The organism is Sporomusa sp. GT1, assembly GCF_014634905.1.
Lineage (GTDB): Bacteria > Bacillota > Negativicutes > Sporomusales > Sporomusaceae > Sporomusa > Sporomusa sphaeroides.
In genome coordinates this window covers 1-57,671 of the sequence record NZ_BMBX01000003.1, presented here as the reverse complement: position 1 = coordinate 57,671, position 57,671 = coordinate 1, and the positions used below count along the sequence as shown (strand labels likewise).

At 44.8% G+C, this 57,671-nt stretch carries 59 protein-coding genes and 1 pseudogene (1 of these 60 running past the window's edge); 14 read left to right on the top strand and 46 right to left on the bottom strand.

Going from position 1 to position 57,671, the window contains the following annotated elements:
- The 6 genes from GT1_RS05840 to GT1_RS05815 all read right to left on the bottom strand — a co-directional run.
- On the bottom strand, positions 1-355 hold the 5' portion of the coding sequence (locus GT1_RS05840) for a hypothetical protein (protein ID WP_188397959.1). Its footprint begins 728 nt before the window's first position; only the first 355 of its 1,083 coding nucleotides appear in the window; its start codon is at positions 353-355; the stop codon falls past the left edge of the window.
- 168 nt (positions 356-523) lie between these two features.
- Positions 524-3,109, bottom strand: a complete 2,586-nt coding sequence (locus GT1_RS05835; RefSeq protein WP_188397958.1) for an autotransporter domain-containing protein — start codon at positions 3,107-3,109, stop codon at positions 524-526.
- 217 nt (positions 3,110-3,326) lie between these two features.
- Positions 3,327-3,947: a response regulator gene (locus tag GT1_RS05830; RefSeq protein ID WP_188397957.1), complete on the bottom strand. Its 621-nt coding sequence runs from the start codon at positions 3,945-3,947 to the stop codon at positions 3,327-3,329.
- 36 nt (positions 3,948-3,983) lie between these two features.
- Positions 3,984-4,613 carry a sigma-70 family RNA polymerase sigma factor gene (locus GT1_RS05825; protein ID WP_223226081.1) on the bottom strand — a complete coding sequence of 210 codons (630 nt, stop codon included), beginning with the start codon at positions 4,611-4,613 and terminating at the stop codon, positions 3,984-3,986.
- A 699-nt stretch (positions 4,614-5,312) separates the two neighbouring features.
- Positions 5,313-6,035, bottom strand: coding sequence for a hypothetical protein (locus GT1_RS05820; RefSeq protein WP_188397955.1), 723 nt, complete (start codon positions 6,033-6,035; stop codon positions 5,313-5,315).
- 612 nt (positions 6,036-6,647) lie between these two features.
- Positions 6,648-7,370, bottom strand: coding sequence for a LytTR family DNA-binding domain-containing protein (locus GT1_RS05815; RefSeq protein ID WP_188397954.1), 723 nt, complete (start codon positions 7,368-7,370; stop codon positions 6,648-6,650).
- A gap of 365 nt (positions 7,371-7,735) precedes the next feature.
- Between GT1_RS05815 and GT1_RS05810 the strand changes: the two genes are divergently transcribed.
- On the top strand, positions 7,736-8,785 hold the full coding sequence (locus tag GT1_RS05810; protein WP_223226080.1) for an ATP-binding protein: 1,050 nt from the start codon (positions 7,736-7,738) through the stop codon (positions 8,783-8,785).
- 358 nt (positions 8,786-9,143) lie between these two features.
- A pseudogene (locus tag GT1_RS22635) lies at positions 9,144-9,188 on the top strand (hypothetical protein); the annotation flags it as partial.
- 35 nt (positions 9,189-9,223) lie between these two features.
- Here GT1_RS22635 and GT1_RS22630 read toward each other — a convergent pair.
- The 10 genes from GT1_RS22630 to GT1_RS05765 all read right to left on the bottom strand — a co-directional run bounded on the left by GT1_RS22630 (position 9,224) and on the right by GT1_RS05765 (position 17,389).
- Positions 9,224-9,358, bottom strand: coding sequence for a hypothetical protein (locus GT1_RS22630; RefSeq protein ID WP_304626364.1), 135 nt, complete (start codon positions 9,356-9,358; stop codon positions 9,224-9,226).
- On the bottom strand, positions 9,355-9,489 hold the full coding sequence (locus GT1_RS22505; protein ID WP_255430410.1) for a hypothetical protein: 135 nt from the start codon (positions 9,487-9,489) through the stop codon (positions 9,355-9,357). The genes GT1_RS22630 and GT1_RS22505 overlap by 4 nt, the downstream gene beginning before the upstream one ends.
- 361 nt (positions 9,490-9,850) lie before the next feature.
- Entirely contained in the window at positions 9,851-10,288 is a 438-nt protein-coding gene (locus GT1_RS05800) for a hypothetical protein (protein WP_188397951.1), read from the bottom strand.
- A 327-nt stretch (positions 10,289-10,615) separates the two neighbouring features.
- Positions 10,616-10,954 carry a hypothetical protein gene (locus tag GT1_RS05795; RefSeq protein WP_188397950.1) on the bottom strand — a complete coding sequence of 113 codons (339 nt, stop codon included), beginning with the start codon at positions 10,952-10,954 and terminating at the stop codon, positions 10,616-10,618.
- 207 nt (positions 10,955-11,161) lie between these two features.
- Positions 11,162-12,076 carry a 5'-nucleotidase gene (locus tag GT1_RS05790; protein WP_188397949.1) on the bottom strand — a complete coding sequence of 305 codons (915 nt, stop codon included), beginning with the start codon at positions 12,074-12,076 and terminating at the stop codon, positions 11,162-11,164.
- Positions 12,077-12,414: 338 nt separating this feature from the next.
- Complete coding sequence (locus GT1_RS05785; RefSeq protein ID WP_188397948.1) at positions 12,415-12,750, bottom strand: arsenate reductase family protein; 336 nt, start codon at positions 12,748-12,750, stop codon at positions 12,415-12,417.
- Positions 12,751-12,774: 24 nt separating this feature from the next.
- On the bottom strand, positions 12,775-14,691 hold the full coding sequence (locus GT1_RS05780) for an ABC-F family ATP-binding cassette domain-containing protein (RefSeq protein WP_188397947.1): 1,917 nt from the start codon (positions 14,689-14,691) through the stop codon (positions 12,775-12,777).
- A gap of 261 nt (positions 14,692-14,952) precedes the next feature.
- A complete protein-coding gene (locus GT1_RS05775) occupies positions 14,953-15,831 on the bottom strand; it encodes an NAD(P)-dependent oxidoreductase (protein ID WP_188397946.1) in 879 nt (292 codons plus the stop codon).
- A gap of 92 nt (positions 15,832-15,923) precedes the next feature.
- Positions 15,924-17,084: a UxaA family hydrolase gene (locus GT1_RS05770; protein ID WP_188397945.1), complete on the bottom strand. Its 1,161-nt coding sequence runs from the start codon at positions 17,082-17,084 to the stop codon at positions 15,924-15,926.
- Between the two features lie 5 nt (positions 17,085-17,089).
- Positions 17,090-17,389 carry a UxaA family hydrolase gene (locus tag GT1_RS05765; protein WP_188397944.1) on the bottom strand — a complete coding sequence of 100 codons (300 nt, stop codon included), beginning with the start codon at positions 17,387-17,389 and terminating at the stop codon, positions 17,090-17,092.
- A 331-nt stretch (positions 17,390-17,720) separates the two neighbouring features.
- Here GT1_RS05765 and GT1_RS05760 point away from each other — a divergent pair, with 331 nt between their 5' ends.
- Positions 17,721-19,022: a DEAD/DEAH box helicase gene (locus tag GT1_RS05760; RefSeq protein WP_188397943.1), complete on the top strand. Its 1,302-nt coding sequence runs from the start codon at positions 17,721-17,723 to the stop codon at positions 19,020-19,022.
- Positions 19,023-19,047: 25 nt separating this feature from the next.
- Here the strand turns inward: GT1_RS05760 and GT1_RS05755 are convergent, their stop codons facing one another.
- Both GT1_RS05755 and GT1_RS05750 read right to left on the bottom strand, forming a co-directional pair.
- Positions 19,048-21,054, bottom strand: a complete 2,007-nt coding sequence (locus GT1_RS05755; RefSeq protein WP_188397942.1) for a DNA topoisomerase III — start codon at positions 21,052-21,054, stop codon at positions 19,048-19,050.
- A 152-nt stretch (positions 21,055-21,206) separates the two neighbouring features.
- Positions 21,207-22,415, bottom strand: coding sequence for a DEAD/DEAH box helicase (locus GT1_RS05750; protein ID WP_188397941.1), 1,209 nt, complete (start codon positions 22,413-22,415; stop codon positions 21,207-21,209).
- A 150-nt stretch (positions 22,416-22,565) separates the two neighbouring features.
- On the opposite strand from GT1_RS05750, the gene GT1_RS05745 reads away from it, so the two are divergent.
- Positions 22,566-22,880, top strand: a complete 315-nt coding sequence (locus tag GT1_RS05745; RefSeq protein WP_188397940.1) for a hypothetical protein — start codon at positions 22,566-22,568, stop codon at positions 22,878-22,880.
- A gap of 65 nt (positions 22,881-22,945) precedes the next feature.
- Here GT1_RS05745 and GT1_RS05740 read toward each other — a convergent pair whose 3' ends face one another.
- From GT1_RS05740 to GT1_RS05725, 4 genes are all read right to left on the bottom strand, one after another.
- A complete protein-coding gene (locus GT1_RS05740) occupies positions 22,946-24,304 on the bottom strand; it encodes a PFL family protein (protein WP_075755847.1) in 1,359 nt (452 codons plus the stop codon).
- Between the two features lie 23 nt (positions 24,305-24,327).
- Entirely contained in the window at positions 24,328-24,597 is a 270-nt protein-coding gene (locus GT1_RS05735; protein ID WP_075755848.1) for an ACT domain-containing protein, read from the bottom strand.
- A 141-nt stretch (positions 24,598-24,738) separates the two neighbouring features.
- Positions 24,739-25,659 (bottom strand): NAD(P)/FAD-dependent oxidoreductase, encoded by a 921-nt coding sequence (locus GT1_RS05730; protein WP_188397939.1) that lies wholly within the window; start codon positions 25,657-25,659, stop codon positions 24,739-24,741.
- Positions 25,660-25,719: 60 nt separating this feature from the next.
- Positions 25,720-26,472 (bottom strand): flavin reductase, encoded by a 753-nt coding sequence (locus GT1_RS05725; RefSeq protein WP_188397938.1) that lies wholly within the window; start codon positions 26,470-26,472, stop codon positions 25,720-25,722.
- Positions 26,473-26,657: 185 nt separating this feature from the next.
- Between GT1_RS05725 and GT1_RS05720 the strand changes: the two genes are divergently transcribed.
- Complete coding sequence (locus tag GT1_RS05720; RefSeq protein WP_075755852.1) at positions 26,658-26,867, top strand: DUF896 domain-containing protein; 210 nt, start codon at positions 26,658-26,660, stop codon at positions 26,865-26,867.
- A gap of 102 nt (positions 26,868-26,969) precedes the next feature.
- Here the strand turns inward: GT1_RS05720 and GT1_RS05715 are convergent, their stop codons facing one another.
- From GT1_RS05715 to GT1_RS05705, 3 genes are all read right to left on the bottom strand, one after another.
- Entirely contained in the window at positions 26,970-27,353 is a 384-nt protein-coding gene (locus tag GT1_RS05715; RefSeq protein ID WP_188397937.1) for a DUF1540 domain-containing protein, read from the bottom strand.
- Positions 27,354-27,411: 58 nt separating this feature from the next.
- Positions 27,412-27,645: a hypothetical protein gene (locus GT1_RS05710; protein WP_075755854.1), complete on the bottom strand. Its 234-nt coding sequence runs from the start codon at positions 27,643-27,645 to the stop codon at positions 27,412-27,414.
- Between the two features lie 128 nt (positions 27,646-27,773).
- Positions 27,774-29,090, bottom strand: coding sequence for an APC family permease (locus tag GT1_RS05705; protein ID WP_223226078.1), 1,317 nt, complete (start codon positions 29,088-29,090; stop codon positions 27,774-27,776).
- 142 nt (positions 29,091-29,232) lie between these two features.
- On the opposite strand from GT1_RS05705, the gene GT1_RS05700 reads away from it, so the two are divergent.
- Both GT1_RS05700 and GT1_RS05695 read left to right on the top strand, forming a co-directional pair.
- Positions 29,233-30,627, top strand: coding sequence for a [Fe-Fe] hydrogenase large subunit C-terminal domain-containing protein (locus GT1_RS05700; RefSeq protein WP_188397936.1), 1,395 nt, complete (start codon positions 29,233-29,235; stop codon positions 30,625-30,627).
- Positions 30,628-30,746: 119 nt separating this feature from the next.
- Positions 30,747-32,096, top strand: coding sequence for a pyruvate carboxylase subunit B (locus GT1_RS05695; protein ID WP_075755857.1), 1,350 nt, complete (start codon positions 30,747-30,749; stop codon positions 32,094-32,096).
- Between the two features lie 65 nt (positions 32,097-32,161).
- Here the strand turns inward: GT1_RS05695 and GT1_RS05690 are convergent, their stop codons facing one another.
- The 7 genes from GT1_RS05690 to GT1_RS05660 form a co-directional block, all read right to left on the bottom strand.
- The gene (locus GT1_RS05690) at positions 32,162-33,823 is read right to left on the bottom strand and encodes a nucleoside kinase (protein ID WP_075755858.1); all 1,662 of its coding nucleotides are present in this window, start codon (positions 33,821-33,823) and stop codon (positions 32,162-32,164) included.
- 141 nt (positions 33,824-33,964) lie between these two features.
- Positions 33,965-35,110, bottom strand: a complete 1,146-nt coding sequence (locus GT1_RS05685; protein ID WP_188397935.1) for a hypothetical protein — start codon at positions 35,108-35,110, stop codon at positions 33,965-33,967.
- 163 nt (positions 35,111-35,273) lie between these two features.
- Positions 35,274-35,957, bottom strand: a complete 684-nt coding sequence (locus GT1_RS05680) for an ATP-binding cassette domain-containing protein (RefSeq protein ID WP_075755860.1) — start codon at positions 35,955-35,957, stop codon at positions 35,274-35,276.
- Complete coding sequence (modB, locus tag GT1_RS05675; RefSeq protein WP_188397934.1) at positions 35,958-36,641, bottom strand: molybdate ABC transporter permease subunit; 684 nt, start codon at positions 36,639-36,641, stop codon at positions 35,958-35,960. It abuts the gene before it with no gap.
- Between the two features lie 14 nt (positions 36,642-36,655).
- A complete protein-coding gene (gene modA / locus GT1_RS05670) occupies positions 36,656-37,468 on the bottom strand; it encodes a molybdate ABC transporter substrate-binding protein (protein WP_188397933.1) in 813 nt (270 codons plus the stop codon).
- Positions 37,469-37,508: 40 nt separating this feature from the next.
- Positions 37,509-38,318: a molybdate ABC transporter substrate-binding protein gene (modA, locus tag GT1_RS05665; RefSeq protein ID WP_223226077.1), complete on the bottom strand. Its 810-nt coding sequence runs from the start codon at positions 38,316-38,318 to the stop codon at positions 37,509-37,511.
- A 13-nt stretch (positions 38,319-38,331) separates the two neighbouring features.
- The gene (locus GT1_RS05660; RefSeq protein WP_188397932.1) at positions 38,332-39,135 is read right to left on the bottom strand and encodes a quinolinate phosphoribosyl transferase; all 804 of its coding nucleotides are present in this window, start codon (positions 39,133-39,135) and stop codon (positions 38,332-38,334) included.
- Positions 39,136-39,406: 271 nt separating this feature from the next.
- On the opposite strand from GT1_RS05660, the gene GT1_RS05655 reads away from it, so the two are divergent.
- Both GT1_RS05655 and GT1_RS05650 read left to right on the top strand, forming a co-directional pair.
- A complete protein-coding gene (locus GT1_RS05655; protein WP_188397931.1) occupies positions 39,407-40,342 on the top strand; it encodes a helix-turn-helix transcriptional regulator in 936 nt (311 codons plus the stop codon).
- 515 nt (positions 40,343-40,857) lie between these two features.
- Complete coding sequence (locus GT1_RS05650; RefSeq protein ID WP_075758211.1) at positions 40,858-41,061, top strand: molybdopterin-binding protein; 204 nt, start codon at positions 40,858-40,860, stop codon at positions 41,059-41,061.
- A gap of 87 nt (positions 41,062-41,148) precedes the next feature.
- Here the strand turns inward: GT1_RS05650 and GT1_RS05645 are convergent, their stop codons facing one another.
- The 9 genes from GT1_RS05645 to GT1_RS05605 all read right to left on the bottom strand — a co-directional run bounded on the left by GT1_RS05645 (position 41,149) and on the right by GT1_RS05605 (position 48,590).
- Positions 41,149-41,325 carry a hypothetical protein gene (locus GT1_RS05645; protein WP_188397930.1) on the bottom strand — a complete coding sequence of 59 codons (177 nt, stop codon included), beginning with the start codon at positions 41,323-41,325 and terminating at the stop codon, positions 41,149-41,151.
- Between the two features lie 67 nt (positions 41,326-41,392).
- Positions 41,393-41,869 (bottom strand): superoxide dismutase family protein, encoded by a 477-nt coding sequence (locus tag GT1_RS05640; protein WP_188397929.1) that lies wholly within the window; start codon positions 41,867-41,869, stop codon positions 41,393-41,395.
- A gap of 119 nt (positions 41,870-41,988) precedes the next feature.
- Positions 41,989-43,236 carry a pyridoxal phosphate-dependent aminotransferase gene (locus GT1_RS05635; RefSeq protein ID WP_075758209.1) on the bottom strand — a complete coding sequence of 416 codons (1,248 nt, stop codon included), beginning with the start codon at positions 43,234-43,236 and terminating at the stop codon, positions 41,989-41,991.
- 66 nt (positions 43,237-43,302) lie between these two features.
- On the bottom strand, positions 43,303-44,595 hold the full coding sequence (gene asnS, locus GT1_RS05630) for an asparagine--tRNA ligase (RefSeq protein ID WP_188397928.1): 1,293 nt from the start codon (positions 44,593-44,595) through the stop codon (positions 43,303-43,305).
- A 277-nt stretch (positions 44,596-44,872) separates the two neighbouring features.
- On the bottom strand, positions 44,873-45,133 hold the full coding sequence (locus GT1_RS05625; protein WP_075758207.1) for an alpha/beta-type small acid-soluble spore protein: 261 nt from the start codon (positions 45,131-45,133) through the stop codon (positions 44,873-44,875).
- 156 nt (positions 45,134-45,289) lie between these two features.
- Complete coding sequence (locus GT1_RS05620) at positions 45,290-46,510, bottom strand: aspartate kinase (RefSeq protein ID WP_075758206.1); 1,221 nt, start codon at positions 46,508-46,510, stop codon at positions 45,290-45,292.
- Positions 46,511-46,697: 187 nt separating this feature from the next.
- Positions 46,698-47,093: a class II SORL domain-containing protein gene (locus GT1_RS05615; protein ID WP_188397927.1), complete on the bottom strand. Its 396-nt coding sequence runs from the start codon at positions 47,091-47,093 to the stop codon at positions 46,698-46,700.
- Positions 47,094-47,219: 126 nt separating this feature from the next.
- Positions 47,220-48,335, bottom strand: coding sequence for a hypothetical protein (locus GT1_RS05610; protein WP_188397926.1), 1,116 nt, complete (start codon positions 48,333-48,335; stop codon positions 47,220-47,222).
- 12 nt (positions 48,336-48,347) lie between these two features.
- Positions 48,348-48,590, bottom strand: a complete 243-nt coding sequence (locus GT1_RS05605) for a hypothetical protein (protein WP_223226076.1) — start codon at positions 48,588-48,590, stop codon at positions 48,348-48,350.
- Between the two features lie 247 nt (positions 48,591-48,837).
- On the opposite strand from GT1_RS05605, the gene GT1_RS05600 reads away from it, so the two are divergent.
- The 5 genes from GT1_RS05600 (at position 48,838) to GT1_RS22500 (ending at position 51,939) form a co-directional block, all read left to right on the top strand.
- Complete coding sequence (locus GT1_RS05600) at positions 48,838-49,185, top strand: hypothetical protein (protein WP_075758202.1); 348 nt, start codon at positions 48,838-48,840, stop codon at positions 49,183-49,185.
- A 37-nt stretch (positions 49,186-49,222) separates the two neighbouring features.
- On the top strand, positions 49,223-49,690 hold the full coding sequence (locus tag GT1_RS05595; protein ID WP_075758201.1) for a hypothetical protein: 468 nt from the start codon (positions 49,223-49,225) through the stop codon (positions 49,688-49,690).
- Between the two features lie 171 nt (positions 49,691-49,861).
- Positions 49,862-50,734: an RluA family pseudouridine synthase gene (locus GT1_RS05590; RefSeq protein ID WP_188397925.1), complete on the top strand. Its 873-nt coding sequence runs from the start codon at positions 49,862-49,864 to the stop codon at positions 50,732-50,734.
- A 76-nt stretch (positions 50,735-50,810) separates the two neighbouring features.
- Positions 50,811-51,740: a class II fructose-1,6-bisphosphate aldolase gene (gene fba, locus GT1_RS05585; protein WP_075758199.1), complete on the top strand. Its 930-nt coding sequence runs from the start codon at positions 50,811-50,813 to the stop codon at positions 51,738-51,740.
- A gap of 67 nt (positions 51,741-51,807) precedes the next feature.
- Positions 51,808-51,939 carry a hypothetical protein gene (locus tag GT1_RS22500; RefSeq protein ID WP_255430409.1) on the top strand — a complete coding sequence of 44 codons (132 nt, stop codon included), beginning with the start codon at positions 51,808-51,810 and terminating at the stop codon, positions 51,937-51,939.
- Positions 51,940-52,024: 85 nt separating this feature from the next.
- On the opposite strand, the gene GT1_RS05580 is transcribed toward GT1_RS22500, so the two are convergent.
- From GT1_RS05580 to GT1_RS05560, 5 genes are all read right to left on the bottom strand, one after another.
- Entirely contained in the window at positions 52,025-53,086 is a 1,062-nt protein-coding gene (locus GT1_RS05580) for an SIR2 family protein (protein WP_223226075.1), read from the bottom strand.
- A 244-nt stretch (positions 53,087-53,330) separates the two neighbouring features.
- On the bottom strand, positions 53,331-54,779 hold the full coding sequence (locus GT1_RS05575; protein WP_188397924.1) for an IS1182 family transposase: 1,449 nt from the start codon (positions 54,777-54,779) through the stop codon (positions 53,331-53,333).
- A 105-nt stretch (positions 54,780-54,884) separates the two neighbouring features.
- A complete protein-coding gene (locus GT1_RS05570; RefSeq protein WP_255430408.1) occupies positions 54,885-55,691 on the bottom strand; it encodes an IS3 family transposase in 807 nt (268 codons plus the stop codon).
- Positions 55,692-55,726: 35 nt separating this feature from the next.
- Positions 55,727-56,050, bottom strand: coding sequence for a transposase (locus GT1_RS05565; RefSeq protein ID WP_188397923.1), 324 nt, complete (start codon positions 56,048-56,050; stop codon positions 55,727-55,729).
- 164 nt (positions 56,051-56,214) lie between these two features.
- Positions 56,215-57,402: a coenzyme F420-0:L-glutamate ligase gene (locus tag GT1_RS05560; protein ID WP_075758198.1), complete on the bottom strand. Its 1,188-nt coding sequence runs from the start codon at positions 57,400-57,402 to the stop codon at positions 56,215-56,217.
- Positions 57,403-57,671 lie beyond the last annotated feature (269 nt).

Sequence of the window (57,671 nt, the reverse complement as noted above, 5' to 3'; positions counted from 1 at the left end):
GCAAGCCCACATCAATCATTTGTAAACGCTGCAAGGTCGTCATAAGTTGGGAATTTGGCTCAGAATCAACTATTATCCTGGCCTGGATGACAATCCTAGCATCCATATATTGTTCTGATAAAATAGAATACTCTCTGATAAAGCCTTGCGATTTGGTATAAACATCATCGGTTAGCACAGCATAGTTTCGCACCCGTGTCTGCGAATCGACCAGGGTTCCGACTGCTTGTTCCACAGCTTGGCGGAATGCATCCTGCATAGCCGCTTCACGAGAAATGCCATGACCGTTGACTACCACTTCCTGGGCGTTTGCATCCAGGCATGGAAACATTCCCAACCATACTGCTAATAACATGAACAAGAATCTAAACCATTTCATTGTCTCACCCATTTCCTTCTTCTGCTTAATTTGGTTTCCTTGCTATGCTTTGCGGTTGACGATCGGGGGTGACTCTGTGAGATTTTATCTGACTTTCATCTTTTTTAGAGTAACTTAAAGGAGCTGCCACCTGATTGGGGAAGCCTAAAATACCCGCTTAAGCTGCACCGACCCGGTCACACCTTCCCGTTTCCCCGCATATCCCTGGAGGCCAAGTTCGAGGCTGTTGCTGCTTTCCGGGCGGCTTTTGATGCTTACGCCCAGCTCCAGGATGCCGGTGCCGCCATTAAGGCTGGGGGCATCCAGACTCATGCCGTAGACGCTGCCCTGGGCTTTGCCGTCAAACTCGTATTCATAAGCCAAACCGGCATAGTTGGTTACTTTGCCGCCCGGCTGAGCTTTGCTTAGGCGGGCGCCGATGCGCAAGCGGTGGGAATCGGTTCCGTCAAAGTTAAAACGTTCTCCGGCGATGGTTACGTTATCACCGTTCTGGTGTGTCCAGAGATATTTGACATAGGTGTCCAGTGTTTTGTTGCCATTGACTTTCAGCTTGCCAACACCGATATGTGCGCCGTAGTAGGCAGCGTCACTGTCATAGGAGGCTCTTTGTCCGGCGGGAGTTCTTAGGTCGCTGCTGCTGAAGTCAGTTTTGCTTTTGCCGCCCCGCAGCGAACCTTCCAGGTAGCTGCCGTTTGCTTTATCCCGTCTGGCAAGTACGCCTAAGCCATAGTAGCGGGTATCTCCCTGACCTTTGACACTGGGCATATTGCCAAAGCTGTTGTAGCTGTCATAGTTGCCCCAACCTGTTTCGAGGAATAGCCCTTTCAGTACTGCACCGTTCTCGGCATCTTGCTGCTTAGCCCAGCCGATAATGAGGGAGGTGCCTTGCACATCGGCATGGGAGCCGGTTTTATACTTGGACGAGCCATGTGACATGCCGCCAAACATGGCGATTGCACCTCCGGCTGCTTGCGCCTGTGCCCTGGCATCAGCCAGGCCGTCACCGACTGCCATGTCCGCACCTTGGTTGACAAAAGCCATTCCGGCAGCAACGCCTTCGGCGAGAGCCTTGGTCTGCGGGTTGACTTGTGCGGAGGTTAGTGTTGCTGTTAATCCCTTACCCGCCGTAGCCGCCATATCGAAATCATAGAGCATAGAAATACCTGACTGCACGTTAGATACATGATAGGCAGCAGGAGTACCTATAGTGTTGTTGATCAAGGTAACGGTATCACCTTGCTTCAACGGCGAACCGCTTTCCATGCCGGTAATTGCTACCTGGGTGCCTGTTAGGTTGGTAGCATTGGTAACGGTGAGCATGGTGCCGCCGTTTTTCAGGGATGCAGGAAGGAAGAAGTTGTAGTTTTGGAAGCTGTTAACTTCTTTGAGGGTTCCTGTGAAACCGTTGACATTCAGGGTATTGCCGGTAGATGTGCCGCTGCTGGAAAGATCTATCCAACCGCCATAAACAGAAGATGTGGCTGCCAATCGTACGTTGCTGCCAATGGTTACTGTATTATCGTTGGCAGATCCCTGGGAACTCATGCCGCCATAAACATCGTAAAGAATTTCGCCGCCAGTGATGTTGACCGTATTGCCGGAAGCATTTCCGGGAACATGACCGAGAACAACGCTGTTATCCATTGTCTTGCCGCCATAAATGTTACCTACCTTACCATCACTAAACAGTACTTCGTTGTTTTCAGTGCTGCCTTCTGAACTAAATCCTCCCTCAAGCGTATTCGCTTCTCCGCCGCTCATGATGGCTTTGTTGCCTATAGCATTACCATCCCCTGAACTTCCGCCTGTTACATCGGAAACACTGCCGCCGCTCATGGTTACAAGGTTATTCTCGGCATTGCCAGAATTACTGTGTCCGCCCATAAGCGACCCGCTGGCGCCATCAAAGTTATGGATAATGCCACCGGACATGTGCGCCTCGTTGCCGGAGACTAGACCGGTATTGCTCCAAGCAGCCCTGGCCGTACTACCCATTATCTCGCCGCCAGTAACGAATAGCTTGTTGCCTGTCACTGGACCGCTGGTGCTTTCCCCTGCATCGACACGGTTGATTTTGGCGGTACCACTGATGGTTACCGTATTGCCGGAGGAAGTACCATCTTGACTAGAACCACCAATAACCCATCCATTAGACATAGTGCCTAATCCATCGCCCACCGTACCACCGGAAATGATAACACTGTTGCCTATAGCATCACCGGCAGCATTAGCAGAACCGCCGCGCACTTGATTTTTAACAGTGCCTCCTGAGATTGTTATTTTGTTATTGGTGGCATTACCATTGAGGCTTATGCCGCTAATCGCCATGTTATCAATTGTGCCACCGGAAATAGTCACGGTATTACCGGTAGATTCCAAGCCATTCGCGGCAGCATCATACCCGCCGTAAAGATTATTGGTCACAGTCCCATTCAAAAAATTCACCGTGTTGCCAGTCACCGCCGCGCTATTCGAGAGGCCGCCGAAAACCCGGTACGGGGTTATGCCGGTTGTATAATTTACAGTGACCGTGTTGCCCGATGCACCAGACACGGCAGAAGTGCCGGGAAACAGACTTGGGTTGCTCGCGCCGCCGATGGCGGCGGTTTGCAGCCCTGTGCCACCTGTCGCCTCGGCGTCGTCGTAGGTGACATCAGCAGCACCAACAGGTACCGCTGCGCCGAACATCATGCAGCAAGCCGCAAATACGGCTGTGTTTTTAACCAACATACGCTGTAAAACAGCTCTATACTTGGATACTAGCATCTTTATCGCATTTTCTGACAGTCTTAACAAAATTAACTCCTCCTTGTTAACAATATCTACATTAATTATAGTTAAATCTTGCGACTATTAATTCCAGATGGGGAAAACTGCAGGCTTTTAGGTGAAATTAGCGAAATAATAAAAAAAGCCATGCATGACGCATGGCAGCTAATTGTGGTTATTAGACTTCTAAGCGTTTCGCCTCCCCATAGATGCGATCCAGTTCACTTTGGTTTACCAGCACTATTGACCAGGGGCCAAGTTTCATACAATTTCGTGGGCAGTAGAAGCTAACTATATCCATAGCATTGACTTCCACCATTTTCTGACCGCAGACATGACATTTTGCGTGCCATGTCATCACATTGTTCTGGGGGCTGCCTGCCTCATCGCCGCTCAATAAGATACGATACAAAGCTTTTTGAAAAATTTCTGCGGTGTGAGGTTTTACGATAAAGGTGTCAATGCCGATACAAACACTTTCCTGAACGGCATCTTCTGTATTTCGGCTGCTACACATGATAATTTTGGCCGCAGGCTGCGTTCGCTTCACTTCTTTCAGCACCGCTATACCGTCCACCTCGTCCATAATGATATCTATAATGAAAAGATCAAAGGTCTTTTCTTTTATCTTTTCCAACGCTTCTCTCCCGCTACCGGCCTGCTGTACTTGCTCTTTGTTAAATCCGATAGTAAGCAATTCTCGTGTAATCAAGGCCCGGGAAAATACGGAATCGTCAACAACCAGGATTTGCGCTTGATCGTATAATTCTTTAATTCTATCACTGATTTTGGGTTCCAAACTAAAGCCTCCATTCTAAATCTTGGCGAAAGGTGGTCAGTACCTGCTTTTTTTCTTTTTGCCAAAACCGCGCCATTCCTTCAAGTGCAATGCCATTTTTTTGTGGGCTCTTTGGATTGCGTTATCTACTACCTTTTCTTGAAAATCCAATACTTGTGCGATTTCCCGCTGTTTATAGCCGGCAATATACAGCTCAATAACTCTTTTTTCCAGGCGTGACAGTACACTGTCCATTGTCGCATAGATGGTCTTGATGGTTTCATTTTCAATAATCTGCTCAGCAGGATCATCAGAAGAACTCTGCTTGGTTATACCAATTAACTCTAACTGATCGCTTGTGTTTGACCAATCTGCTATTGCACTTAACGAAATGGCTTTATTGAGAATGTAGTGTTTTTTGCGATTATACATGATTACTGCTGATTTGATTGTATTTTTAATATTAAGCTCAGCAATTAAGTGAAACGATCTGCCGCGTTCCTCATCATAATGACGCACAGCTTTATATAGACCGATTAAGCCCCACTGGTACATATCGTGATAATCACCGCCAGGCAAATAATATATCTTTACATAGCGCAAAATGACCTTATTATACCTGGATACTATTTTTTCAAATTCTGTATTGTTAACGCTACCGTCGTTATAAAAGCATGCTGCAAGCACTCTACCTTACCCTTCATTGCTAAAATTTTTCTAATGATTAGTTACATATACTTAAGTCTCACTGCTACCATCCTCCATTTCTACATACGGCGTTTCTCACCGGTTCGGATGTTAATCACTTGCCAGCACTGGTGACGCGGTTTTACTATGCAGATTAGTTTCAATGCTGCGGCAATGATAACTTCTACCAATTGATTTAACTCCCCTTATGCTAATTCCGGCATTAGGAATCAACTACGTTATTGTTCACCTTATTTTCTGGTGTGTCAGGAGATATTTGGCATAGTTTTGCTTTTGCCGCCCCGCAGCAAACCTTCCAGTTAGCTGCCGTTTGCTTTATCCTGTCTGGCGAGTACGCCTAAGCCATATATCTACATTAATTATAGTTAAATATTGCGACTATTAATTCCCATATGGGGAAAAATGCAGGCTTTTTGGTGAAATTGGCGAAATAATAAAAAAAGCCATGCATGACGCATAAGCAACAGTGCCGCCAGAAAACAGGCCAACAGCCTGTTCAGTCGTTTAGTTAGTTTACACATTCCAATCTTCCTCATTTTCTGCATAAGTTACAGCATTAATTATGGTTAAATTTAACAGTTATATGCCCCAGATATGAAAACAGCAGATGAGCAAAAAAATACGAGAGACAGCCTTCCTAAGAACCTGCCTCTCGGTGAACGGTGCTTGCTGAGCTTTTTACTTTTCTACTGTTAAAGTTGAAGCTTTCCTAAAATCGCCAAGAGATATAACAATTTTTTTGTCCCCTGGGCTAACAAAAGCATAGTTTTCATACATCTGTTCACCATTGGCAGTTATATCAAGCTGATCACCACTAAAATCCTCTGTAGTATTGTCTTCAAAGTAACATCTAACAGTATATTTGCAGGTATGAAAAGCTTCCCCAACTTTATATTCGGTTTGATCAGGCTGATTTATAAGCTCATAACGACTTACAGCCTTATCAAAAGCGGGAACTACTGTCAGTGTTTGTTTAATACTGTAGTTTCCTAATCGAATGACAAAGTTTTTATTGCCAGCTTCTTTAAACTTGTATCCTTTCGCTAGCTTAACACCATTAACATAAAACTCTAAATCGCTCGCTCTAAAATCATCATAGGTACCATTGGTATAAACACATCTTACGGTAATATCAGAAGGGTCAAATAAGTCTAATGTTTGTCTATACGAAAACTCCGGCGGAGCGTTTAGTATATAGCATTCTTTGATATTAGCGCCGAGGTTAGCAGGAAAAACCTGCAAATCATATTGACCTTGCTTACCCTGATATTTTATAGTGATGGACTTTTTACCAGGAGTTTTAAATACGTAACCCTCTCCAATTGGTACTCCATTGGCCCAATACTTTAGCTCTTTATGTCCATGATAGTTAGAACGATTTTTAGCATAATAAATATGCATGCCTACATCGCTAGTGCGAAATGCTTCTCCAACTTTATAAACTCTAGTTAATGCTACAACCTCAACCGAACCGGGAGGAATATTAAGACGTCACGTAGAGGCTGCTTTAACTTCTGACTGAAATGACATAAAAAAGGTCATAGCAATAACTGCTGTGAAAAATAAAAACATTTTTTTCATTTAGTCTCCTCCTCCAGGGAAAAAGTATCTTATTTCAACCGAGTTACGAGGCCTGTCCCGTTTTCAGGCATGACAGTACACTGTCCTTTGTCGCATAGATGGTCTTTCTCAGCACCTATATAGTGACATCAGCAGCACCGACAGGTGCAGCCGTCCCGAACATCACGCAGCACGTTGCAAATACGGCTGTGCTTTTAACCAACATACGCTGTAAAACAGCCCGGTAGTTAGATACTAGCATGTTTATTACATTTTTTTACAGTATTGGCAAAATGAACTCCCTCCTTGTTAACAATTCCATATCTATCTTAATTATAATTAAATCTTGCGACTGTTAATTCCATATGTGGAAAAATGCAGGCTTTTGGGTGAAATTGGCGAAATAATAAAAAGCCATGCATGACGCATGGCAGCTAATTGTGGTTATATATACTATTGACTATTTAGAAGCGTATAGAAGGATTCCCTGACTTTATCTTTATTTGTTCGGCTAATTGGTATGGCCGTTCCGGCAGTTAATACAAACTTGTCATTTTCATATTTCTCGATATAGAGGAAATTGACCAGATAGCTTTTGTGTGACCGGATAAAAGTGTTTAACTGCTGCGTTTGTTCGAATTCATCCAGTTTAGCATAAACAGTTATTTTCTCCGCTGTCTTCGCCAGGACAATATTAACTCTATTATTTTCACTTTCTAAGTAAAGGATATCTCTTGTCGGTATTTTTTTAGTTACACCGCGGTAAGTGATACAAATACTTGCTTTATCTACATTTTCGATCTGCGCTATTGCCCTTTCCATAACCTTGCCTAACTGATCTATCTGTATCGGTTTTACCAGATAACCTGTTGCGTTGACTTCGTATCCTTCATAAACGTAATCTGTTGAACTTGTCAGAAATATAACGTTAACTAACTTGTCCTGTTTACGGATTATCCGTGCACATGTCATTCCATTCATATCGTCCATAATGATATCCAGAAATATGATATCAAAACATATGGTTTTACTCTCGATAACTGAGTTTAATTTATAAGGGTTATCGTAAGCAAAGATATTAGCATTGACACCCTGCTGGCATAAATAATTTTCAATTGCTTCGTATAGCTTTATTCTGTCAGCAGCATTATCGTCACAAATCGCTATGATTAGCATTGGTCGCCACCTCGTAACCAGATTCACCTAAAGCGTGGGATATAAATAACAATTCTGCAACATTATAATCAATCCCTTTTTAGTTGGATTGATTTAATGTCGCAGCAGTAGGAGAGCTTATTTTGCAAGAGAGTATAGTGCTTGTAAGCAGAGGCATATTTTTAATAACAAATATTTTACTGCTATATATATTCTTAACTCCACGGCGTCCTCTTTGGTTTCAAGTGACTGCCTTCTCTGTTACCTGGATCACTGTTTACTTTTTGCGCGGCATTTTGCAGACCATTATCCCTGATCCTTTTTTGCTTGGCTACATGGTGGGCTCATTGTATATGGTTCCTTGCGCGCTGATTTTTAAGGAGACAATGAATGCTAAGCTTTTTGTCTTTTTTATGATTTTTTCCCTTTCCCAGTTTACTTTTCTTATCTTTTTATTTCTAGAGCAATTACTATTTAACCATTATGTAGGCGGCTTGGTTTTGGCAGGTCTGCTGCTTGAGGCTGCATCACTGCCTTTAATAAAAAAATATGTATCACCCCATGCCAGCAATATGATTGCAATTATCGATCAGCGAAATTTCGTTTTTACCTGTTTTCCCCTTTTGTCATTTGTACTGCTGGCATTTTATGGGGTGCAAAGAACCTATTTGCTATCCAACTTCATTCCGCTGGTAGTAAATACCTTATTGATTCTTTTTACCTATTACCTGGTTGCTACAGCGATCTATCAGACCATGCGCAACCAGCAAGCAGAAAAACAACTGGCCTTGCAGCACGAACATTATCGCAACCTAAACGATAGTATTAACGCTATGAAACTAATGCGCCATGACTTACGTCATCATCTTGTGACATGCTTAGAGTTTTTAATAAAAAAAGACTCGGCTGCGGCAGAAATTTATCTGGGCCAGCTTTGCAATCACTATGACGACATTGCTCTCCCGAAAGTTTGTTCCAACCAAATTGCGGATGCTCTCATTAGCTATTACCTAAAGGCGGCCCAGGAGCAAGGTATTACTGTAAATACAAACTTGCATTTGCCCGGCAATTTAGGCATTGATGATCAAGACCTGTGCGTTATTCTTGGCAACTGCCTGGAAAACGCTGTTGAAGCCTGCAGTAAAATGCCTCCAGATCAGTTGCGTTTTATTGACATTAAAACCACCATAGCCAAGAATCATCTGGTAATTAAAATTGCTAATTCTTTTTGCGGCTCCGTTATACGTCAAGACGATGGTTTTGTATCCTCAAAACATGGCAATAATCATGGAATGGGGCTTGCCAGTGTGAAAGCCCTAACTTCCAAATACCACGGTTATTGCTCTATGTATTGTGAACAACAAGTATTCAAAGTTGCTGTCTCCTTGAAACTGCCGGAAACAGTTGCCGAATCGCGATCATTCAGTATTCCTTGAATTATTGTGAAAATAAACTTTTCATCTGTATACTTGTGTCAAGTAAGCCTGAGATAAGTTTTTGCCATGCGTCATGCATGGCTTTTTTCTTTCTTTATTTCGCCAATTTCACCAGAAAACCTGTAGAAGCACGGGGACGTAAAATCCGCTTCGCAACAATACTTAAGTATGCTTCTGCTGGAAACCAGTGCCTAATACACGGAAGAAAAATGTAGGAGAAGCAAAGGGACGTAAAATTCGCTTCGCAAAAATGCTTAAATAAGCTTCTGGCTGGAATCTGTGCTTGCTATTACCGAAGCAAATTGTACGTCCCCGCGCTTCCACTAGCAACAAGTTCTTTAGCGACTGGGGAGAATTAATGAGCGACACCGTGATTGCAACGGCCTTGTTGGACCGGTTACTGCATCATGCTCATGTCATCAACATCCGCGGAGACACTTACAGACTCAGGGACAGATTGAAGACCGGCGTAAAAACGGTGCCACCGACTGACATCCATGCAGCGGACAAACCGGCGATATCTTGATCGGCGGTTACGAACTCCGGCGTATTTACTTCCGGCAAGTGGGTCATTTTTCAACCGGCGATTCGGTCAATTTGAATCCGGCGTTGACAAACATCGGTTTTTGTGTAATTGGATCTAAATCTGCTTTGGAATCATATGTAAAAAAATTATCAAATGGATCATAATTATATACCTTCACATTCATACCTCCCCTGGTTGGCAGAGGACGAGATTAATGACATACTATTTTGTGCTAGGAAGTGGTGCGACAATATGCCTATCCCCCTTGCCAACCCCATTGTCCTCTTCAAAACCTGATATAGAGGCATTTTGCCGTACTCAATTATCGCTTTTTTCAAGACACACCCACCGTCCCCTAGTCTTTTCCGCAATGCTTCTCTCGTCTCCTCGGCTGGATTCCATGAAATTCCTAAGACTGGACAGCTTAAACCTGTAATCCTATTTAAGATTCATTAAACCTCATAATCTTCTCCTAAAAGCAAAGTTGTCTTTTTCTTAAGGTACTACAAGATATTTATCCCATGACCTACCTTTGGGGTCTATACTGCCCAAGGCGAAGAAACCTCGACCCTCCCCATATCATCGACGAAAAACACAGCTATTCCTAAAGTGTCTAAAGCAGTCTGAATTTTTTTCACATGATCCAAGTGGTCTTTATTCTTCGGTAAGGCAATTGCAGTATATATCTGATACCGACTATTTTTTATCGACAAAGCTTCTGCTACTTTGTATAGAGCTTCCGCGACGTGAATTCTTACTTGCGCTCGGTCAAACGGCTGGCCATATCTTTCGCTACTCTTCCGCGAACTGGTTGCGCCTTTAGCCTCAACAATAAGTTTTATTTTCATATCGCCATTTTCCTTAAGCGCTATTATATCAAATCCTTGCTGGGTAGTATTCAGCCTTTGTTCAATATAATATCCTTCTTCTTCAAGTTTCTCACAGACAGCCGCTATCACATTGCCTTCAAATAGCATGACCAAGCCTCCCTCTATCACGTTAAAATATCTTTCCATAATTATTGTAAAATTCCTCCATCCTTGACCTACAGATTAGCAAAAATACGATGTCAATCGGTTGAGGGCAATGAGGGCACCTTTCTCTTTTCACGCATTAGAGACGCACAAAAAAGTCCTCAAGCCCTGCAAACACTGGACTTGAGGCAAAAACCAGAACCGTTACCAGTGGTACGGTTCGCCATATCGGGTCAAACAGTGCAGGAAAGGACAATCCTTTCCATTAATGTCACTAACCCCTCCTGTGGCACACAAAAAGCCACATCGAAAATGGGGGCGATTCGTTTGTTATTCAAGTTTCTTGGTTAGGGTTGCAGCGACATCGGAAAGTGCCACATTCGAAAAAGCGGTTGCTGCTTCTAAACAACTCTGCAACCAAGACCGCTCACCGGCATTCAGAATAACGCCAACCGTATTGCCCTCGATTTTGTAAGTTTCCCAACCAACATCACCGCCGGTAAGTAGAGCCTCTTGGGTTTCACGGTTGTAAATGAACACCCACTGCTCGCCATGCTCATTCTCATAGTATCCTAAATAGACTTTGGGGTCCGTTGTCGGGAACGAAGGTGGTTTCCCGCAACCTTTACCATGCCGATTCCTGATTTCGAGTAAAGTTTGTTTTTCCATACTTTATTCCTCCTAAAAGATTATCTTACATGTTATAAATCATTATTTACCGGCAGCAAAGGGACGTAGAATCCACTTCGCACAACATTTGATTATGCTTCTGGCTGAAAATCAGTGCTTGCTATCACAGAAGCAAAATGTACGTCCCTGTGCTTCCAAACAACCTTTTCCTCAAATTGCAGTCATCCCGACCTCAATTCCTGTTTTTCACTTCTGAGAATTTTTTACGCCAATCGGTACATGTCCGGTTGGGACTACTTTTGATGCAGTTATACAGTATGTATGCTGGTCGTCAAAGAAAATGTGTGGATTAAAACTCTCTAATATTGGAGCCTTGTCCAATCCGCCTAAAAAGAAAGCCTCATCAACACCAATTCCCCATTCGCGAAGCGTCTTTATTGCACGCGCATGGGCAGGAGCATTTCGTGCGGTTACTAAAGCCGTCCGTATCGGCTTTTGGTCTGCATCTTTATAGACGTTTTGCAGATTATTTAAAGCAGCGAGAAAGGCTTTAAAAGGGCCAGGTGCCATTGGAATCTCTCTGTTTTCTTTTTCAAACCGTTTAAATTCTTCCAAACCTTTTTCCTGATATATTTTCTCTGACTCATCGCTAAATATTACGGCATCGCCATCAAAGGCAATCCGGATTTCATCAAAGTTTTCATCTTCTCTATAGGGTGTTCCTGTATAAATAGTAGCGCTAGCATATCCATTCTCCAGTGCCAATTTTACATCATCCGGATTCGCCGATAAAAATAAGTCTGCATTAAATGCTTTTAAATATTTATAAGGTGTTCTTCCTCGAGAAAAAGCCGCACGTGTAATATTTAACTGATAAGATTCTATGGAGTTTAAAACTCTAAGTCCAGTATTTGGATCATTTTTAGAAACTAGAATTATTTCAACCATGTCCTCATTTGTTTCCGGATTACGGAGTTCTAATAGGCGCTTTATTAATGGAAAGGCTACTCCCTGTCCCAATACTTCATTTTCGTGCTCTATCTGATACGCTGTATACTCATCCTCGCCTTCTTCTTCAAAAATTTTATTACTGTCATCTAAATCAAAAAGTGCCCGCGAAGATATCGAGATTACTAATTTACCTTCCAATGTAACAGGCATCTTGGCTACCTCCCCCTATAAAAATAGGATTTTGCAACTAGCATTGTAAGATCCCATACTTAACAAAACGCTCATTAAAAATTGCAACAATAGATCCATAGAACGGTTTTTCGAGTCTAAACGCCCTATTAGGCTTCATAACTAATAAATTTGCCATAAAAATACAAAGTTCCTGCAAATTATTAGAACATTCTGTAGGAACTTTGACTATTTCCTTATTTTAATTAGATACGATTAGTTTTGCACCATTACCAATGATACGGTTCTCCCCAACTAACCTTAAGCCCGATACACCTGCACCAAACGAACAGGCATATCACTGAACATATTAGACCCTTCTAACTCCAACTACCCCAAACCTCCGGGCAATACCCTACAGTAGCTTTAGCGCCGTTCCGTACCACCGGAGTTCTTAAGAGCAACGGGTGATTCAGCAGCATTTCTTCCACGTTATGCACCAGATACTTCAGATTACGTTTTTCGTATTCTTTGCCTGTTTTGTCAATCAGGTTTTCCAGTCCGCCAACAGCCGCCCTGACTTTATCCAGTTCGCCTTTGCTTAAGCCGCGCACTGTCAGATCGACAAATTGAAAAGATATCTTGCGCTCCTTGAAATAGCGTTCGGTCTTCCTGGTATCCTGGCATTTTTTTGTGCCAAATATCTGTATGTTCATAGCCTGTCAGACTAGCTCCTTTTATCAATTATTAATATCAAGCTCTTCTACCAGCTCATTAAGATAGGTCCAGCGATCCAATAATTCATTTAGTCTTACCTCTAACGCCTGCTGCTTTGTAGTAAGCTCCTGTAACAGTTCAAAGTTGCTGCCGGCGGTATTGATGGCATGGGATACCTGAGAAAGCTCCTGTTCTACACCGGCAATTACCTCATCTATTTGCTCATACTCACGCTGTTCCTTGAAAGACAGTTTGCGCGGCCGTTCTTTGGGCTTGTCTTGTGTTGCAATTTTCTTGTCTGCAGCATTTTTATTCTTATCTGCACTTAAAGCTTCGGCTTCCAGCATACTGACTCTATCCTGATAATCGGAATAGTTGCCAGGATACTGCGTAATCCTGCCGTCACCTTCAAATGCAAATATTTTTTCCACAAGCCGGTCAAGAAAATATCTGTCATGGGATACCGCAATAACAGCACCCGGGAAGTCGTCAAGATAGTCTTCCAGAATGCTTAAGGTCTGGATATCCAGATCATTGGTCGGTTCGTCCAGCAAGAGCACATTCGGCGCACTCATGAGCACCCGTAATAAGAACAAGCGGCGCTTCTCCCCGCCTGACAGCTTGGCAATCGGTGTCCACTGCAGATTAGGCGGAAAGAGAAAACGTTCTAATAGCTGAGCGGCGCTAAGAGTACCACCGTCGGCTGTCGGCAGAAAGTGAGCTTCTTCTTTGATATATTCAATAACCCGCAGGTCTTGGTTCATTTCGGTGCTTTCCTGAGAAAAGTAACCGATTTTCACTGTTTGGCCGATTTCAACCTGACCTTGGTCAGCAGTGAGCCGCCCGGCAATAATATTAAGTAAAGTGGATTTACCGCTGCCGTTAGGCCCGATAATACCTACTCTGTCGTCTTTAAGGACAATATAACTGAAATCATTGATTAACGTACTAGCTTCAAAGGCTTGGCCGATATGCTCCAGCTCGATAATCTTGCGCCCTAAGCGACTGGCGCCAGCCGTTATCTCTATTTGGCCTTGTCTGCCGTCCGGCGTCTGGGCGCTAAGCTGTTCAAACCTCTCAATCCTGGCCTTTTGCTTGGTGCTGCGGGCCTGCGCTCCCCGCCGTATCCAAGCCAACTCATTGCGCAGGATATTCTGCCGTTTGCGTTCACTGGCTTCCTGCTGGTCTTCCCGCTCGGCCTTAAGCTCCAGAAAATTGCTGTAATTGCCGGTATATGTATATAACTTGCCTTTATCCAATTCGATAATGCGGTTGGTTACCCGGTCAAGAAAATACCTGTCATGGGTAATCATAATAAGTGCACCTTTGCGCTTAGCCAAATAATGTTCCAGCCAGGCTACAGTGTCGTTATCAATATGGTTAGTAGGCTCGTCCAGTATTAACACATCGGCAGGATTAATGAGCGCACTGGCTAATGCCACCCGCTTGCGCTGGCCACCGGACAGGGTGCTGACAATGGCGGTGAAATCAGTAATCCCCAGTTTGGTAAGTATGATTTTGGCATCGCTTTCCAGCTGCCAGGCATTTTGTGTGTCCATCTGCTGCGTTAAGCTGATAAGCCGTTTCTGGCGCACAGTATCATCAGGACAACACTGTGCCTCTAACAAAGCCTGTTCATAGTCTCTCAATACCTGCATGACCGGTGAATGGCCTCTAAACACCTGCTCCAATACGGTAGCCTGGGCATCAAATTCGGGATTTTGTGGCAAATATTCAACCTTTATACCACTACCTGCCGTTATTTTGCCAAAATCTGCGGTATCCACACCGGCGATAATTTTCAAAAAGGTAGATTTGCCTGTGCCGTTAACCCCAATAAGACCAATTTTATCCCCATCATCAATGCCGAGGGTAACATTGCCGAATAACACTCGTTCGCCATAGCTTTTGGTAAGATTCTCTATTGCTAATAAATTCATATTCCATTCCTTTTGTATATATAGTATCTGCCAAGATTTTTCTTTCTCATTTTAACACAAATAGCTTTTTATATGAAGACTGGTACAATAAAGTTACTATACCCAAAAAGCTCTGCAGTGCGTATAAATGCTGTACTGCAGAGCTTTTTCATATATTGTTGCTGCAAAATTCAGGACTTGTATCACATTATCTCAGTTTTTTCAAAAATCCTGTAAAATCCGGGCAATTGGTAGTGCCCATTGGGAACACATTATACTAAATTACTGATACAGTTTGAATAATGCCTGAGTTCCGCTGTCTTCCTCCCCTTGACTTGCCAACTGTTCGTATAGCTTGATTGCCTGCTGCAGTCCCGGAGTATCCAAACCCATTTGTTGAGCAGATTCAATAGCAATTTTCATATCTTTAATAAAATGCTTAACATAAAAGCCTGGCTCAAAATTGCCGGCCAGCATCCTGGGAGCCAGATTGCTCAGTGACCAACTGCCTGCCGCCCCGGTCTCAATACTTTGGAGTACAAGCTTGGGATCAAGGCCAGACCTTTTCGCGTAAGCCATTGCCTCGCATACGCCCATCATGTTGCTTGCAATTGCAATCTGATTGCACATCTTAGTATGCTGGCCCGCCCCGGCGGCGCCTTGTAAAACAATATTTTTACCCATCAGTTCCAAAATCGGACGAACAGCGGCAAAAGCCTCCGGCTCACCGCCCACCATAATGGCAAGCCGTGCTTCTTTTGCTCCAACATCGCCGCCTGAAACTGGCGCGTCAAGAGCCTGCATGTTTTTTGTCTTCGCTTCCTGGTAAATACGGATTGCTAGTTCTGGTGACGACGTAGTCATATCCAAAAAATACGTTCCCTGGCTGGCATTTTTTAATAAACCGTCATCACCCAAATAAACCATTTCGACATCCTTGGGATAGCCGATCATCGTGATAATCACATTGCAATTGGCTGCTAATCCGGCTATCGTTTCTTCCCATACCGCACCCTGTTTAAGTAAATCCTCGGCTTTGACTTTAGTCCGGTTATATACCCGTACAGGATAACCGGCCTTCAGCAAATGCCCTGCCATGCTCTTACCCATAACTCCAATCCCAACAAAGCCTACTACTGTGTTTTTTACTGTTAAAGTCATGTTTTCCACTCCATTTTTACAATCTCAAATTACGTAGCTGCTTCTTTAAACAACAGCACTTCTCTTCATTTATCAAAAATTACTTCAGCAGTCTAGATAACCGGTCCCCGCATATAAATATCCATCGAATTTACATAGCCTGAAATTTCTGCCTTGGTCATAACCCCGGAAGCAACATGGGTTACTTCCTCCAAGACACGGCGCCCGGCATCAGGAATGGTATCATTGCCCTCGATTACGGCACTTAAGTTCATATCAATATGGTCACTCATTTTTTCGGCAGCAGTACGGCTGCCGGTAATTTTAAGCACCGGCACGAACGGAAATCCCTGCGGCGCTCCCCGGCCGGTTGCAAAGACGATTACATTGGCACCCGCAGCAGCCAAACCTGTCAGTATCTCCGGCTCCCGGCCGGGGGAATCCATGACTACCAATCCTTTAACCGTAGGCCGCTCACCATACTCATAGACGGCCTGGATAGGTGCCGACCCGGCTTTGGCGATGGCACCAAGCGACTTCTCTTCAATGGTGGTAAGACCGCCCTTGATATTGCCGCCGGTAGGCTGCCCGCCGCGAATATCCTCACCGACCGCCATGGCTCTTTTTTCCATACGTTCAACCAATTTGTAGATTTCCTGAGCCACTGTTTCATTCACGGCATGCTTGGCTAATATGTGCTCAGCTCCGATGAACTCAGTAACCTCACCGAGAATGGATACCCCGCCTGCAGCCACCAATAGGTCGGTGGCTACGCCGATGGCCGGATTGGGTACCAAGCCGGAAGTAGTATCTGAGCTGCCGCACTTCATGCCCATGACTAAGTCACTGATTGGGCAAGCCTCACGCTTGGCCAGCGATGCCTCCCGCACCATTTCTTGTGCCAGTAGAATGCCTGCCGCTGTTGTCCGTGCCGAACCGCCAATTTCCTGAACGACAATATGTTCTACCCGCTTGCCTGTGGCACGAATACCTTCGACTACGCCAGTGATGTCAGTACTTTCACAGCCAAGGCTCACGATAATTACCGAATGCAGGTTGGGGTTGCTCCCCAAGCCAATTAAGGTTTTGTTCACAATACCAATATCCAGCGGTGTTTGGCAACAGCCCTGATGATGCGTAAAGCGGGCTGTCCCCTGTACTTGGCGGACAATGGACTCAACCACCTCATTGACACATACTACCGCTGACAGAACACCGACAAAATTACGCGTCCCCACTGTACCATTGGCACGACGATAACCCATAAATTCCATATCAGTTACGCCTCCTTCTGCAGGTCGCCGCGGCCGCGCAGGCTTTCGATATTTTGTACATGAGCATGGCAGCCGGTTTCAATATCTGACGTTGCCCGGCCGATGACCTCTCCGTACTTTAAAATGTTTTCCCCGTTATTGATTTTCCGCACTGCAAACTTATGACCATATGGGATATCTTCCATTATACTTACATGCTTGAGCTCCCGTCCCAAACGAATTGCAGCCTGTTGGCCTTTTTTCAGGTCCTGAACTGCGGTAGCCACATTATCGGTGGAATGTAATACAATTGCATCAATGCCCATCTGCTCTCCCCCTCATTTTACAATTACTGCAACTCTGACCATAAGAAATGTTATTATCGTCATATTCTTCTCTCCTCATCAATGCCATTCCTGTTGAAAGTCCCATTTTATTTTATTGTCACCATAATAGACTCTTTGCTAGCTTCCTCTGTCCGTTTTTCAGTAATATATTTTTCTACAAAACTTAGGCTCTGACACCAGACCTTCTAATAAATCCTCTTTACTTTTCTGGAAAATAGTAGTATATTGTATATTTACCACGCATAGCCGCTTTACGGCTTGTGCAAACTGACTTTACCGCATACTATGAAAAAAGAAAGGTGTGCCTTCTATGTCGACAAACTTTTCAGCCTTAGGCATCCGTCCTGAGCTGACTCAATTTTTAAAAACAACAGGAATTACCCGTCCTACCCCGATACAAGCCCAGGCAATTCCTATTTTGCTGGCAGGCAAAGATGTTATTGCCCAAGCCCAGACAGGTACAGGCAAAACACTGGCCTTTTTGCTGCCCATTTTGGAAAAAATAAAAATTTCGGCACCCCATGTACAGGCTTTGATTATCACCCCAACCCGGGAATTAACGCTGCAAATCACGGCCGAGGCCGCCAAACTGGCCAATATACTTGGCATTAATGTCTTGTCGGTACATGGCGGCAAAGCGGTGGATGAGCAAATCCGCAAGCTGAAAGGGCAGCCTCACATCGTAGTCGGCACACCAGGCCGCTTGCTTGACCATGTCAGACGTAAAACGCTGGTGCTTGCCGGTGTTTCCCGGCTGGTGCTGGATGAGGCCGATCAAATGCTGCACATGGGCTTTTTAGAAGAAGTGGAAGAACTGATAAAGCTGACTTCCAGTAAACGGCAGACCCTGCTGTTCTCGGCAACCATGCCGCCGAAGGTGCGGGGACTGGCCGCCCGTTATATGGACAAGCCGGCCGATATCCGCGTCCAAACGGAAAATGTAACTTTGGATGAAATCAAGCAAATTATGATTGAACTGCCTGAGGCCGGCAAGCTTGACAAGCTCTGCAGCCTGATTGATGAACAGCAGCCTTATCTGGCCATTGTATTTTGCCATACTAAAGAACGGGCCAAAGCTGTCAATACTGCCCTTATTCAGCGCGGCTATAAAGCTGACGAGCTGCATGGTGACTTGTCACAGGCTAAACGTATGCAGGTTATGCGCCGCTTTAGCGAGGCAAAGCTGCAAATCCTTGTTGCCACAGATATTGCCGCCCGGGGTCTGGATATTGAGGGCGTCACCCATGTCTTCAGTTATGATATCCCGCACGACCCCGAAAGCTATATCCACCGCATCGGCCGGACCGGACGGGCCGGTCAAACCGGGGCAGCCATCACCTTCATTAGTCCTGGTGAACACATGTATCTGCGGCTGATTGAGCAGGGAATCAAGTCTTCTATTGAAAAATATAAAGCCAACGGACAAAAAGTAATTAAAAATGCGAAAAAAGCCCCTCCATCATCAACTAAGAAAATTACGGAAAAACCGGTGACTGCCAAGAAGACTGGCGACAAAAAAGCCGTCAGCCATGGCGGAAATAATCTTCGCAGCCGCCGGAAACCTAAAACAGACGCAGCGAATTCCGGCAGCAAAGCTCCTAGAGGCAGATAATTTTAAAAACAAGGGCAAGGCGTAATCAGCCTTGCCCTTGTTCTTTTCGTACCGGTATATCCGGCTTGTCATTTTTATCATCAAAGGATGCCCGGCAGGCCGGGTAACGGGAACAGCCCCAGAACTTACCATGCTTGCCGTTTCTAAGCTGCAGTACTCCTTTGCGGCAGCGCGGACAGTGGTGATCACCCTTGAGCGGGATGTCAGCTCCTTTGGCTTTGGTGCAAAGACTGGCCGCAAACCGCGCCTGCTGTCCCAGAAAAGCATCCAGACTGGCACTGCCTTCTGCCATTTGACGCAAAATATCTTCCCATAAGGCGGTAAAGTCAGGATAAGTAAGCTCTTCCGGCAGCATATCCACAAGCAGATACGCAGGTTCGGTTGGTTTGAGGTACTTGCGTTTGGTTTCTTCCCGTAAGAAACCACGTTCAATAAGCTCTTTGATAATGGTGGCCCGGGTGGCCTCAGTCCCAATGCCGGCCACATCTTTCAACTGTTTTTTTAAATCCGGGTTTTTAACATATTTATGAATTTCTTTCATGGCCGCCAGCAACGTGGCTGCCGTAAACCGGCTTGGTGCTTTTGTCGACTTTTTTTCGGCCGAAGCCTGGATAAAGCGCGCCCGGTCCCCTTTGCTCATGGCCGGCAGTGTGCCGCTGTCCTCTTCTTTCTTTTCTTCGGCTTCTGCGCCATATACTTCTTTCCAGCCCAGTTCCTTGATAATCCGGCCATTGGCGGTAAACCTTTCACCGGCATGCTCAAGTTCAGCCCGTGTCTGGTCATAGACATGCACCGGATAGAACTGGGCGATATATGCCTGGGCAATCAGAAAATATATATTTCTTTCAGTTTCATTTAATGCGGCAAAATTACAGCGCTCCACTGTGGGAATAATGGCATGGTGGGCTGTAATCTTTTTGTCGTTCCAGGCCCGGCTGCGAATCAGGCTGTCGGCCTTGCCGGACCAGCCTGCCAATTCACTATGGGCCAACCCTGTCAGATTGCCAAGAATTACAGCAGCATCATCCTGTTGCGATTCAGGCAAAAACTCACAGTCAGAACGCGGATAGGTAGTTAATTTTCGTTCGTACAGCTTTTGGGCGGTATCTAAAACCACCTGCGGGTCATAACCAAACTTTTTGCCTGCCATAACCTGCAATGTCGATAATGCCAGCGGCAAGCGCTGCGGTTCTTTCTTTTCCGTTGTTTCGCATGAGATTACTGCCGCCGGCTCGGTGGCCGCCTGCAGCATTTCCAGCAGGGCCTGGGCAATCGCCTTATCGGCCAGCCGGCCTTCGGTGTCAAGACCCGGCTGCTCCTCCCGCGGTTTCCAATAGGCCGTAAAAATAGTATCACTATGCTCAAAATCAGCTTTGAGTGTAAAATAGTCTGCCTGTTTAAAATTCTCTATCTCGCGTTCCCGGCGAACCACCAGCGCCAGTGTCGGGGTTTTAACCCTCCCAACCGGGAGTGTCGTCCGGTGACCGGCCCGCTGCGCCGCCAGGGTATAAGCACGGGACAAATTCATGCCAATCAGCCAGTCAGCCCGTGACCTGGCTAGCGCCGATTGCTTCAGGTTCTGAAAATCCTGGTTGTCGCGAAGGTTGGCAATGGCCTTCCTGATGCTTTGCTCATCAAGCGCATTTAAAAGCAGCCGGCGCACCGGCTTTTGGTTATGTACATAGTCCAGCACTTCATCAATTAAGAGCTGCCCCTCCCGGTCAGGGTCACCGGCATGAACGATTTCATTGGCCTGCTCAATCAGGTTTTTAATAATCTCAAACTGTTTTTTGCAGGAATCGGCCACAAGCAACTTCCAGCTTTCCGGAATAATCGGCAAGTCTTCTACCCGCCATCTTTCATATTTAGGATCATATTCATCCGGCTCAGCCTGGCGCAGAATGTGTCCATAACCCCAGGTAATGACCCCGCCGCCGGTGTGAATACAACCGTCCTTGCGGCTTGCCGGTCCTGGCAGGCATTTGGCAATTTCCGCTGCCATACTCGGTTTTTCAGCAATATATAGTCTCACTTAACAACTGGCCCCTTCCACATAAGTCATGCCGCCGTCAACACGGTATACCTCATATCCTTATATATTAGCATACATGATAATATCTCTGCCACCAAAAGGAAGAGGAATAGTAATGCCAATGTGGAATATCCTAAGTGCAGGTTCTTCCGTCACTCCCCACGCGGCGCGGTAATCCCGTTTCTGGCTTTGCGTGCATCCGGCTTCGGCCGGCTGCCGGATTTCTTATCAAAAACCTTACCGCGGGCAATCTGTTTTGGCAGCATTTCAATCTGCAAAGTCTTTTCATATTTAGCAATCAGCGGCAGTTCCCGCGGTGAAACTAATGAAATAACCACCCCGCTGCTCTTTGCCCGGCCGGTTCGCCCGGCACGATGCAAATAAACCTGCGGATCTTCCGGCAAATCCAAGTTAAATACATACCCTATCCCCGGTATGTCAAGTCCCCGGGCTGCCAGATCGGAAGCTACCAATAGTTGAAGCCTGCCGCTTCTAAAGCCATCCATGGCCTTTTTCCGGTCTTCCTTAACAAAGCTGCCATGAATACCAGCCGCTGTCAGGCCGTGGTAATTCAGCTTGTCAACAGTAAGCTCAACATCATCACTTTTATTGATAAATACCAGCGCCTGGGCAATATTGCCACTGCGGATTATTTTACGCAGCACCTCAAATTTATCCCGCCGCTCTGACACAAAATACACATGTTCAATGTCAGGCATCGTCTCCGCCCTGCCTTCAACTTGCACCAGCTGCGGCTTGTTCATCAGTTCTTGCGCCCGGCTAAGCGCCACCGGCGTTATTGTCGCCGAAAACGCCAGCAATTGCCTGTCTTTTTGTGTGGTTTTCACTACAGCTTTGATACTGTCCATATTTTTGTCGTCAAGCAGTCTGTCGGCTTCGTCCAGAATAATGGTCTTAATAGTTTGGGTATTGATCTTCTTCTTCTGAATGAGCTCAAGAATTCGCCCGCCGGACCCGGTTATGATATGCGGCTTGTCCTTTAGCTTTTCGATTTGCCGCGCAATATTGACATCACCAATCAGAGGCGCAGCCGTTACCGGCAAGCCTGAATGATTTGCCAGCATTTCTATCTGACGCTGTATCTGAATGGCCAGTTCATGGGTGGGCGCCAGGATGCAGGCTTGTGTCTCACGTTTGTCAACAGCGAGCTTTTGAAATAATGGCAGCAAATAGGCCAAAGTTTTACCGGTACCTGTGGGTGATTGGCCGATAATATCTTTACCGGCCAGCGCCAGTGGAATTACCTCGCTTTGGATAGCAGTCGGAGCTGTCAGACCGGCTTTGGCCAGCCCGGACGCCAGCGTTGTATTAAGCCCCAGTTGTGCAAATGTATTTTCCATATATATTAAATCTAAGCCTCCCAGATTGTTGTTTTTTAGTCCTAACAGAAAGTATACCCTGTTTTATTCATTCTCATGGTTTATTCCACACACCTGCTTTATTACCTCTAATCTTGACAAATATGACCAAACTAATAAGGAGATGATCAAATGAGTGATACTATTGTAAATTTTTATGGAGCTCTTGGATTTGAACAAACAGAAATTGAGGATAACCTGGTGGTGCTGGGTATTGAGCTTTCTGCCACAGGTGACTATGCTTTACTCACCGATGATAACGGCAAAATGCCGGACAACCTAAACCAGCCTGTTACTTTTGCCTGTTATACACCGGATGATGCCTATCTTTGGAACGCCGGTTTCAAAAACTCCGCTCTATTCAAAGAGGTTTGGGAGACAGCAGCTACCATTGAGGATAAACTGGCTGCCGTCCGCAAATATCGTGAAGCCAATGAAGCGTTCTAAATAGCTGCTGAAAGGCGAGATTGCACATATGCTGGCAATCTCGCCTTTATTCATTTGCTGCGTTTTTAGTTGGTCAGGCTGCGGACCGGTGCCGGAATTCGCCCGCCACGGGCAATAAAGTCATCAGATTTGAATTTGCTGACAGCCAGTATCGGGCTATAGCCCAATAAGCCGCCGAACTCAACACTATCGCCAACCTTTTTGCCGGGTACGGGAATAATCCGGACAGCCGTCGTCTTGTTATTGATCATGCCAATGGCGGCTTCGTCGGCAATAATGGCCGAAATGGTAGCTGCCGAAGTATCGCCAGGTACGGCTATCATATCAAGGCCAACCGAACATACACAAGTCATGGCTTCCAGCTTTTCTAAGGACAGGCTGCCACGCTCGACGGCAGCAATCATACCGGCATCTTCACTGACAGGGATGAAAGCGCCGCTGAGACCGCCAACATGCGAGGAAGCCATTAAGCCGCCTTTTTTGACAGCATCATTCAGGAGCGCCAATGCGGCTGTTGTCCCGGGAGCTCCACAACTTTCTATACCCATCTCTTCCAGGATATGTGCTACACTGTCACCAACCGCGGGTGTCGGGGCCAAGGATAAATCAATAATGCCAAAAGGATGACCAAGCCTCCGTGCCGCTTCCTGCGCCACTAATTGGCCAACACGGGTAATTTTAAAGGCCGTGCGTTTGATGGTTTCGGCCACAGTGCTAAAGTCGCGCCCGCGCACATCTTCCAGCGCCCGTTTGACAACACCGGGACCTGATACTCCCACATGGATGGTAGTCTCCGGTTCACCCACACCATGGAAGGCCCCTGCCATAAAAGGGTTGTCCTCCGGTGCGTTAGCAAATACCACAAGCTTGGCGCAGCCTAACGCATCCCGGTCTTTGGTGCGTTCAGCCGTAAGCTTAATGATTTCACCCATTTCCCGGACGCAATCCATATTAATTCCGGCTTTGGTGGAGCCCAGATTGACTGAGGAACATACTCTCTCGGTTACGGCTAGCGCCTCCGGAATGGAGCGAATCAATATGCGGTCACCATTGGTGTAGCCTTTTTCCACCAGTGCGGAAAATCCGCCGATAAAGTTTACACCCACTTCTTTAGCCGCCGCGTCCAGCGCCCGGGCCACTTCAACATAGCTGTCGGTCTGGCAGCTTTCGGCAGCAATGGCAATAGGAGTTACTGAAATACGTTTGTTGATGATAGGAATACCATATTCGGCCTCAATGTCTTCCCCTGTCTGCACCAGCTTCTCAGCCGTACGGGTCACTTTATCATAAATATTGCGGCAAAGCACCTTGCTGTCCGGGTGACCGCAGTCCCGCAGGCTGATACCCATCGTAATCGTCCGGATATCCAGCTTATTTTCTTCAATCATGCGGTTAGTATCATTAACATCCTGCATTGTGAACATATGTATTACCTCCAAGCTTACGACTACACACGGTGCATTATTTTAAAGATATCTTCATGCTGCACTTTGATATCAAGGCCCATGGCAGCACCCTTTTCTCCCAGCAGGTGACCCAGATCCTTCAGGCTGATAATGGACTGACCCATATCGACAATCATAACCATGTTAAAAAATCCATTGAGTATATTCTGATTGATATTAAGGATATTAACATTGTTTTCTGCCAAAATGTTGCTAATCATGGCAATTATGCCAACTCTGTCCTGCCCGACAATTGTTATGACAGTTTTCACATTCTCACACTCCATTAAAAATCGTATTCTATCTACTAATGGTATGAATAATATTATACTCATTTTCCGGAAAAAGCCAAGTATAACTGAGAAAAGAAAAACACCTGCCACATATGCAGGTGCCGGTCCCTTGGCTTGCTGTTAAGCGTTTGGCCGCTTGTGCAGCAGAAATTCATACGCTACTAATGCTGCTTTAGCACCATCGCCGGCAGCAATTACAATTTGCTTGTCAGGGCCGTTGGTGACATCACCGGCAGCAAACAAGCCCGGTAGTTTGGTGCGTGTACGGCAATCGGTGTTAATTTCGCGGTATTTGTTAAAGTCCACTACTCCCTCGCAATATTCGGTGTTAGGCTCTAAGCCGATTTCCACAAAAATTCCCTGCACATCAAGTTCTGTTTGTTCCTGGGTATCATTGCTGACCAGTACCAGCTTCTCCACCGCTTGCGAACCTTTAATGGCGGTTGTCGTGTAACCCATAAATTCAACAACAGGGCGCTTAAGTTCTTTAAGTTTTTCAATAATAATCGGGTCAGCGTTGTAGCCGGCAATGGATATCAGGTATACTTTTTCGGCAATCGGGCTGATTTCAATAGCTGCCTGCAGCGCCGAGTTGCCGCCGCCGATTACGGCTACCGTTTTACCGGCATACAGGGGGCCGTCGCAGGTAGCGCAATAACTGACACCCCGCCCGGTAAACTCAGCCTCACCCGGCACTGCCAGACGGCGCGGCCGCTTGCCTGAAGCCACAATAACCGTTTGGGCCCGATATTCTTCCCCATCGCCGGTTACACTAAAGGTGCCATCATCATTGGCAGCAAGCTTGGTAACTTCTTCATATTTTATTTCAATCGGGAATTTTCTCACCTGTTCATCAAACTTTTCCATCAGCTCCGGCCCGGTGACAAACTGATAGCCCATATAATTCTCAATATCCATGGTCCACATCGGCTGTCCGCCAAACTCTTTAGTAATTAGCAAAGCATTCATCCTCTTGCGCGCCGCATATACGGCTGCCGTCATCCCTGCCGGTCCCCCGCCGATAATAATCAGCTCATACAAGATTATCACCCTCATGTTTATTATTTCTTTTCTGTGAGGATGACTGGCGTACGCCGCTAATCATCCTTTTTTACTCCTATAAAGACTATATGTCAGTGCTTCCTCGTTTGCTACCATTCTGCCGGCAGTCACATCAGCGATAAAGAGTGTATGGGTACCGACATCCAGCGTTTGCAGTACCTTCGCTTCAACATAAGCAAGACAGTTTGTGAGGATCGGGCAGCCGTTCTGCCCGGAAAGATATTCTATACCGGCAAATTTATCTACATTCCGGCCTGACTGATAACCAAACCGCCTAACAGCCTCGGTTTGCTCGGTTCCCAGCATCGACACGGCAAAAACGCCACTGTCCATAACATATTGATGGGTCAGATTCCTTTTGTTAAGACAAATAGAAATCCGTAACGGCTTGCTTGTCAGCTGAAATACGGTATTGCAGCATTGTCCGTTGATGCTGTTATCTTTAATGGACGTAACGATGTACAAGCCATAACTGATTTTATCCATCGCAGAATTCGCGGTATCCAGCCCGGCTTCAGCTACCGCCTCACGGGTGAGTGAGACAGTCTCATCCAGCAGCAATACAAATAGTTCTGCGCTGACACCACATAAGGGACAGCTGTCCGGTGGAGTATCGCCTGTATGAACATAATCGCACACCGTACATTTCCAGCGTTTTCCCGGCTGCCTTTGTTCAACTTTTTCCGTAAAAATAGCAAACTCTTCCGGCCCCACCCCGCAAACCGGACATTCTGCCGGAGCTTTTTCTCCTTCGTGTATATAGCCACATACATTACAACGCCACTTATTCATAAATTTTTCTCACCTTTCCCGGTATAATAGTCATAGTATCTTAATTCGGAATATAGAACTATTTTCCTTTAATTTTTATTTTCATTCTAACTTGCACATTTGTCAATAATTTGTTAGTATTTTTTACATAATAGGAAGAATATTTCTTGCTATTATATTAAATAATGAAAGTGAGGCAATCACTTATGATAACAGCACAATGCATTGCCAGAATAAATGAATTGGCAAAAAAAAGCCGTGAAACAGGACTTACTGATAACGAGCGTGCTGAGCAGGCTGAACTCCGCCGCCGTTATATTGAGCATATTAAAGGTCAGGTTAAAGTCCAGCTTGACTCGATTAAAGTTGTTGACCATGGCGACCAATGCGGGTGCGGCTGTCATGACAAGCATTAAATTTTAAGTAACGCAAGATTACAATGAAAAGCCACAAACATTGTATCGATGTTTGTGGCTTTTCATTATCTTATTTTTCGGGCCTTTGCCTGCTAATTTTAATTACTTCTTTTTAAAAGTTTCGCAATCGGTATCTGTGGTTTTCGACGCGTTAGTACCGGTTACGTGAATCTGGTCGGCGCCGCAATAGTTGCCGTTATCCCAAAACTTACAGTCATTAACAAAACATTCAACAGCCGGAGTGATTTGAGTGCCTTCCAGAAAAGCTGCCGACACACTGCCGCCAACATTGGCATTATGCAATGCGCCAATCATATCGCCCATTGTTTTGCGGTGATGGAAAGCCTTGCATTGGGTGTCTGCCGATTTTGCAGAAGTGCCTTCCATTTCATCATTGTAAACGCTGATTTTTGCTGCCATGCATTGGTCACCTGGCATATAGTGAGTACATTGATCAACAGTACATTTGACAATCGGATTAGACATAGGTATTCACTCCTTTATTTTTTTTTAGTATCTGCCTGTCGGAACATTTTTATGCCAGCTACATGGCCACCAGCGCCAGGATTTCTTGCCTGTCATAATCACATTCCGGACAATAGAGCAGATGTATACAGTACGCTTCAGACTGAAACGGCAATGACTGCGCTTCCATATAAGGACTATAGGGCCCGAGATAGTTATTGAGTGCACCGCCATCCAGCATAGTCTTGCCACAGTGCGGACATTTTTTTTCAACCTGCTGCAGCGCATTGCACAATGGACAAACCTTTTCCAAAAGGCTCACCTCATAACATACAAACTAGAATATCATCTTATAGATTCCCCATTAAAGCCTTTTTATGCTTGCTGTCAGAATAAAAAAACAAGGCGCAACAGCATTTTGCCGTTGCGCCTGAACAATACTTATTTTTTTCGTAAAAGCATATATGCCGGAATACCTGCCAGCGTAATGCCCAAAGCATATAAAGCGTCGCCGGGGTTATGCACCAGCATGCTAAACGCAATATATACGGAACCCAAAATAGCGATACCTGGTACGATAGGATAACCGGGTACACTGTAAGACCGTTTGGCTTTAGGGTTTCGCTTGCGTAAGATAAACACTGCCGCAAAGGCCAAAATATAGAATGCCCAAATAATGAACATAGCCATATCTGTCAAACGGTCCGGATCGCCCAGAGTCATGAGCACTGCCGCCAAAATTACTACCAGCAGTAATGCATTGGCCGGAGTACCGGATTTGCTGTGAACCTTCCCTAAGAGCTGCGCCCCGGGCAACAGACCGTTTTGCGCCATGGCAAAAGGCACCCTTGCCCCGGTTAAAATGTAGCCGTTAAGTGCGCCGAAAATCGAAATCAAAATACCAATACTGATCAGTTTCCCGCCCATTTCACCAAACACCAGCCCGGCAACCGTACCTGCGGCCCGGTTGCCGAGAAGAGCAATTTCAGAAGCCGGCAGCATATGAAATAGCGCTAGATTAATGGCAAGGTAAGCCGCCATAACAATGGCCAAACCGGTAATAATAGCCCGCGGCAATTCTTTTGCCGGATTTTTCATTTCACCGGCAACAAAGCTCACATTAATCCAGCCGTCATATGCCCACAAGGTTGCCAGGACAGCAGCCCCCATACCTGCGGTTTCCCCTATCCCGCCCGGCATATTAAGAATCTGTCCATTGCCTTGCCACAGACCAAAAACCGCAATAAGTATAATGGGCACAAGCTTAGCGGCAGTAGCTGCCGACTGAATCAAGCCGCCATATTTGGCTCCCAGGGCATTGACACCGCCCAAAAAAGCAACCACTGCAATGGCTACTGGCAACTTCCAGGTTTCAGGGAAATTAAAAAATGGCAGCAATAATGTGGAAAAATATAAGCCCAGCGCCCCGGTTGTCGCCGGTCCATAAATGAAGGTCTGTACCCAGCCGAAAAGATAACCCCACATTTTGCCGTATACTTCATCCAGATAGGCATAGATACCGCCTGTTTTCGGTATCTGCACCCCCAGCTCGGCTACAGTAAGTCCTGCCGCGATGGTAATAATGCCGCCTAATCCCCAGGCCGCCAAAGCCATAGTAGAGTCACCGGCAGCCTCGATGACTTTGCCGGGCTTCATAAAAATCCCGGAACCAATAACCATGCCGATTACCAGTGTCGTGGCAGTCAGCAGCGAAAGGTCTTTCCTCAAAACAGACTCGGTTCTTATTTCTTTGTCCATATGTCTCCTACTATCTAATATAATTTTAAATTCATTGCGCTACTACAATAGCAAATAATTGCACAAACTACAACAGGAAATTCTACATAAAACGTCAAATTATACTATTGGTAATAAAATCATAATTGGATGGGTGATAACAATGAAGAAAAGTACTCCTCCCGATCTTAACATCAGACCTAGAATCCTTTATCAAGTTGCAAAAGCTGCTTGGGAAGGCCAACTTTTCGAACGTAAAGAGGAAATATGCCATTTACTGCAGTCCGAATTTGAAGATAAAGCTACCAGAAGACTTGTCGCCAATCAGATTCGCATTGCCATGGGTCTTGAACCCAACAACTCGGAAGAGGTTATTAATGAATATGATGAAGAAGCCCTGATGGGTATGGGCAGCGAACCCATTGTCCTGGCCAATCCGGAAGCTTGTAAGGATTGTAAAACCGCCAACTGCCAAACCACTTGCCCAATGAGCGCGATTACCCGTGATGAACTGGGCCGCCCTTGTATCGATAAAAATAAGTGCGCCAGAGACGGTTACTGCATCAATGCCTGCGAATTTGGCGCGCTGGCTGATAAATCACAATTTGTACCACTGATTAATTTACTTAAGCAAAATACCCATAAAGTATATGCCTCTGTTGCCCCGGCGTTTACCGGCCAGTTCGGTCCTGAGGTAACGGCAGGCAAACTGCGCAGCGCGTTATTAAAGCTGGGCTTTAGCGAAATGGTGGAAACAGCCTTGTATGCCGATCTTATCACCATTAAGGAAGCCTTTGAATATGATGAACATGTTAAAGATGAACATGATTTCTTAATCACCAGTTGCTGCTGCCCTATCTGGATTAAACTGATCGAAAACAAATTTCCTGACTTAATGGCCCATATATCGCCGTCAGTATCCCCGATGGTTGCCTCAGGACGGGTAATTAAAGAACTTGAACCAGATGCCAAAGTGGTTTTCATTGGCCCATGTGTAGCGAAAAAATCGGAAGCACAACTCCCTGACCTGAAAGGCGCCATTGATTTCGTCCTCACCTTTCAGGAACTTGCGACCATTTTTGAGGCAGCCAATGTGAACCCGGTTGAGGAAGCAGATGAAGAAAACCCCTTAGCCTCCTGGGGCGGCCGGCTCTATGGCCGTACAGGCGGCGTCAGCGCAGCCGTAGGTACCACGGTAGAAAAGCTTATCCCCCGCCGCGCCGAAAACTTCAACCCGGTCAAAGTAGACGGCATACCTGACTGCACTAAACTATTGGAAGATATTCGGGCAGGCAAACTGGCTGCCAACTTTATCGAAGGCATGGCTTGCAAGGGTGGCTGTGCCGGTGGTCCCGGCAGACTTATTCCGCCGGAAGAATGCACCAATTATATCAACGACTATGGCAACGCTTCCCATGCCCATACACCGGTGGAAAATCCCCAGGTGTACTCGATCCTTACCAAACTTGGGCACTATAACGGCATGCCTGCGATGACAGGCTCCAGCAAGATGGCGGCAATTTTGGCCCGTCACCTGGAACCTGCCAGAAAAGATTAATTAATGTATACAGTATATTTTTTTCATTGCTACTGGTCAAAGCAGCAAAAACCGTCTAAAATTTAAGTATTGCCATTTTACTAATTGAATTATCAAACTAATAAGTAAGGGGGACTTTCATGAATACAGGTATTCCATTAAAAATTACGGAAACAGTCCTGCGCGATGGGCATCAGTCACTGGCTGCCACCCGTATGCGCACTTCGGACATGCTGCCGGTATTAGAGCAGCTTGATGAAATTGGCTATTTCTCCATTGAAGCTTGGGGTGGCGCTACTTTTGACAGCTGTCTGCGCTTCTTGAATGAAGATCCCTGGGAGCGTTTGCGCACAATTAAAAAGTATTTGAAAAAAACCCCCATTCAAATGCTTTTACGCGGCCAAAATGTACTTGGCTACAATCACTACGCTGACGATGTTGTCAGCGAGTTTGTCAAGCGGGCAGTTGATAATGGTGTGGGAGTAATCCGAATTTTTGATGCCCTTAATGATGTCCGCAACCTGGAAGCCTCCATGCGTGCCGCCAAAGAGTCGGGAGCACATGTACAAGGCGCGTTCGTATATACCATCAGCCCTTACCATAACAACGATTCTTTTCTTAAAGTAGCCAAAGACCTTGTCAGTCTGGGCAGCGACTCTATCTGTATTAAGGATATGGCCGGCCTGCTGGCGCCATATAAAGCCTATGAATTGGTAAAAACACTGAAAGCCGAAATCAATATACCCATTCACCTGCACACACACTACACCAGCGGCATGGCCTCTATGACTTACTTAAAAGCCGTTGAAGCCGGTGTTGATATTATTGACACCGCCCTTTCACCATTCGCTATGGCTTCCTCCCAGCCGGCTACCGAGGCTATGATTGCCGCCCTCGAAGGCACTGAGCGTGATTCCGGCCTCAGCAAGGAGAAGCTGTTCCCCATTGCCGATCATTTCCGTACTATAAAAAAACAACTGACCGAAACCTTTAATCTTAATACCAACATTGAAATTGACACCAAGGTACTGTCGTTCCAAATCCCCGGTGGCATGCTCTCCAATCTTTTAAACCAAATGAAAGAACAGGGTATGGCAGATAAGTTCCCTGATCTTATCGAGGAAATGCCCAAAGTGCGGGCCGAGCTCGGCTATCCGCCGCTGGTTACACCAACAAGCCAGATTGTTGGCTCCATGTCGGCTTTCAACGTTATGTTGGGCCGCTATAAAGTTGTGCCACGGGAAATCAAAGATCTTGCCCGCGGTAAATATGGCCGTACCCCGGCTCCTATTGACCCGGAATTTTTGAAAACGCTAATTGGGGATGATGAGATTATCACCCACCGTCCGGCTGACGACATCAAGCCGCAAATGCCTGCCCTTCGCCAGGAATTGGCTGAAAAGGGTTATCCTAATGCCTCTACCGAAGATGTATTGTCTTATGCCGTATTCCCAGAGGTTGCCCTTAAGTTTTTTGAGTCCAACCGCTAACACACAGTTGGCTGTGACCGTAAAAAAATATCACCCTGCTTAAAAGCCGGGTGATATTTTTATTGCTATTTTTCAAAACAAGACTTGCCGATAAATTCACGCAGAATGGAATTTTGCGGAATTTCATTATCTTCCACCGGAATAAAGTATTCCAGGAAGTTGAGCAGCCGGCGAGCTTCCGAATACTCCGAGTTGTCTGGTGTAATCTTTTGCAGCAGCGGTTCGGCGTATTTTTTAAGCACCGCCAATTCGTAAATGAGCGCCGAATTAAACATTAAATCGGCTTCTTCCTGAAATGGGAAAATGTTGCGTTCCTCGCCCCGGCGTACCGATGGCCACATCTTGAGTGTCATCAGCGCGTCATGGGAACGAAACTCACTATCGCGGACAATCCTGCGAATAAGACGGGCATCGGTTGTGGGAATGCGATTGTGGCTGTCTATCGACAATTGCGTTAAGGCACTAATATATATTTTAATTTTACAGTGACGGGGCACTGAACTTGTTAAACGTTCATTAAGTCCGTGGATGCCTTCGATAATCAGTGGCTGGCTTTTGTCTACCTTAATACGGTGGCCCCGGTATTCACGCTGCCCTGTTTTAAAATTAAAGGTAGGCATTTCCACTTCTTCTCCGGACAAAATCCTGGCCAGATGAGAATTAAATAATTCCAGATCAATGGCTTCAATCGATTCAAAATCATACTCGCCATGTTCATCAACCGGCGTTTTCTCCCTGTCAACAAAATAATCGTCCAGTGAAAGCGGTACCGGCCACACCCCGTTAACTCTTAATTGAATATTAAGCCGCTGGGCAAAGGTAGTTTTTCCTGATGAGGAAGGACCGGCTACCAAAATAACCCGAACTTCGTCACGGTGCGAAGCAACAAAGTCGGCTATCTGGGCTATCTTTTTCTCATGCAAGGCTTCCGCTACTCTTATAATATCTGTTATATCCTCTTTACCAGTGCACTCATTCAGGTTGGCTACATAGGCGCACCGTAAAATATTTCCCCATTGGGCGGCTTCTTTAAACACTTTAAACAATTTTGGATTCTCAACAAATTTGGGCAGCACATTAGGATTATCCTTCTCAGGGAGCCGTAAGATGATTCCCGGCGGATAATATTTAAGTTCAAATACTTTTACATAACCGGTTGAAGGTGTCATATTACCATAAAGATAGTCATACACCTGGCCACAGTAATAAATATTGACGTTTTCCTTGTCAAACTGTTCGAGCAGACTGACTTTTTCCCGCTGTCCTGCTGCCTTAAACATTTCGATAGCTTCGGCCTTAGGCAGAGTTTTACGAACAATCGGCCGGTCCTCCTCAATAATTTGGCGCATATGCTGCTCAAGTTTTTCGACGTCTTCCGGCATAATATCCCGTCCATGATGCAGTTCACAGTACAGCCCTTTGCTCAAGGAATGCTCCACCGTTACTTCACTGCCTGGAAACAGTTCCTGAGCGGCAGCAATCAAGACAAAAGTGACACTGCGCTGATACACTTTCATCCCGGCCTCACTCCGGAGATCAAGGAAGTCTACCACACTGTCCTGTTCTAGCACATTCTGCAGATCCCTTATGGTATTGTTTACTTTTGCGGCTACCACCGGTGTAGTATACCTATGAGCGGCATCCCGGCTAATTTCCAGCAGTGTAACACCTTTCTCATACTCGACAGTACGTCCATTGGAAAAGGTTACACTTATTTTTTCCGACATGTGACAGGCCCCCTCATCAGCGATAAACTTTCTCTAAACTATATATATGCTAATTCAACTATATTCCCCCATTCTCCTGCCGCAATAATCAATTAACATAAGAAGAGCATGTATGCTAAGTTTTGGCAAAAGGTCAATCGGTTAGAGAAATCTCTGACCTACTTTTCTCTTATGAATAACCGCCAGGCAGCCCAGATTATTTAAATTTCTTGCAAAACACTCAATCGAAATGTCCACACCGGCAACGGTATGCATAAACATACTCCTATTGCCGATAGCAATACTCTTGCCGACAAATTTTTCTCCCAGTGTGCCTGCCGGCATCTCCTCAAATTTACCTGAAAACGGATAATCTGTATTTACATCAGCCTCCACACTTTGCCGATAACCGGCCGGATACTGAAATAGCTGATGCTTTCCACAGGAAATCGACAAATATTGTGCCACTCCCGGTTCATAACAAAACCATTTTAGCCGGTTGCTACATTCTTGATACGGCAACCGGAAATGTTTTCTGCCAATACCCTCTAAGACAATCAGCGCGATCTTCTTGTTTCCGCCGCAAGCGCGGATATGCTCACAGATACCGGTAATATCAGTTATTTTTCCCAGCTCTGTATATATGGGAACTACTTCATTGCGCGCCGGCATCATAACCGGCTGCGGCACTGCCGGTGTTTTAAAACAATACCCTGCTTTTGCCACCACCAGATACTCCGGTAAACGCCGGACATCCTCCTGGTGACCGTCAAATTCCCGGATAAATTCCGCTTTGCTGACTACTCTTTCTACTTGCTGTAGATTATGGACATATTCAAAATCTCTCCTGCTTGTATTATAAAGCCCTGCATAGCGGGTGGAACAGCTTGTACAAACTGCCGCACCATCCAGTTTGGTCAAATCGATCCATCCCTCAATAGTTATCATATCACCGTTGCCAATAATTATCGGAGTAAATCCCGATTGTCTGACAAAACGTTCTATTTCGCTAAATAGCTCATCAGTCATAGCATCCCATGCAATATCCGGCAGCCTCGTATACCGGGCAGCAAAATATTGCTGCGCATAGCTTAAAAATACAAGTTGGGGATTATATTGTTCCAGCATATCCAAAGCGGTATCCGTTACCCAGGTATTGCTGCGCAGGTCGGTATCCCCGGGATAAGGATGCCTGTCCAGCACTTGCCTTACCAACCGGATAAGTGGTGTATCCTCAGTGCGTTTTTTACCGCTTTTAAGATCCAACACATTTTGCCAGCCATTCACATCCACGATAGCAATACTCATCTAACCATCCCCCGCCCATATCAATATCACCGGCCACAAAAGCTTTTACTATAGCCGTCTTCCAATATCCTCATATATAAAAAATCAACTAAAAGAAACTACTGCTCTTTTAGCTGATACAAGCCTGCTTTATACTGTTCACAAAATACCCTGCCGTGCACCACTAACCAACACCCTGACACTGAAGCAGCTCCGCAATTGGCAAAGCAGCGCCGGCTGTTTGCCTGCCCTTTTCTAAAAACAAAAATTGATTCCCCAATGCCTTGGCCTCTGCAAGATCATGAGTGACAAGAATAAAGGGAATATTCCAGATACCCTGAATCTTCTTCAGCTCTGCCTGTAATTCCAAGCGGGTATCACTGTCAAGTGCCGACAATGGTTCATCCAGCAACAGAATCGCCGGTTCTGCCATCAACGCACGGGCCAAAGCCACTCGCTGTTTCTCGCCGCCTGATAATTTCTCAATAAACCGTGATGCCAAATGCTCAATACGCAACAGCCCCAACAATCGTTCATAGAGCTCCTGGGATCTGCTGTCATGTTTTTTAACACCATACCAGATGTTGCGTTTAACATCCATATGCGGAAATAAGGCAAATTCCTGAAACATGTATCCCACACGCCGCGATTGCGGCGGCATGAAGGTTTTTGCCGCTGAAGAAAACAAAACACATTCATTATGAATAATATGGCCTTCATCCGGCCTTAAGAGACCGGCAATGGCCCGCAGAATGGTTGTCTTGCCCGCACCTGAAGGGCCAAACAATACCAAAATATCGTTGGCGACCGTAAACTTAATATCCAGCGTAAAATCCGATAATCTTTTCTTCATAGCAACCTGCAGCATTTAGAACAACCCCCTTACAGACGTATCGCCGGCTCTCTTTTTCGACCAGACATTGAGCCAAAAAATGAGGAGAAAGGTTATACCGCTAATCAACAGGACATAGGTGCCGGCAAGCGTCAAGTTATTGGATTCTGCCGCGAAATAAATTGCCAGCGGAATGGTCTGCGTTTTACCGGGAATATTACCGGCTACCATGATAGTGGCTCCGAATTCGCCCAGTGCCCTGGCAAAGGACAATACCAGCCCGGCAACCAGACCCGGCCAAGCCAAGGGGATGGTTATTGTCAAAAAAACCCGCCATTCACTGGAGCCTAACGTCCGGGCGGCGTCCTCAAGGGTACGATCCACCCCCTGAAAAGCCGCTTTAGTACTTTGATACATCAGCGGGAATGCAACTACCGTGGCAGCAAGCATTGCTGCATATGGCGTAAAAATAATCTGGGTATGGAAGGTTTCTGACAAAAATTGTCCTATCGGCCCTTGTTTGCCAATCAAAACCAATAATACAAAGCCGGTTACCACAGGCGGCAATACCAAGGGCAATGCAAAAACTGCCTCCAGTGCACTCTTGCCGGGAAATTCAAAGCTTCGCATTGCATAAGCGGCAGCTACTCCAAAGATGAATACAAATATTAATGAGACAAGTGCAACCTTGACCGACAAAAGGACTGGCTGCCATTCCATAACATACACCTACCTTATTGGCCTGAGCCGACAAAACTAAAACCGTATTTCTGAAATATTGCTGCACTTTGCGGACCACATAAATAGTCTAAAAAGGCGGCCGCCTCTTTAGGATGCTTAGAATTAGCCATAGCTACCGCCGGGAACATAACCGGCGTATGCGAACCATCAGGCGCAACAACGACGACTTTTACTTTATCACTCAGCGCTGCTACCGTCGAAAATGCAATACCGGCATCAACATTTCCTGTTTCGACATAGGAGATGATGGTACGAACGTCTTTAGCCTGGACAGCTTTATCTTTAACGGCTTCCCATACATCAATGCCTTTAAGCAATTCCATGGCATATTGGCCAGCCGGCACTGTTGCCGGCTCGCCCATGCCAAATCGCGTAACTGTTTTTAAATCCTCAAAACTTTCAATTACTAACTGTGAATTCTGCGGAACGATCAAAACCAATTTGTCATTCACCAGTATTCTTCGGGTAGAAGGTACTACAAGGTTTTTACTTTGCAACTCATTGATCTGCTTCATAGAGGCAGAAATGAACAGGTCGGCAGGAACACCCTGCTCCAGCTGCTTTTGCAAAACTCCGGAAGGCCCAAGATTGAACACCAGCTTCACATTTGCGTTAGCTGCTTCATATTCTGTTTGAATTTCCCGTAAGGCATCTTTTAGGCCAAGCGCGGCAGAAACATTAATTTCAACCGGTTCAGCAACTTTAGCCGGCCTGTGAGCCACAGGCTCCACAGCCCAGATGGTTCCGGCAACAGCCAAAACTGCAACCAGTCCAAACAGCAAATGAACTGCAGCATTCCTTCTCATGGTAAACTCCCCCCTTGCACTACCTTAAACAAGCTGTCTGCTATTTGCCCATCGTAAAGCCATGTTTTTCAAAGACCGTTTTGCTTTCTGCACTAAACAGATACTCAACAAAAGCTTCGGCTGCTTTTTGCTGTTTAGTACCGGTGGTTACAGCCACAGGATAAACTATGGGCTGATGGCTTCCTTCCGGCGCAACGGCTGCAACTTTCACTTTGTCACTGGAAATGGCATCTGTCTTATATACAATCCCGGCCTCTACATTGCCTGTTTCAGTATAAGCCAATACGGTACGTACATCTTTGGTGAAAACTACCCGGTCTTTTATTGCATCCCACAATCCTAATTTTTGTAATACCTGTTGGGCATACTGACCGGCAGGCACTGTGGCTGTCTCACCAAGCGCAAGCTTTTTCACTCCGTCCTGAGTTAAGTCTTCATATTTGGTTATGTTCAGCTTTGATTCTTTAGGCACAACAACAACCAGTTTATTCTCAACCAAATTTTTGCGGGTGGCTTTGTTGACTAGATTTTTTTCTTCCAATTCGTTCATCTGTTTGGGAGCAGCTGAAATGAAAATATCTGCAGGCGCACCCTGCTCGATTTGCTTCTGGAGGGCACCGGAAGCCCCAAGGTTGTAAGCAAGTTTAACATTCGGGTTTTTAGCCTCATAGTTCTTTTGAATTTCCGCAAGTGCATCCTTAAGACTCACTGCCGCCGATACATTAATTTCTACCGGCTGTGCTTGCGCTGCCGGTGGAGCTTGTTTTTCGCCGCCACAGCCAACCAAGCTAAAAATAGCGGCTACTGCCAGGGCCAAAACAACAAACAGTCTTGTACTCATTTTCCCCATCTTTTCTTCCCCCTTAGATTCGCTCTATCCGGCAGGTAAAATCCAGCGGATAGGCATATAGTACAGAGCTAAGTACCATGAGATCAACAAACCCGGCGAATTTTTTCACCGTGTCCAGTGTGATACCTCCGGCCACCCCTATTTGGAGTTTAGGATTCATTTGCCGCAGCTCCTGCACAACCGGTTTTAACGTTTCGGCTTCAAAATGATCAAGCAGCATAACATCTACGCAGGAAGCATAACGGAAGGCTTCCTCTAGATTGCTGGGTTCAAACTCAATCTTATGCTGCATGGAATACAACTTTTCAGGCAGGCTGTCCAGCATCCGCATGTGGTTCTGTGTTATCAAAATAGTATCACTTAGCGAATTGCGATGATAAATAGCACCACCATCCTGAATAGCCCGCATTTCATCCAGCCTCATTCCTAAATGAGCTTTGCGACAAGCCACCACAATCTGAATATCGGGATTGACTTCTCTGGCTGCACTGACAAGCTTATGAGTTTGCGTAGCAATAGCTGACATCACTGTCAGGTACGTTTGACATATCCGCCATAACTTAAACAGTGTCGTTAGTTCACCATGGGCTTCAATAATGACTCCGCCTTTAGCTACTGGGGTCCCCGCTTCCTTGCAATCAACGACCTGGAGTTTCTTGCTCTCAAAAAACTCTTTAAGGCGCGGCGTTCCGGATATGATAGCATCTTCCCGTGATATGAACCGAAATTTTCCCAATCCGCTGATCCCAAGCAATTCTGTCGTTATATCCCCATACGGACAGTCTTCATTCAGCCCGGCTGTCAATGAATCAAACAAATACCTTACCCCCTTTCAGGCAAAAAACAACTAACATAACCGAACTATACCTAAAACAGTAGATACTACCATACTCTTCTTTAATTAATATCATCGAAAAATCGAAGACTTGGCTTACCGTTTAAAATAAAAAATGCAAATGCAATTCATTTCAACTAATATAAACTAACAAAAACGAACATAGCCTCTATGGTGTTATTATATTATTTGTTGTATGATATTGGCAAGAGCTTGCCAGCAATTAATATAACTTTTTATAGAGGTGCATATTATGAGTGACACAACGTCCTACACCCCCGCAGAAGTTGCCAAAATCCTGAAGATTTCTCGCTTCACCGTCTATGAAATGATTAAGCGGGGCGATCTTGCGGCCTATCACATTGGCCGCAAAGTCCGGGTCGAAGCACCGGATTTAGAAGTCTATATCCAAAAATCAAAGAAAACTGCATTGTCCCGGAAGGGCGCTGCCCAGCCACCATTAGACGACCCGGGCGCCGAACCGGACAGCTTTATTATCTGCGGGCAAGACATTATCCTTGATATTCTAACCCGGCATCTCGAAAGAGCACTTCCCCATATCCGTTGTTTTCGCAATTATGCTGGCAGCATTGACGGGCTGTTATCCCTGTATCGCGGGACTGCTAATGTCGTTACTGCCCATTTGTGGGATAGCGATACCGACACGTATAATACTCCTTATGTACGCCGGTTTCTGCCAGGGCACCGTACAGTGGTCTACAACCTGGCTTATCGCAATACCGGTTTTTACGTTGCCAAAGGCAATCCCAAAAACATCAGCCATTGGCATGACTTAAGCCGGCCTGATATAACGCTCATCAACCGGGAACGCGGGTCCGGCGCAAGGGTTTTGCTTGACGAAATGCTGCATGTGCTGGCTATTGATTACCGTCAGATAAACGGCTACTCCCGGGAGGAAATGAGCCATCTGGCAGTTGCCAGTTGTGTGGCCAGAGGCGAAGCCGATGTCGGTATCGGCATTGAAAAAGCCGCCCTGCAAGTCAGCGATATTGATTTCATTTTTCAAAAAAAAGAGCGTTACGACCTTGTCTTGCGCCGGGAGGATGCGGATAAACCGCATTTCCAGGCACTGTTAGCCATTATCCGTTCCGATGTATTCCGTAACGAAGTAGCCGGCATGGGCGGTTATGACTTGTCCCAAACCGGTCAGCTTATGGGAAATAGTTAGAAAAGGCCTGTACTGCACAAAAAAATAACCCTCTGCCTAAATACAGAGGGTTACGCGAGAGCAATATTACATTACTTGTTCACACAGCCAAACTGCCCAGGTTGTTGGGGCATCGACACTATATCCTTGCCCCCGCATTTTTCACAGACTTCTGGCCTTTTTCCGTCCTTTACCTCAAGCATCAAACCACATTCTGTGCACTTGTACAAAGTATCAGCCATTAATAACCCCCCCTTTGACATATTTTCTAATGTATTCATTCTACATTAGTTTCCATTTTCCTTTCTAAATTTCTAAATATTCAGTATATATTTTTTTACTTGTAATTCTTACCTGCATTGCTCAAAAGAGCCACTTTCCGTCTTATTGTTGGTTAATTAAAAACTGCATTATTTTCGCAATAACACACAAGATATGCTTGTGTGTTATTGCTTTTCCTGTTTTTTTTCATAATTTTCCATGTTATAATTTGTTATATAAAGTAAATTCAAAATAAAAAGGAGATTGATTACATCATGAAAATCAGCGGCAGAAACAAATTAGAGGCAACAGTAAAAGAAGTGGTTAAAGGTTCTGTGATGGCAAAGGTTGTTATGGATTATAAAGGCACCGAACTGGTAGCCGCTATAACTGTCGATTCGGTAGAAGATTTGAAGCTGGCTCCTGGAGATAAGGTTACTGCGCTGGTAAAAGCTACTGAAATGATGGTGCTTAAATAATCATTTCTCTCCTAAAAGCAAGAGGTCAGCTTTCCCGATCACTCGGGAAAAGCTGACCTCTTGTTTTAGCGGTTTTCCACTTTATCTTTACCGCAGCATTTTAAACAACCTGTAAACCAGTAAGGGGACAGGCGCTTTTCTTACCACCAGCCGCATACCTAGCGAAATAAGAAATAACCCTCCCAAAATGTGCACAATCCAAAAACCGGTGCGGGGAAACGCAAGTGTGGAGTCACCCATTAAGTTGTTTTGATGGCAAAGCATAGCTATCGACCTCCTTTGCACTAGTATTTCCCGCACCGATGTGTTCAAACAATGGTAAAATCTTATATTAACTATCCTGACATCTTCTGATTACCCCGCAGGCCAGCCGTCGTCCAGAATTACCTGACGGCTGGGTTCGATAATCATCAGGACTTTCATGAATAATAACCGCCTTGCCAATAACTTCGGAAACGGTAAATTTATCGGTAAAAAAGGACATATAGGCAAATCCCTTGTTTGAAAAAAGTACAGGAAAATCACCGGCATGGTTGCCATGCGGCTGATTACCAGGATTCCAGTGTCCGCCGGCTGCCATAAAAGGATCATCCGGATCTCCCACTTTGCAAGTTCCCCGTTCATGAAGATGAAAACCATGAGGTCCGACCGGCTGTTTTCCGTTACTTGCCGGCTGATAGCGGGGTAAGCCCCAAACCTCAACAGTGACCTTGGTACCGCCTCGTACACTGCGGAAAGTTACCTCTCCTTTAATTTCAGGCGCAAGCGGCCCTCCCCGAAGATAAGCAATCGCTAAATTGTCAGCCATTTTCTCACCTCATCTACATTTCTCAAAAGTATATTATATTTTATGTAATAAGAGGTGACCTGGTGAAAAAAAAAGATTGCTGCGCTAACGCGAAGCAATCTTGCTTTTGGTTTTAGGTGTTACTTTTCAACCACTGCCATGGCCTGAGCCATTTTAGCAGCCATGCCGGTAATTTTGGCAGATGGTACAGCGCATACGGCTACGCGAACACCTTTAGCCAGTGGTACGGCAAAAATGTGATCCTCATGCAATTTATCACATACCGCTTCAGGATTATTGGAAGGAATAGTCAGGAAGAAACCTGCGATATAGGGCAGCATATGAAGGTTAGCGGCTTTAGCCTCACGGACAAAAATTTCCGAACGTTCACGAATCATTGCATAATATTCGCTGCGCTCTTTCTCCACCTGAGCTAGAATGGCCTTATCGTTGTAAATAGTGGATAACAGGCGCATGCAGCCGCGGTTGATATTAGACCAGGTCGCCCGACTGGTGAATTGGTTAATATCAGCAAATTCCTTGATTACATCTTTGCTTTGAGAAATGCCAATCATGGCTCCGGTACGCTGACCATACATCGTATAGCCTTTAGACATGCTGAAGGCTAAAATAACGAGAATATTATCAGGAAGGTTACTGAATTTTTTCATGAAGGCACGGCATTCGTTTTTTTCACCCGCATAGTCAAGATATGCAATATCCACCAAAAGGACAAGCCGTTTTGATTGATCTTTTGCTGCCGCCTTGGCTACCTCCAATACGCCGTCCCATTCGTTATCTGCCAAACTGTAACCGGTCGGATTATGAGCCGGAGTATTGATTATGGTCACCAAATTGTTTTGTTTGGCTAAGAGTTCGGTAACTTTGCTTTCAAATGACTTAATATTAAAGTTTTGGTTCTCGTCAAACAGGGTGTATGTATCCAGCTTGCGCAGCGCATCTTCACACAATACTTTGTATGGGCCCCAATACCAGTCAGAAGTAAGCAAAGTATCACCAAGCTCGGTATAGTTGGCAATTGTATGATGAAGTACGCCCGAACCGCCGGAAGTGGCTACCGCCTCGGTGTAAGCATCAGGACGGTTATCGGCAAAGGCTAACGCTGTTGCTGCATCCAAAAACTCAGGCAGGCCGGCAATAGGCGCATAGTTGATTACTTCAGTTATTGGCAGGCTACGGTATACTTTTTCCACAGTAGGCAGACAAACCAATGCCTCATTGTCATCTAAAATTGCACCAATAGTGGCATTTACCACCATTGCTTTGCCATATTGGGCAACATCCTTATTAGCGGCAGCGGCCGCTCCGAAAATTTTGTCTGTAGCAAATTTACCTCTCGCATGTGTTGCGGCAATACTTACTGTCATATTATCTCCCCCTATATATACTTTGTTTTTAAATTATCCTCTGTTTTTTATTGTTTAGCTGCAGTCTCACGGATACATTTTATGAAGCATGCGCGGGAAAGGTATCGTCTCGCGTATGTGCTCCAAACCACACAGCCAAGCTACCGTGCGTTCAAGCCCCAAACCAAAGCCGGAATGTGGCACAGTGCCAAACCGGCGCAAGTCCAGATACCACTCAAATGCAGTTTGGGGCAGTTTGTGCTCCGCAATACGCTGCTCCAATAATGCCAAATCATCAATGCGCTGACCGCCGCCAATGATTTCTCCATAGCCTTCAGGGGCCAGGAGATCGGCGCCTAAAACCACTTGGTGATTATCAGGATCGGGTTTCATATAGAAAGCTTTAATTGCTGCCGGATAACGATGTACAAATACCGGTGCGTTAAAGTGGTTGGAAATAATGGTCTCATGCGGTGCACCAAAATCATCGCCCCAGGTAAACTCTTCACCCGCCTGCTTTAACAGCTCCACAGCCTCAGTGTAGCTAATGCGCGGGAACGGCGGTTTGATAGCTTTCAGCTTTTCTATATCGCGTTCTAAGGTTTTCAGCTCATTTTGACATTTGTTAAGGACACGCTGGACAACATAACAAATCATTTCTTCCTGGAGCTCTATGTTGGCATCCAGGTCGAAATAAGCCATTTCTGCCTCAATCATCCAAAACTCCAGCAAATGCCGGCGGGTTTTGGATTTTTCCGCCCGGAAAGTGGGACCAAAACAATATATGCGTCCCAAAGCCATGGCGTTTGCTTCATTATAAAGCTGACCGCTTTGTGATAAATAGCCTTTTTCACCATGATAGTCAATCTCAAACAAGTTGGTCGTGCCTTCACAAGCCGCCGGCGTAATAATCGGCGCGTCGGCCAGGACAAAGTCACGCTCATAAAAAAAGTTTCTCAGTGCATGTTCAATTTCTGAGCGGATACGTAATACGGCAGCCTGGCGTGGCGTACGAATCCACAAATGGCGGTGTTCAGCCAGAAAATCCACTCCATGCTCTTTATGGGTAATAGGATAGTCCTCAGCAATGCTGACTATCTCCAGACCGGTGACTTGCATTTCGTAACCGCCCACCGAACGCGGCTCCTCGCGGATAATTCCCGTTAATTTGACAGCACTTTCCTGAGTAAGTTTTTTGGCTTCGCCAAAAAGCGTTTCACCCACTTCCTGCTTAACGGCAACTCCCTGCATCAGTCCAGAACCATCCCGGAGAATAACAAAAGTAATTTTTCCGGAAGAGCGCTGATTGTACACCCAGCCCTGCACAGTTACTTGTTCACCGACATGGCTGGATAAATGTTTTATTAATGCCGTTTTCACACAATGCACTCCTTCTTCAAATAGGCCCAAATAAAATTCAAAACGTACGGATTTAAACCTATTATATACTTATTCTGGTTATACCATTATATTTCCTGTTTAAAATTTGGCAAAAAAGAGTTTTTTTATAAAGAAAACACGGCTTACACCGAGCCTTTGGCGGGCCGAATTGCTATGCCATCCAGGCGCGTCGCAGCGGAAGTCGCTGTTGCCTTTATCCTGCTTTTAAGAAAGTTATGCTTTCTGTTAGGAAGAGAAAAAGCAGGCTTATGCCTGCTTAAGGTTTTTGGTTGACGTCATGTGCAGCTGTGGCAGTCCCATTAGTAGCCTGTACACTTCCTTGTCCAAATTGAGTTTCGCGGCTTTGAATCATCTTGCGAACCATATGTCCCCCTACCCGGCCGTTATCGGCCGAAGTCAGAGCGCCTTTGTAGGTGTTTTTGTAGTCTTTAAGACCAAGCTCGGCAGCCGTTTCTTCCTTTAGACGGTCTAGGCCATTTTGCGCTGCAGGGTTCACTGGTTTTCTCGTCCTTGACATTACGCAAAACCTCCATTTGTTTTTATTTTTGGTGCCTGTTTATAGGTTGGCCTGTATTACACAATCGATACATTGTAATTTTTGTATCAGAAGCGCTTGAATAAAAACAAGCACCAGCCTCTTGCCGGAGGCTGGTGCTTTCATTACTTTGCAGTGTTATGCGGGAAAGAAGCGGGCATGAATAGCATTAACGGCTTGTTTGGCTTTGTCCTCTTCAATCAAACAGGATATGCTGATTTCAGAAGTGCTGATAACCGCGATATTGATACCGGCATCAGCCAATGCGCCAAAGGTAGCGGCAGCAATACCGGGGTTGCCTAACATGCCGGCGCCGACTACCGACACTTTAGCTACATTTTCATCAATGAGTAGACCGCTGAATTCCATTTCTTCAGCAAGCTTCTCTAAAATAAGCCTGGCCTGGGAAACATCTCCCTGAGCAATCGTGAACACCATGTCGATTATGTGTTTGTCCATAACGCGTACGCTTTGTACTATCATATCCACATCAACATTGGCATCAGCCAGAGTAGAGAATATTTTATAGGCGATTCCTGGCCGGTCGGGAACTCCTAATACGGCAATTTTAGCCACATTGGTGTCATGGGTTACGCCACGAATTACAAACTCTTTTTCTTCCATCGTATATTCCTCCCTGATAAATGTGCCTGATTCATTTGTAAAGGTGGAACGAACATGAATTGGCATGCCATAGTGCTTACCCAATTCCACTGAACGCGGATGCATTACACCGGCACCTAGACGAGCCATTTCAAGCATTTCGTTATGTGTAATCTCCTTCATCCGTCTGGCAGTCGGAACAATCCGGGGATCGGTAGAATAAATGCCATCCACATCAGTGTAAATTTCGCAATGGTCAGCTTTTAATCCTGCGGCCACTGCCACGGCGGTAGTATCAGAACCACCCCGTCCTAATGTGGTAATATCCCCGGCTTTTGTCAAACCTTGAAAACCCGCAATCACTACAATCTTGCCGGCATTAAGTTCAGTAACTACCTTTGCAGGATCAATGCCGGTAATCCTGGCCTTGTTAAAAACCTCATTGGTGGTTATGCCGGCTTGAAAACCGGTCATGGACACGGCCGCATGTCCTAATTTGGTAAATGCCATGGCTAAAAGTGCAATAGATACTTGCTCGCCTGTTGCCAGCAGCATATCCATTTCTCTGGCAACAGGTTGATCTGTAACTGCCTTAGCCAAACTTATCAAGTCATCGGTAGTATCTCCCATTGCTGACACAACAACAACAATTTTATCGTCAGGCTTTTTTTCCTGCAATACCCGCCTGGCAACTGCCATAATTTTTTCTGGTGTAGCTACTGAGCTTCCGCCAAATTTTTTTACAATTAGTGCCATGCCTATCCCCCTTTATTATACAGCATGTAATTCAGCATGGCAGTTTATATTCTCCATACAAACACAATATCCTTCTACCTGTGGACAAAAATAACAAGAAATTAAATAATTGAACACTCCGGCAAAATCAAAATAAAATAAAGAAAAGTCAGGAGTCACCCTCTCTGACCTTTCAAAAAATCATATACTATTCTTCCACAGAAATGGCCTTGGACCCTTCCCATAAACCATGAATATTACAGTAGGCTTCAGCAACAAATGTACCGGAAACATTTAATTTAACAACAGCCTTACCAAACGGTTCGGTATAAACGGGTCCTTTGTTGGCGCCCTCCACCGATTCACCGTGAGCGGCAAATTCGAAAGCTGCCACTTCATAGGCAAATTTGCCGTTATCAGGTTTAAAGTAAAGCTTTATCCAGCGAATATGGTGCTCTGTTGTGTTAGGATGAGCAATTTCTTTGCCTACACAAACTTCTACAGTAACTTTTTCCCCAGCTTTTGCTTGGGCTGGCGCATCGATTACCGGCACATGTTTTTCAGCTTTCCAATCAGCACTTTGTACTAAATCAGCAATTTTCATCAGATATTTCCCTCCAGATTATTTTATTTTTTACTTAATAATAATTATTATTAAGTAAAAATTTAAATTCCTGTTACTTTCAATACATAGTGAAAATTTTTCTTTCCGCTATAGTATCCGGGATTATTATTTAAATATTCGCACCTTCAAACTTTTCAGTTGCTGCTTGTCGACCCCTTCCCATTCAGGCGGATACAACATATCTATAGGATAGAGCGCTAACGAAGTATCACATTCGTATACGGCATCAAATGCTTGTATGGCAGCAATGGCATTAGCTGCCCGGTTGATGCAGTCAATCTTATCTCGGTGAATTTTTACAGCAATTACACAATCATCACTAAATTCGTTTTTAACAATGCCGGCAGCATATACCTCTTGAAAGGAGGGTATATGGGCCAAAATTGTCGATGCAATCTGTAAGATAATGGCCGCACTAAGTTCAAAATATTGTTTGTTAAACACCCGGGTATCTTTATCCTGATACTGAAGACGGCCTGTCGGTAAAATCTCGCAAAGTTGTTTGGGAATAACGCCTTTGGTTGGCAGGTATACCTTCGCCAGCGGAATATTCCTGTAAAAATCAATCTCAACTTCAACAACTACCGGCAGTTTTACTTGGTTGAGCACCTCGTCCACCCGGGAGCGAACGGCAGCAGCTTCCCCGGCCATCAATTGGTTGATGAGCGTGATTCGTGACTCCTCTTTTTCTTCATATTGACGTCTGGCTTCTTCGTAAGCCAGACGTTCCTGGGCATTGCGCCCGCCGATTTCTTCCATAGCCTCAAGTTTGGCCTTCTTTATAGCCTCTTCCCTGTCCTTTATAGTAAAATGCAGAGATACTGCGACCGCAACTCCAAACGCAGCCGTGATTAAAAGAGTCATAGGGCTAAAAAGTATTGCCAATACACCGACCAAACAGACAATGGCCGCGATTCTGGCAGCAACAGGGTAAACATATTTACCTTCCATATTACTTGCAGCTTTGTCGACTAGATAACTATAATCAGTTAACTTCAGCTCGGGAAAAGGCTCAGTCACCAGTAACGATTCAAAATCCACCGGGCTATAGGTAACTTTGCTGACAGCGGCTAACTTAAGCTCATAGTCCTGATGCTGAACAAACTCTTTACGCCAGCGTTCAAATTGCTCTTCACCCTTGAAATACCTGACTTCAGCTCGTTCGTTAGGTTTATTATCCCGTCGTACCCGGGCTGACTTTTTATCAGGATTAGAAGACATAAAAAATCCTCCTTACTTTCGAATAGTTATTCTAACAGTTTTGCGTGCTACAACATAACAAAAAGCCAGTACTCCGCCTAAGGTAAAGAAAAAGGCGACCGGCTTTGTCATCATAAGCTCTGAACTGCCGATAAGACTGAATAACAGTGCTGCCATATAGGCTAAAAATAGTTCGCCATATCGCGGACTACTCGCGCGCGGCGCAATAATCACCCATACTAAAAAACCCATGAGAATAATATTACTATTTTTCATAAACTCCATTGAGCCAAGATTCACCTACTTATATTTAAAGATAGCTTATATATTCGTCACATACCGCTTTTTTCCTGCCTGTTTTCATCGCCAGCCACTAGTACTAGAGTCCTAATTATAATTCAACTCTTAAATTGTTGACGGCTGTAACATTATGTTTTTGAACTTCATATGCTGAAGTAGAAAGAGAATATATAAAAATCATCATTATTTTTCTTAAGGTAAATAAAGGAGGTCATTGATATTTATGGAAACCAGATATCCTCATTGGTATGGTCCGGAAGCCGGAATGTGTTGTGATTATCCGGATAAAGACATGATGTGCTGTGATGACCAATTCATGGAAGACCCTATGGCGTATAAAATGCAGCGGGATAACTTCAAAGACCGCCTGCTCTGCTTTTTAGGCGATGAAGTTCTCCTCGGCACCGACGCTATGATTGACCGTAAAGGTTCCACATTCTGCGGCACCATTTGCTATGTAGGCTGCGATTACATCATAGTTAACAGTAGCTTTTGCCGGCGCTCCATTTCACTGCATGTACCAATCAAGATGATTCGCTTTATCGCTCCCTTCAAAGGCGGTCGCAGATAAACTTCGTTAATGCCTTGGCAGAGGAGCTGATGTCCCGATGAAGAAAATATTCAGCCGTCGGCCGTTAGCCGTTGACCCGGCGCACATGATACTATTACATCAGGAAGCTATTGAGCAGCTTGAGCTTATGTATACAGCCGTAGAGGCGTCAGAACATGCCAGCGACGGCATGCGCGATACACTTATCACTATGGCCGAAAACCATTGGGAAGGCTATTTGGACACTTTACACATGATATGTATGCATGACGATAATTTGGCAGCCATAACGAAAAAATACAGTTTTAAAATGCGCGACAACGAGCAGGCAGACACTGAGCGGCAATTTTTGGGCAGTCGCCTATTGCTTCTGGCACTCCTCTTAGGGCTTATCCGGCGGCATCGCCGGTTTACCTACTACTATGGGCTAAGAGCAAATCCAATGGGCGATTATATTAAAGAATCCATAGCAACAGAGCGCGAGCACATAGCCATGATGATAAGCATGGTGCAAAATATGTTCTGAGACTTTCATGTTTGCAGGGAGGCGGCTTGCCTCCTATATTTTTTATGCATAAGAAAACACAGCTTGCCAAACTTAGCGCAAGCTGTGTTTTCTTGCTTTTAGAGGATTTTTATTCTAGTATTGCGAATAATAGGCTATACTTAATATATATTCAGCATCCCAGGAGTGACTATGCCTGATTTTACTGTCCCACTAACCTGTTCTGCCCTGCCGCTAAAGGATTTTTTACGGCGGCAGGCCGGACTCTCGCTAACATTATGGCGTAAGATAAAAACAAATGGAACCCTTGCCATTAACGGCCAGCCAGCGGCAGTCTCCGACACGGTTTATCCCGGAGACACCATTACTGTCACTTGGCCGGAAACCTCGTCCATTATTGCCGAAAACCTGCCGCTTTCAATTATCTATGAGGATGAATGGCTGCTGGCAGCTAATAAACCGGCAGGCATGCTGGTACATCCGGCAACCGGAGAGCGTTCCGGTACATTAGGCAATGCAATTATGCATTACTATAGCCTGCAGCACTACTCCTGCGGCTTCCACCCTGTCAACCGCCTTGACCGTAATACCTCAGGCCTGATACTTATTGCCAAGCGTCCCGATATTCAGCACTGTCTTAATCAAAATCAACAATATATCGTTAAACAGTACCTGGCGGTCGCTACCGGCATTCCGACTCCTGCCTGCGGAGTAATTGATGCCCCGATTGGCCGTAAAACTGACAGTATTATTGAACGAGAGGTTCGTCCCGACGGTCAGCACGCCCTTACCCGTTATCGCGTTCTGGAAAACTTCAAACATGCCAGTTTGCTTGAAATCCTGCTGGAAACAGGACGCACCCACCAGATACGGGTTCACCTGCAGTATATCGGCTGTCCGCTGCAGGGAGATGACCTCTACGGTGGTCCTGTTGATCAGATTAATCGCCAGGCTCTGCATGCAGCCAGGCTGATTCTGCCACATCCGGTTACCAAACAGCAGCTTGACTTGACTAGTTCTTTGCCGGATGATCTAATTAATCTTATCAGCAAACTTGGGAAATAATATCTAAATATGCTATAATGTATTTGAAATATGCTATAATATATCTGGTTCTTAGGAAAACATAGGAGGGATTTCCATGCCATTAGTAACTTCACAGGAGATGTTCAAAAAGGCTTATGCAGGCCAATATGCTGTTGGCGCATTTAACGTCAATAACATGGAAATTATTCAGGGCATTGTTGAGGCCGCCAAGGAAGAGCAGGCACCGCTCATCCTTCAGGTATCTGCCGGCGCTCGTAAATATGCCAAACACATCTATTTAATTAAACTGGTCGAGGCGGCCCTGGAAGATTCTAACCTGCCGATCTGTTTGCATCTGGATCATGGCGAGGATTTTGAAATCTGCAAATCTTGCATTGACGGCGGCTTCAGTTCAGTTATGATAGACGGCTCCAAACTCCCGTTTGAAGAAAATATTGCACTTACTAAAAAAGTTGTAGACTATGCCCATGAGCGCGGTGTTGTCGTTGAAGCCGAGCTTGGTCGTCTTGCCGGTATCGAGGACGCCGTTAATGTCAGTGCCAAAGATGCTACATATACCGACCCTGATCAAGCCGTAGAGTTTGTGGAGCGTACAGGAGTAGATTCCCTGGCAATTGCTATCGGCACCAGTCATGGCGCTTATAAATTTAAAGGTGAATGCAAACTTGATTTTGACCGTCTTGAAACCATTTCCAAACTGTTGCCCAACTTCCCGCTGGTATTGCATGGTGCTTCTACTGTACTACCTGAGTTTGTGGATAAATGCAACCAATTTGGCGGCCAAATCAAAGGCGCCCAAGGCGTTCCCGAAGATATGCTGCTCAGAGCTGGTAAAATGGGTGTCTGCAAGATTAATATTGATACCGACCTCCGTCTGGCTATGACTGCTTCTGTCAGAGAACATTTTGCCAATAATCCATCTGACTTTGACCCCCGGCAATATCTGAAACCAGCCCGCGAAGCCATTAAAGGCATGGTCAAACATAAAATCCGCAATGTTCTAAACTGCAGCGGCCGCTTGTAGATTCCGGCATATAAATTCTATAATTGGCAAAATTAATAGTAAGCCGATTATAGAAAGGAGTCCTACAATGCACGCTGACAAAATCAACTTTGCGACTTTGTCTACAGAAGAACTGGATACTATCAAAAAGTTCGAAAAAGACTTTACCAGTAAGCACGGCAACCATATTCTTTTATTAGCCTTTAACCAAGCAAAATAAAGAAAAATCCTGCTCTGTTGGGATAAACAAATAGCCGCCAAATTGGCGGCTATTTGTTTATCTTCCTGTCGGCAACCAGATAACTTTATATAAAGGTCTCCGGTTGCCGGCAAAATTCTTCGAAGGTTTTTTTAGCGAAATGGACATGGGTACCCAAAAACCTCTTATAGCGTTCTTCTTCCTCCAGCCTCCTTGCTGCTTTCCTGCAAGGATAATTGTTAATTACCGTTATCTTCAGCCTGCCGGCACGGTTGGTTTGAATCCGTTTTAACAGATATTTAACATGCATATCTGCATCTGGAAATGAATAACCGCAAAAAATAAGGTGTCCAATATCCCTTAGGGTTGTTTCGGTTTTGTGCCAAACCATAGTTAAAAAACTATTAGACATATCTTTGAAAAATGTAGGCGGCACAATGACAGGAGTTTCCATTGATTGACAACGTCTGCACCGTACCTGCGCAGGGTCTGTTAACCAGTTAAAGACCCCCTGCTGACACTTGATTAACCGCAATGAACTGCAAGTTGGACAATAAAACCAGTTAAGCGACCCATGCACCTTATAGAGCTGAACAATGAGCTTGTTATTATCCGGAGAATAAGCCGGACTTGCATAATTGGTAAAGTCTACTCCATAATCTAAAGCAATGTCATCCCTGGAAGCTAAAGCCTGATCAATCAAAATATCATAATTGGTCGATAGGAACACCATATCGGTCAGAAGCCCATTGGAACTCAGACTTTCCGCCAAAGCGCGATGGAGCCCTTTCACGACAGACGTTTTATCTTCAAGTACCTCAGCCATTAACAACACCAGATACTGCCTGATAAAGCCAATCCGATTACAGCTTTGTGCAAGGTTCTCCAAATCAAAATCCATAAACGACTGTCGTTTACGAACAGCCAAATCTAACAGGCCAATAGCTTCTTCAAAGGTTGGAAACTGAATAGCATCCAAATCATCATGAAGCACATCAATAAAAAACATTTCTTTAAAATACGAGCTAAGTTCACTCACGCGCTTGCAGTCACTATAATTACTTTCAGCACGAAGACTTTTGAAATATTTTTTAAATAACAGATTTTGTACAGGTGCGCCTTCGGCTGCCGAGGCACCCCCACCTAAAAAAATTGCTGTCTTTATCATACAAAATTTTATTCTCTCCGCCAAACACAAAAATATACAAAAATATGATGATAATGAGAGTATCAAGAAAGATAATCATTGACTAAAAGAAAAAAGGCCGTGTTAAGCACAGAGGCCGCTGAAGAACTTGTAGCTTTGGCGGAACGAATCTAAAGAGTACGAAAACCAGAAGACGACCTTGTTCCCCACTCGGGATAAGGTCGTCTTTTGCTATGGGGGAAGACTTTTTATGACGTATCTCTTACTATATCAATTTCAATATCCTCTTTATATTCACAGCAAAGATCGCCATCGCCCCTTGTAACTCCATGCCAACAAGACCCGAATATGACGCCACGTCATACCCGTGCCGGTGTTTGAGTTCGCTGTTCTTTGCTTCAATCTTGTAGCGTTCCTTCGTCTTTTCCTTAAAGTACTCGCTATCTTGGAAGGCTATTTGTTCGGTGTGCTCACCAGATTTGATACTCACTGAGTACGTTTTACTTTTTGCTCCCTCTTTGTAGCACCCTTCTTTGAAAGGGCATTGCTTGCAAAGCCCAATATCGAAATAGTACGTATCAACTTGGTTTGTACCAACGCCTTTCTTGCCTTGCCGCGCTTTACGGATTGCCATCTGGCCAGCCCTGCACACATACATACCCGCATCCTTATTGAATTGGAATTCGTCTTCTTTCTTCCGGTTCCCTTGCGTTATGAGGGGATTGAGCTTGGATATGAGTTCAATGGTATTATCCTTGGTGTACGTTATGTTATCTTTTTCAGAGTATGCCGTATCTCCGATGACCGTTTTGACTTCCATACCGGCTGCCTTGCTTTTTTTTATAAGCTCTTGTAGTTGCTTGCCGTCATTTTTTTCTCCCGTCGTGACAACGGCTGCCGTAATAATTCGTTCCTCGGTCATGGCAAGATGCGTTTTATATCCAAAAAATGAGGTATCTGCACTCTTATGACCAACTTTTGCATCCTTGTCTTCTGAGAGTTGCAACTGCTTAAGGTCTTCGGTTACCGTTTCTTTGAGCAGGTTGAGAGGTTCTTTTATTTTTGGAAGCTCACAAACACCGCATTCCGATTCAATAACATCAAGTAGGTTTTGGCAGTAGGCAATTTCCTCTTCGAGCATACCGCTAGTGTTTTTCGTCGGGAACTTCGCTTTCAAAGATTCGTCGACTTTGTAGACGGCTTTTCTCAGTTTTCGGGAACGGCTCTGTAAGATTTCTATAGGGGATTTCTGATTATAACGGGCTTCTGTATGGGTTGCATCAACAATGATTGATTTACTCTTGATAATTCCCTTTTCGATTGCGATTTCAACAGTTTTGTGTATGAGCATATCAAGCAAATTCATATCCTTTAACCGCATCTTCCGGAATTTTGTTAGAGAACTTGGATCAATCACTTGATCTTCTGGTGCCATCTGGAGAAAATATTTGAAGGACATATCGTATTTGGACCGTTCGACGATGTCAATGTCAGACAGCTCGAAGATCACTTTGAGCAGCAAATATTTAAACATCCGAATCGGGTCAATCGCATTTCTGCCGTTATCCAGACAATAGCGCTCTTTCAATTCATCATATACAAAGGTGAAATCGACAAGCTCATTGATTTGCCGCAGCATATTATCCTTGGGAATAATCAAGTCATATAGTTCTATATAGGGACTTAATACCAGGGATTGTTGTTGTTGAATCATGTGACTCACCTGCTTTCTTTCATACCTTAATTATACAGGAAAAAAGGTACAGCCTCCTCTGTTTCTTTTAGTCTGAACCCACGAAGTGGGAACCCCTGAAAAAAGCTATGCCGTATGTAGCTGCTCTCGATATTTTATCGGGGGCAGCTTATTTAGTTTTAATTGTAATCGTTCATTGTTATAATAATAAATGTATTCTTCCACCATCTCAATGATTTGTTCGTTGGTAGCGTTGAAATCTTGAGAGTAGAAGGCCTCTGTCTTCAAATGTGAGAAGAATGACTCGATTAGAACATTATCATAGCATACTCCTACCTGGGACATGCTTTGGATAATGTTCTTCTTTTTTACAAACTCTTGAAACTTTGGAGATGTATATAATCCCCCTTGATCAGAATGAAGGATTACCTTATCTATACTTCGGCTTCGGATAGCCTGATTGACTGTTTCAAAAGCGAGCTCTAAATTAGGTGAATGGCTAATTACACTGCTGATTACCTCATTGTTGAAGCCATCAATAATAGCGGAAAGATATAACTTGGATTCGCCGAAGGGGATGGTAGAAACATCGGTATACCACTTTCTATTGGGCTCATCTGCTTTGAAATTTCGTTTGATTAGATCCGCCTTCTTGACGATCTCAGATGGCTTGAAGTGTACATATTTTTTGCGCCGAATTCGTGCTCGAAGATCATGCTCGGTCATAATGCGGCTCACCCGCTTATGATTAACTGTTAATTGATACTCATATCTTAAACACTCTGTAACTCTTCTATAGCCATAACGCCGCTTGTGTTTACTGCAAATTGCTTTTATTCGTTCGATCAGCTCATTCTCTTTAGTGTCATTCGGCTTGTTTCGCCAGCGATAGTAACTGCTTTTAGGGATCTCAAGAAAGGTCAGCAACTCCATAATGGAGTACTTACTCTTAAGCGACTCGACAATCTCTACGAGATGCCTTTTGGTGGTTTTCCTAAGATCCCATTTAACTTTCCCAGTACTTCGTTGTGCATTTCCAGCTGCTTAATTCTGAGTGTTAACCGTTCAACTTCTGATAACTCATCGATTCCCTTGTTATATGTGTATTGCTTTCCCAATGGTTGATGGAAACGATGAGTCTCACCTTGTCTATACCACTTCATCCAAGTTTCGATCTGTGTGTCATTCTTGATCCCTAAAACTTTCATAATTTCACATGTACTGTGACCAGCTAATTTCATATTCACAGCTTTCCATTTTACCTCAGGAGAATAATGGACCCTCTTTATCATAAAAATACACCTCTCATGTTGTATAGTTTTCCCATACGACATAAGAGGTGCTTTTTTCTCTTTTTCCCATACTAGGGGGTCAGACTACTTGAGGGACTATACCTTTTTTGTATCACAGGACTTTTTCAGCGGCCTCTTAAGCACACGGCACTTTTCTAACGTTACTATTCTGTCGCGTAATTATCAAAATACCCCTGTACCAGAACGACCGGTGTACCTTTGTCACCACTGCCGCTGGTTAAATCACACAAACTGCCCAATAAATCAGTATACTGCCTCGGCGTAGTACCCAAAGCTTCCTCTTTGCCACATAGATTAAGCGATTTATCCTTTATCTTATCTTTAATAGCCTGGGTCAGTGCTTCACTGGTAAGCGCTTTCATTTCATTATCGGCTACATATTTAATCTTAATTTCATTAGGAGTTCCGAACAAGCCGGAAGTATAGCCGGGAGAAACTACAGGATCGGCCAGTTCCCATATTTTGCCTTGGGGATCTTTAAAAGCACCGTCGCCATAAATCATTACTTCTACTTGTTTTCCCGTGCTTTGTTTAAAAGCCTTTTGTAATTCCCCGACAATTTCATTGCAGTTTCTCGGAAAAAGCTTCACTTTGTCTTCAGTTGCTTTGTTTGATCCTAATAATCCATAGTCAGCATTAAAGCCACTGCCATTTACTGAATGAGTCATTAAGTCGTCAAGTCCGTAAACAGTATCGGCTCCCGCCTTTTTGAGCATTCGTTTAGTTCTGTGTCTTTCATGAATATTGGCAACTAAAATTTCTTTCGTATAGTTTAAAGCTATTTTTGGATCATTAGTAAGATATATTTGAATATTTCCATTTACTGCAATATCTTTATAGAGTTGAACATAGTCAATACCAGTAAAGGGATGTGCAACATTATTACCGAACATTTGACGGTATTTTTCCTCAGTCAGCATATCGGTATATGGATTAATTCCCAAATCATCCATTAATTCAACATCAATTAAATGATTTCCCACTTCGTCAGAAGGATAATTGAGAAATAAGTGGATCTTTTTCCCACTCATGGCTATCCCTTTGAGAATCAAAGAAAATCGGTTTCTGCTTAAAATGGGAAATAAAACTGCTATATCACCTTTAAATTTACTATTAATATCATCGGCAATATCAGTAAGAGAAACGTAATTGCCCTGTGAGCGTGCTACCAATGATTCTGTAACACCTATAACGTCTCCGTCTTTAAGCTGATAGTTTTCCTCTTGTGAGGATTGTAAAACAGAGGATACCACTATATCAATGATGTTATCGCCCTCTTTAACAACCGGAGTCCTGATACCGCGTACTACAGTTCCTATTGTTCTCGCCAAAGTTATTCCTCCAATTGACTAATCGTCAAAAAATAGCACTATTGCGCAATAATATTATCACAATTAAGTAATAGTTGCAATGTAGAATAAAAATTATAAACTGACAAATTGTTAACTCAAGTCCATTTTCCGTTGGCAGCAGTGAAATAATTGCTATTTACATAGCTTTAGAAACTGTGCTTATTGGCATAAAAAGGGGCTGTCGCAGTAAGCCAGCCCCAAAACAAGAAAAAACGGCGACCAGCAGTAGCTGGAAGCCGTTTTTTTGT

Excerpts from the sequence above, each read along its gene's own strand:
- GT1_RS05695 (WP_075755857.1), top strand. The coding sequence starts at position 30,747 with ATGAATACAGGTATTCCATTAAAAATTACGGAAACAGTCCTGCGCGAT.
- GT1_RS22630 (WP_304626364.1), bottom strand. The coding sequence starts at position 9,358 with ATGACCCACTTGCCGGAAGTAAATACGCCGGAGTTCGTAACCGCCGAT.
- GT1_RS22500 (WP_255430409.1), top strand. The coding sequence starts at position 51,808 with ATGCACGCTGACAAAATCAACTTTGCGACTTTGTCTACAGAAGAACTG.
- GT1_RS05575 (WP_188397924.1), bottom strand. The coding sequence starts at position 54,779 with ATGATTCAACAACAACAATCCCTGGTATTAAGTCCCTATATAGAACTA.
- GT1_RS05740 (WP_075755847.1), bottom strand. The coding sequence starts at position 24,304 with ATGTTCACAATGCAGGATGTTAATGATACTAACCGCATGATTGAAGAA.
- GT1_RS05600 (WP_075758202.1), top strand. The coding sequence starts at position 48,838 with ATGGAAACCAGATATCCTCATTGGTATGGTCCGGAAGCCGGAATGTGT.
- GT1_RS05760 (WP_188397943.1), top strand. The coding sequence starts at position 17,721 with ATGTCGACAAACTTTTCAGCCTTAGGCATCCGTCCTGAGCTGACTCAA.
- fba (WP_075758199.1), top strand. The coding sequence starts at position 50,811 with ATGCCATTAGTAACTTCACAGGAGATGTTCAAAAAGGCTTATGCAGGC.
- GT1_RS05780 (WP_188397947.1), bottom strand. The coding sequence starts at position 14,691 with ATGAATTTATTAGCAATAGAGAATCTTACCAAAAGCTATGGCGAACGA.
- GT1_RS05610 (WP_188397926.1), bottom strand. The coding sequence starts at position 48,335 with ATGTCTTCTAATCCTGATAAAAAGTCAGCCCGGGTACGACGGGATAAT.
- GT1_RS05775 (WP_188397946.1), bottom strand. The coding sequence starts at position 15,831 with ATGACTTTAACAGTAAAAAACACAGTAGTAGGCTTTGTTGGGATTGGA.
- GT1_RS05655 (WP_188397931.1), top strand. The coding sequence starts at position 39,407 with ATGAGTGACACAACGTCCTACACCCCCGCAGAAGTTGCCAAAATCCTG.
- GT1_RS05795 (WP_188397950.1), bottom strand. The coding sequence starts at position 10,954 with ATGGAAAAACAAACTTTACTCGAAATCAGGAATCGGCATGGTAAAGGT.
- GT1_RS05590 (WP_188397925.1), top strand. The coding sequence starts at position 49,862 with ATGCCTGATTTTACTGTCCCACTAACCTGTTCTGCCCTGCCGCTAAAG.
- GT1_RS05640 (WP_188397929.1), bottom strand. The coding sequence starts at position 41,869 with ATGGCTGACAATTTAGCGATTGCTTATCTTCGGGGAGGGCCGCTTGCG.
- GT1_RS05625 (WP_075758207.1), bottom strand. The coding sequence starts at position 45,133 with ATGTCAAGGACGAGAAAACCAGTGAACCCTGCAGCGCAAAATGGCCTA.
- GT1_RS05815 (WP_188397954.1), bottom strand. The coding sequence starts at position 7,370 with ATGCTAATCATAGCGATTTGTGACGATAATGCTGCTGACAGAATAAAG.
- modA (WP_223226077.1), bottom strand. The coding sequence starts at position 38,318 with ATGGGGAAAATGAGTACAAGACTGTTTGTTGTTTTGGCCCTGGCAGTA.
- GT1_RS05565 (WP_188397923.1), bottom strand. The coding sequence starts at position 56,050 with ATGATAAAGAGGGTCCATTATTCTCCTGAGGTAAAATGGAAAGCTGTG.
- GT1_RS05650 (WP_075758211.1), top strand. The coding sequence starts at position 40,858 with ATGAAAATCAGCGGCAGAAACAAATTAGAGGCAACAGTAAAAGAAGTG.
- GT1_RS05750 (WP_188397941.1), bottom strand. The coding sequence starts at position 22,415 with ATGGAAAATACATTTGCACAACTGGGGCTTAATACAACGCTGGCGTCC.
- GT1_RS05705 (WP_223226078.1), bottom strand. The coding sequence starts at position 29,090 with ATGGACAAAGAAATAAGAACCGAGTCTGTTTTGAGGAAAGACCTTTCG.
- GT1_RS05725 (WP_188397938.1), bottom strand. The coding sequence starts at position 26,472 with ATGAATAAGTGGCGTTGTAATGTATGTGGCTATATACACGAAGGAGAA.
- GT1_RS05820 (WP_188397955.1), bottom strand. The coding sequence starts at position 6,035 with ATGCATATTTATTATGCTAAAAATCGTTCTAACTATCATGGACATAAA.
- GT1_RS05715 (WP_188397937.1), bottom strand. The coding sequence starts at position 27,353 with ATGTCTAATCCGATTGTCAAATGTACTGTTGATCAATGTACTCACTAT.
- GT1_RS05800 (WP_188397951.1), bottom strand. The coding sequence starts at position 10,288 with ATGCTATTTGAAGGCAATGTGATAGCGGCTGTCTGTGAGAAACTTGAA.
- modB (WP_188397934.1), bottom strand. The coding sequence starts at position 36,641 with ATGGAATGGCAGCCAGTCCTTTTGTCGGTCAAGGTTGCACTTGTCTCA.
- GT1_RS05765 (WP_188397944.1), bottom strand. The coding sequence starts at position 17,389 with ATGGGCATTGATGCAATTGTATTACATTCCACCGATAATGTGGCTACC.
- GT1_RS05685 (WP_188397935.1), bottom strand. The coding sequence starts at position 35,110 with ATGAGTATTGCTATCGTGGATGTGAATGGCTGGCAAAATGTGTTGGAT.
- GT1_RS05785 (WP_188397948.1), bottom strand. The coding sequence starts at position 12,750 with ATGAACATACAGATATTTGGCACAAAAAAATGCCAGGATACCAGGAAG.
- GT1_RS05745 (WP_188397940.1), top strand. The coding sequence starts at position 22,566 with ATGAGTGATACTATTGTAAATTTTTATGGAGCTCTTGGATTTGAACAA.
- GT1_RS05720 (WP_075755852.1), top strand. The coding sequence starts at position 26,658 with ATGATAACAGCACAATGCATTGCCAGAATAAATGAATTGGCAAAAAAA.
- GT1_RS05605 (WP_223226076.1), bottom strand. The coding sequence starts at position 48,590 with ATGAAAAATAGTAATATTATTCTCATGGGTTTTTTAGTATGGGTGATT.
- GT1_RS05810 (WP_223226080.1), top strand. The coding sequence starts at position 7,736 with ATGAATGCTAAGCTTTTTGTCTTTTTTATGATTTTTTCCCTTTCCCAG.
- GT1_RS05700 (WP_188397936.1), top strand. The coding sequence starts at position 29,233 with ATGAAGAAAAGTACTCCTCCCGATCTTAACATCAGACCTAGAATCCTT.
- GT1_RS05835 (WP_188397958.1), bottom strand. The coding sequence starts at position 3,109 with ATGTTGGTTAAAAACACAGCCGTATTTGCGGCTTGCTGCATGATGTTC.
- GT1_RS05690 (WP_075755858.1), bottom strand. The coding sequence starts at position 33,823 with ATGTCGGAAAAAATAAGTGTAACCTTTTCCAATGGACGTACTGTCGAG.
- modA (WP_188397933.1), bottom strand. The coding sequence starts at position 37,468 with ATGAGAAGGAATGCTGCAGTTCATTTGCTGTTTGGACTGGTTGCAGTT.
- GT1_RS05595 (WP_075758201.1), top strand. The coding sequence starts at position 49,223 with ATGAAGAAAATATTCAGCCGTCGGCCGTTAGCCGTTGACCCGGCGCAC.
- GT1_RS05635 (WP_075758209.1), bottom strand. The coding sequence starts at position 43,236 with ATGACAGTAAGTATTGCCGCAACACATGCGAGAGGTAAATTTGCTACA.
- GT1_RS05790 (WP_188397949.1), bottom strand. The coding sequence starts at position 12,076 with ATGCCTGTTACATTGGAAGGTAAATTAGTAATCTCGATATCTTCGCGG.
- GT1_RS05620 (WP_075758206.1), bottom strand. The coding sequence starts at position 46,510 with ATGGCACTAATTGTAAAAAAATTTGGCGGAAGCTCAGTAGCTACACCA.
- GT1_RS05570 (WP_255430408.1), bottom strand. The coding sequence starts at position 55,691 with ATGGAGTTGCTGACCTTTCTTGAGATCCCTAAAAGCAGTTACTATCGC.
- GT1_RS05615 (WP_188397927.1), bottom strand. The coding sequence starts at position 47,093 with ATGAAAATTGCTGATTTAGTACAAAGTGCTGATTGGAAAGCTGAAAAA.
- GT1_RS05580 (WP_223226075.1), bottom strand. The coding sequence starts at position 53,086 with ATGATAAAGACAGCAATTTTTTTAGGTGGGGGTGCCTCGGCAGCCGAA.
- GT1_RS05770 (WP_188397945.1), bottom strand. The coding sequence starts at position 17,084 with ATGGAATTTATGGGTTATCGTCGTGCCAATGGTACAGTGGGGACGCGT.
- GT1_RS05645 (WP_188397930.1), bottom strand. The coding sequence starts at position 41,325 with ATGCTTTGCCATCAAAACAACTTAATGGGTGACTCCACACTTGCGTTT.
- GT1_RS05680 (WP_075755860.1), bottom strand. The coding sequence starts at position 35,957 with ATGCTGCAGGTTGCTATGAAGAAAAGATTATCGGATTTTACGCTGGAT.